The sequence below is a fragment of the Hyphomonas oceanitis genome (assembly GCF_036964545.1).
Lineage (GTDB): Bacteria > Pseudomonadota > Alphaproteobacteria > Caulobacterales > Hyphomonadaceae > Hyphomonas > Hyphomonas oceanitis.
Genome location: NZ_JBALTL010000002.1, coordinates 614,567 through 670,214, shown reverse-complemented (window position 1 = coordinate 670,214; position 55,648 = coordinate 614,567). Strand labels below are relative to the sequence as shown.

Here is a 55,648-nt window from a genome sequence, read left to right as displayed (position 1 = left end):
ACGGGCATGATGTGCTGGCGCGGATCGCTCATGATTTCTCCTGCGATTAGCAAGTGTGATGAAGTTGCCCGTACGCTTGGCGAGACGCTGACCGTAAGTCAACAGTTTGGCCACTCCCGGCCCGCATGTCGGCGTCACACGGTTGCAATGCTGTGACTTTACAACATTGGTTTTGTCACATGCGATGGAGGCCGAGATGATCAGGATATGCCTTTTGGGAGCCTTGCTGCTCGTCGCCTCTCCGGCCGTCTTCGCACAAGGCATAAACGGATCCGGAGAGGTCGTCACGGCCACAACCGACACCACTTCTGTTACCGCTACCAATCAGCCCGTCATCAGCAGACGCATCGTCCGCACAGGTCGTGATGGGCGCAAGACAGAGACGGAATCCCTGACATCTCCCTTGGATGCAGCAAACGAATCCGAGACCCGCCCCGCAGTGTCCACGCTTAGAACGATCGTTCATAATCGCGATGCAGAGCTGGACCTTTTGGAGATTGTCGCACGCGCGCATACGATCACGGAAACCGCTACACCTGATGGCACCACACGGATCATCCGGATTATTCCGGAAGGCGGGCACGGCGCCACGCTGATCACAATTACAAAAGATTAATCGAAAAACGATAATAATGATTGACGTTTATCGATAATACGATATTGCTAATCAGGAAGACGAGGCGGATCGGACGCGATGTCCAAAACGCCCCCTACCTCACCTGAGCCGTCGTTACGGTTCGTCTCGGCCTTCTCTAATCTGCTTGCTCCCCTGGCATGCGGAGGACTTCAATACCTCAACACATCTCCAAAACGGAAAGAGGCGCAAGACCTGAAACCGGGTCTCGCGCCTCTCCACCGTTTGCAGCGTTTCCTCCCAGAAACTTGCCTGCTCATAGGTCACCAGTTTCACACATGTGTCAAGAATGTGTTCAACAAATTTTTTGCGCCCGCACTTGCATCTGGCTGGATCCGTTCCAGCAGCTTCAAGCAGGACGCCTGCGCCTCGTCGCTCCAGTCCGCCGCTGGAGACAAGGCAAGCGAGGCTTGGCTCTTAAGAATGATTCCATCGTCAAGAATCTTCAGGCCATTGGCTTTCAGGGTCGCCCCGGTCGAAGTGATGTCGACAATCACGTCCGCTGCACCCGTGGTCGGCGCGGCTTCAGTTGCCCCGGCACTCTCGACAAGCCTGTACTCGCCGACTGACTTGGCTGCAAAAAACCGCCGCGTCAGACGCATGTACTTGGTCGCCACGCGCAGACGGCGGTGATGCAGCTTGCGGAAGGCGGCGCCTGCCGCCTCAAGGTCGGCCATTGTATCCACGTCGAGCCAGGCCTGCGGCACCGCCACAATCACATCCGCGCCCCCAAAGCCGAGTTGGCGGACAATGCGAAATTCGGATGCGCCATCGGGCGCGAAGTCATGCAACAGGTCTTCGCCTGTCACACCGATATGCAGGCTGCCCTCGATCAGGCCGCGCGCAATCTCGCTCGCTGACAGCAGCCGCATTTCCACGTCGCCCAGCCCGGCAATTTCTGCCTGATAGCCACGCTCGCCGCCAATCTGGCTGACAGGAAACCCGAGCTCGGCCAGCCACTGCTCCGTCTGCTCCTTGAGCCGCCCCTTCGAAGGTATGGCGAAAGACAGCTTGCTCATGCCACACTCTCCCGTGCACGGATGACCCGGTCAGGACGCACCACACCGCCAATACCCGACGCCCGCGCACGACCGCCGGAGAGGCCCGCGATCAGCCCGTCATAGCGCCCGCCGGTCGCGATCGGCTGGCGTTCACCGAGGCCACCGGCATAGGTCTCGAAGACGAAGCCATCATAATAGGTGAACCGCCGGCCAAATCCCGAGCGGAACCTTCCGGCCTCTGCAACACGGGGAACAGCGTCGATGATCGCCTCTACCCGGCGTGTCACGCGTTCGATCACGCTCTCCAGGCCGCGCAAGCCATGAGCCCGCGCAATGCCGGAGAGCGCCTCTGCCGTTTCCGGCGCGCTGCAATTGACGCCGGCAAGAGCGCCAAGCACCTTTCGGGCATCTTCCGGCACACCGCCGGCATCCGCCGCCGCAGCCTTGGCCTTCAGGCCCTCAATGATCTCCGTAACGGAGCGTGTCCCGATCATCGGGATGGACCGCTCACGCAGGGCATCGAGAAAGGCAAGTGCAGCCGCCTCCGGCGCAGATGCCGACAATTGATGCGCGAGATCTACCTCAGGCGCAGACGGTGCCCCGGCCAGCAACTCGGCCACGCCGCCTTCCTGACGAAAGGCGCGTTTCAGCAGGCTGGCAGTAACGCCGTGCAGGCCAAGCGCATCGACGAAAGCCGGAAACACGGAGAGGTCGCCCATCACCATGCGCCAGTCATCAATGCCGCACGCCGCGACAGCCGCCTGCACAAGGGCGAACGCATCCGCATCCTCGTCCGGGCTGGACTCGCGGCCAAACCGTTCAAACCCAACTTGCGTGAATTCCATCGGATCGTCCGGCGAGGCCGGCAGTCGGAAAGCGCGCGCCGCGTAGGTATAGGCCTCTGGTCCGTTGCGTCCGGACGCCAGCCGGTCGGCCTCCATCCCTGCGACAGGCAGGGTCAGGTCCGGCCGCATGACCATCTCGTTCCCGCGATGATCGGTGAAAACGCAGAGCCGCGCCCGCACAGCTTCGCCCGACAATTCCAGCGGAATGTCCGAGGCCAGCACATAGGCCGGGTCAACCGGCCGCGCGCCGGTCCGCGCGAAGACCGCGCTGGCCGCTTCGACAATCTGTTCCGGCGTCATCCCTGCGCCTCGACAATCCGCCGTACAGCTTCCACCATCTCCGCGCGTGGCACTTCAATCTGGCCGGGGCGCGCTTCACGGTATGCTTCGTTGGACTGGATCGCCTTGGCTTTCAGCGCGCCCATTTCGAGATCCTTGATCGTAACGGTTCCCGCTTCGATTTCGTTGCTGCCAACCATGACCACGGCAGGCGCGCCGCGACGGTCAGCATATTTCATCTGACCCTTCATGCCGGAACCGCCCATATAGGCTTCCGCCCTCAGGCCTGCCCGGCGCAGAAGCGTCGCAATCTCGAGCGCCACAGCCGGGCTGTCCTTGTCGAGGTTGAGCACGACAACCGGACCATCCAGCTTCGCCGTCTCGCCCATGATGGCCAGCGCAGAGGCCAGACGCGAGATGCCAACCGAGAAACCCGTCGCAGGCACCGTCTCGCCAGTGAACCGCGCCACAAGATCATCATAACGCCCGCCGCCACCGATCGAGCCGATACGATAGGTCTTGCCATCCTCGCCCGTCACTTCGCGCAACAGCTCCGCCTCGTAAACCGGCCCGGTATAATATTCGAGCCCGCGCACGACGGATGGATCGATCACAACATCGCCTTCTGGCGCGCCGAGCGCTTCCAGCGCCACGGCAATCGCCTCCAGCTCAGCGAGGCCAGCCTTGCCTTCCTCACTATTGCCGGCCGCTTTCGAAAGGTTCGCCAGCGTCTCGGCCCGCGTTTTCGCGCCCGCTTCGGCAAACGCCAGAACAGCCTTCACCTCCGCATCACCAAGCCCGGCGCCTTTGGTAAAGTCGCCGCTGTCATCCAACCGGCCCTTGCCGAGCAGATCGGCCACGCCGGAGGCCCCTAGCCGGTCCAGCTTGTCCAGCGCCCTCAGGATGGCGAGGCGCGTATCCGCCGATGCCGCCCCAACACTCTCGAGAACGCCACTCAGTAGCCGCCGCGTGTTCACGCGGATCACGAACTCGCCCGTCTCCATGCCAACCGCACGCAGGGCTTCGGCGCCCATGGCGATCATCTCGGCATCGGCATGAAAACCGGGCGCGCCAACCGTATCAGCATCACACTGCCAGAATTCACGAAAGCGGCCGGGGCCAGGCTTCTCATTGCGCCACACAGGGCCCGCAGCATACCTGCGGAATGGTCTGCCAACGGTCTGGCCTGCCTCGGCGATGAACCGCGCAAGGGGCGCCGTAAGATCATAACGCAGCGACATCCACTGCTCGTCATCGTCCTGAATGGCGAACACACCTGCATTGGGCCGATCATCATCCGGCAGGAATTTGCCGAGCGCATCGGCATATTCGAACGCGCCCGTCTCCAGCGCCTCAAAGCCCCATTTGCGATAGACGCCAGTGACCGTCTCCACCAGTTTCGCCTGTGCATGGATGAGGCCCTCGCGCTTGTCGGGAAAGCCGCGTGGCTTGCGGGCAAGATCCTTGCCGGTGAGAGGCTGGGTGTCCTTGTCGCTCATATCTATCAGGTCCTGTTTACCGCCGCGCTCCGCATAGACGGAGACGGTCTGGATGGGAAGGCAACACGTTGCAGAAGCGCGACCCTGCCGCAGCTTGCCTCATCTGGTCTGGTTCTGGGAGATGAACACTTGCAGGAGGCGCAGCCGAACCGGTTCGCGCCTCAGTGGCGCGTCACGCGTGGTGGTGGTGATGGTGCAGTGCAGTGTTCATTGGGGAGGCGGATACTGACGGCCCGGCCGAAAGTCAACCTGTCATCCACGCCCGGGCGCGCCGTCCCGACGCGGGATCAGCTTGAAAATACCCGTGCCCCGCATCAGCAGCTTGTCGCCCGTCCAGATGCGGCCCTCGACCGTGATGATGTCGTCGGCAACGCCAACAACCTCGCCCTTACCCTCAATAAAGCTGCCGAGGTTGGCGCCAGAAAGGAAGTCGCACATCAGGCGGATGGTCACCCACCACGTGTCCTCATCCTTCTCGACGGCACCGCCCCAGGCCATGTCGGCAAAGGTCATGAGCATCCCGCCATGGGCATTCATCATGCCATTCGTATGATGTTCCTCGACACGGAAAGCCCGCGTCAGGCCGCCGGCATCCCGCTTCTCGAACAGCGGCCCGACCTGGCGGCCAAAGCCCCGGTGCCAGGGCAGCTCGTTATAGCCGGCCGGAATGTCGAATGTCTGGCTTTTGGTAAAATCGTCGGTCATGGAATGCCATTAGCGCTGCATGCCGGGATATGCCAGTCCCCAGTGATGAGGACTTCACCACATATACAGCGAGACCGCATTGCCGATGGCATGTGCAAGAATTGGAGCGAACAGTCCGCCACCCGCTATTCGCAAAAAGCCAAATGTTATGCCCATGACAAATACGGAAACGATTCCGATCCATCCATATTGAATGTGCAGCAGCGAGAAAATGGCACCGGCAAGAAGTGTGGCCGCCAGCGGTGTCCACCCGCGATCCAGCAACACGCCCATAAGCAGGCCTCTATAAATGAATTCCTCGACGACTGGAGCCACAAGGACGACTGCAAAGATGAGTTCAAGCGTTTTGCTGAAACGCATGATAACCTGCATTTGCTCGCTTACACTCAGCCCTTCCGGACCAAAGATCGAAACAAACACGTTGCTGACGAGGGACGAAATGAACAGGCTGGCCGCGACCGCAATAAGCGTAAAAACGGCTATCGTCACATTTACGTCGCCAAGTTGGGAAACCTCACGCGCAACGCCTCTCTGACCCAGGAACAAATAACACATCGCGCCAACGCCCAAGTACGATAGCCCCATCATTAGTGCATCGGAAATATCCGGCGCAATCACATACAGCGTCCATGCCGGTATTATGAGGAAAATCTGGTAGCCGACCGCAAAGGCGAGCGCCGTCCAGATCATTGAGCTAAGCTTGGTCAAAACGGCACGTCGCTAGTTTGTGAAACCCAAGGCTAGCTTGGCATCGCGCCGCAATCAACGGTTGTTGGTAATCAGATCAGGCCGACCGCCTTCAGCGCCGCCGTCTGCCGCTCCGCCACGGCTTTAACGTCAAAGCCTTCAAGGCTCTCCTCGAACAGGCGGTGGTAGTTCACTTCCGCCTTGAGGCGCAGATAGGCCGCGCCAAGCCCGATGGCTGCGCGGTCCATGAAGACAAACTCCCGCGGGATCTTCACCGGCCCTTTTTCTTTCAGCAGCTTGCGCACCTGAAAGGCTTCCTTGCGGCCATACTCACCCGCCGTGACGCCGTCCGCCACGGTGCGCACCCGGTCGTCGAGCAGCGGTCCATAGATGAAGCGCGCCCAGATATTCAGCACTTCGACCAATTCCCGCGACAGGTTCTGGAAGCCCCATTTCTCATAGGCGGCATAGGCCGCGTCGAAATCGTCGCGCAGCATGGCCCGGTAAAGGTCCACCACGCCCTCCACGAAGGTCGGCGGGAATATGCGAATGCAGCCGAAGTCCAGCAGGTTGATGCCCGTTCCGCCACCGGTCACTTGGTAGTTCCCTAGATGCGGATCGCCATGGATCACGGCATGGCTGTTGAACGGGCCCCACCAGGTCCAGAACAGCATCTCGGCGATATGGTTACGTGTCTCTTGCGGCGCTCCTTCAAAGGCGCCGAGCCTCTCACCATCCAGCCATGTCATCGTAAGCAGGCGATCCGTCGACAGGTCCGGCACAGGCTCCGGCACCTGTACGAAATCCTTGTCCGCCAGCATGCGCGCATAGAGCGACATATGCTTGGCCTCACGGCCATAATCGAGTTCCTCGCGCAGGCGGTCGGTCACTTCGCCCACCATCTCTGTCAGGTCGATCGAGCCATCCATCCGCTTGAACAGGCCCAGCATGGCCTTCAGCTGGCCCACATCGGATTCCACGGCGCTCGACATGTCCGGATATTGCAGCTTGCAGGCAACCCGGCGGCCATCATGCAGCGTCGCCTGATGCACCTGGCCCAGCGAGGCCGCATGCGAGGCCTCTTTCTCGAACGCCGCAAATCGATCGTCCCAGCCGGGCCCAAGTTCGCCGCGCATCCGGCGTTTCACGAAGGGCCAGCCCATGGCGGGCGCCTCGGCCTGCAACTGGCTGAGTTCGGCGGCATATTCGGCCGGCAGGAAATCCGGAATGGTCGACACCATCTGGGCGACCTTCATGAGGGGTCCTTTGGACTTGCCCAGCGCCGCGGCAAGCGCCTTGGCGATCCGCTCATCGCTCTGATCGCCCCCAAACAGGGAATTGGCGGCAAAGCTGATGCCAGCGCCGGAAAGGTTTGCGCCCACGCGCGCGGTGCGGACAAGGCGCCCGCTCAATCGGTTGCGTTCCGGATCGGGCGCGTCAGGCGTATCGGTCATGCGAGTGATATAGGCGGTTTTGCCGGGATTGGCAGAGGTATTGATGCCGCGCCTCAGCCCGTCTTCTGCTGGTGCTCCATATAGGAGCGCAAAATCTGGTTGATCCGCGTCTGGTATCCCTTGCCGGCATCCTTGAAGAAATCGATCACATCACTGTCGAGGCGAATGGATACAGGTTTTTTCACGACCGGTTCGACAAGCTGGACATCGGCTTCAGCCCAGTCAATCTCAGGAAAGTTTGGATCACCCCAACGCTGGGCTTCGATGTCTGCATCAGACATCGCGCGCAGGCGCGCCCAATCTGTCCTGCCCTTCTTACTGGCCGGAAGCTGGTCCAAATAGAGTTTGGTTGTAGATATTTTGGGCATTCTTTTTTGCCAATCTGGCTTCATGCAATGTTAGCTGACCATCAAAACTTGCAATCACTTCCAACACGAAATGATTGACCTTGATAAGAGCAACAAACTTGCCGTCCTCACGAGGATGGATACGAATATGAGCTGTAGAGAACCCGGACGCGATATCGCCGAAGTCGATCCCTGCCCTCGCTATGTTTGCCTGATTGTCCTCCTCATTCCATAATATTTGTGCATGAACCGGTTCCGCAGGAAATGGATCCCTCATGTCTGAAAACCTTTTGGGCTAGAGAAAGCTCGAGTTTGGGATCCATTCACAATCCCGCTTAACCTCTCCGGCTTCAGCATGTATATACTTATGTATATACAATCGTCAGATTTGTCAACTAGGTCTGTCAATCTCATCTCGATCCGTTAGACCATAAGAAACAGGAAGCTGGAGGCCGCCCCATGAACCCATCCGCAGAGTTCGATGTCGTCATCTATGGCGCGACGGGTTTCACCGGTCGCCTTGTCGCCGAATACATGAATGACACCTATGGCGTCGGCAATGACGTCACCTGGGCCATGGCCGGACGCTCACTCGAGAAGCTCAAGACCGTGCGCGACGAAATGGGCATCCCGAAGTCAGTAGAGCTGATCGTCGCGGACGCTTCCGACCCGAAATCCCTCGAGGACATGGTGAAATCCACCAAATGCGTCCTCACCACGGTCGGCCCCTACCAGCTCTATGGCACACCCCTCGTCGAAGCCTGCGCCGCCAATGGCACCGATTATGTCGACCTCTCAGGCGAAGTCGCCTGGATGCACGACATGATCGCCGCCTATCAGGACAAGGCGAAGAAGAGCGGGGCGCGCATCGTCTTCTCCTGCGGCTTTGACTCCATCCCCTTCGACCTCGGCGTCCTGTTCCTGCAGAACGAGTCCATGCGCAAGTTCGGCAAACCGGCCGTTCGCGTGAAGGGCCGCATGCGCAAGATGAAGGGCACCTTCTCGGGCGGCACGGCAGCATCAGGCCGCGAGACCATGGCCCGCGCCATGCGCGAGCCGGAAGTCATGGCCGTTCTGCGTAATCCCTTCTCGCTGACAGGCGGCTTTGTCGGCCCTGACCAGCCCCACGGTATGAAAGTGCTGGAAGACGAAGATTTCGGCGCCTGGGCCGCCCCCTTCATCATGGCGCCTATCAATACGAAAAACATCCACCGCTCAAACGCGCTGATGGGACACCCCTATGGCGAAGACTTCGTTTATGACGAGATGATGCTCACCGGCCCCGGCGAAACCGGCAAAGCGGCCGCTGAAGCGGTCGCCAGCAGCGATTCCATGGGCGGCGAAGACGGCCCCAAGCCCGGCGAAGGCCCTTCGAAGGAAGAACGCGAGGCCGGACTCTATGATTTTGCCCTCCTCGGCATCACAAGCGACGGTGATCGCCTGCGCGCCACAGTGACCGGCGATAAGGATCCGGGCTACGGCTCGACCTCCAAGATTATCTCCGAGGCCGCGCTCTGCCTCGTGAAGGATTGCGCAGACCTTTCGGGCGGTATTTACACCCCCGCCGCCGCCATGGGCCTCAGCCTTGTCGGCCGCCTGCAGTCCCATGCCGGAATGACCTTCGACATCGACAATTGAGGCAAAAGGGTGACAAGCCCCCTTTTTTCAGGCTATAGCGCCCGCGTCCGCCCCTGATCGCGGTCGCAACACGAGAGTCGTTAGTCGCCTCAACCCCAGCCGGACATGATGATCCGGGCATGTTACGTACCCCCAAATAAACCAAACCGGCCGCTGCGAGCAAAACGCCAGCGCCGATGGTCGGATCATCCGGCCGCAAGAAGGACCTGTCGCCCTATGTCGTACAAGACCCTGCTGACCGAGTTTGATGCCGAAACAGGCGTCGCCGTCATTACACTTAACCGTCCCGACCACCTCAACGCCCTGAACGATGAGATGATGACCGAGCTGACCCACGCGATTAACCGCGTCGAAGCCGACAAGGATATTGGCTGCATCGTGCTGACCGGATCGCGCAAAGCCTTTTCCGGTGGTGCCGACGTCCGTGAAATCATGGAACAGGACTATCCGGCCGCCTATTATGAAGACCTGATAACCCGTAACTGGGAACGCACCTCCAGCGCCCGCAAGCCAATCATTGCGGCCGTCAGCGGCTATGCCGTCGGCGGCGGCTGCGAGCTGGCCATGATGTGCGACATCGTGATTGCGGCCGACACAGCCCGCTTTGGGCAGCCCGAGATTCGCCTTGGCGTCATGCCCGGCGCCGGCGGCACGCAGCGACTTGCACGTTTTATAGGCAAGTCCAAAGCCATGGAACTCTGCCTCACCGGCCGGATGATGGAAGCCGCCGAGGCTGAGCGCTGTGGTCTGGTGGCGCGCATTGTCCCGGCTGACGACCTGATGGACACCGTCAAAGAGATGGCCCGCACGATTGCCGCAATGCCGCGTGCTGCAGCAATGATGACGAAAGAGGCCATCAACGCCGCCTACGAAACGCCCATGTCGCAGGGCATCCGTTTCGAACGCCGCCTGTTCCAGTCCCTCTTCGCAACCGAGGACCAGAAGGAAGGCATGGCCGCTTATGTCGAAAAGCGCTCTGCCCACTTCAAGGACCGGTAAAAGGGCTTACTGAGCCCAACTATTCTCTATTCGGACAGGATTGTGTTACCGTGTGGGTGCCCAGGGGACGGGGCGGCTCTACAGCGGGGGACAAACCTATGGCTGATGTGGATGCAGTATCAACGGGACTGATCATCAGTGTACTGGTAGCCCTGCTTGTCGTCGGCAGTGCCGTGGCCGCCTTCCTCTACAGGACGCGTGTACCGAGCCTGGTTCCCGGCGATGACGAAACCTATCTAATCCGAAACACTGACGGGCGCATCCAGGCCCTGACGGCCGACATGAAGATGAAGCCTGAAGATCCGCGCATCGTGCAGTTCCAGAACCGCAAGCAATTGCGCTTCCCGGTTTACGACCCGCGGTTCAACGCGCTCTCACACGACCGGCTGGTCACTGATAGCGGCGCCATTTCCCTGCGCATCCATACAACCACGCCCTTCCCTTTCACCGCCATCACCAATGACGGGCACACTGTGACCGTCACCCCCTCCGTCAGCTTCGGCGTCGACCCCGCCCGCGTAACAGATCTCGCCCGGCTTGGCGACTTCGGCGACCAGTTCGAACGGCGCATCCGGTCCGCCTTTTCCGGCGCCATCGGCCGACGCAAGGATGAGCAGCTGCGCGAAAGCCATCACAAGATTGAAAGCGAGGTCACGGAAGAACTGGCCGGCATCGAAACAGGCACCGACGCTTTGGGCGTTCCGCTGGGCATTACGGTGTTTGAAGCCCGCTTCTCCTACCGTGATGGCGCAGCGCTCCCCAGTGAAGTCGTCATCGCGCCTGATACGGGGGCGACCGCCGCCATGCCCGTCACGTCCGCAGACGGTGCTGACACCGCCCCCGACTCTCCCCAGGTCGTCGCCCTCGCCCCCGCCGCCTCTCGGGGCGAAAGCCCCGCCCACACCAGTGAAACACCCGGCGCCATGCAATTCCTTGGCACTGACCTCGATAAATTGCTCGACCAGTTCCGCGACCGCAGTCCTGAGCAGATCGCAACCCTGCTTAGCCTCATGGAAATGCAGACGCGGCAAAACATTGTCTCGATGCTCAGTAAATCCGGGGGCCTCGTGGTGTTTTCAGCCGGGGAACTGGGCCTGGAAGGCAACCCTGTGCTACAGGATCGCCTCAGCGCCGCCAGCGAGGTGGCCGACGAGCAGCCGGAAACTGAATAGAAGCGGGCCGTCCGCTCAGTTTTCTGTCAGCATCCCAGTTGACGCCTTCGCACCGTTTATGTATGCCCCCGCCTTCAGCTTGAGGGAGGTTTCCCCCCGGCTTCAGGAGTTAGATATGGCAAATACCCGTTCCGCCAAGAAGATGGTCCGCAAGATTGCGGCTCGTACCGAAGTCAACAAGGCGCGCCGCTCGCGTGTGCGCACCTATGTTCGCAAGGTCGAGGAAGCCATCGCTGCAGGCGACAAGACAGCTGCACAGGATGCCCTGCGCGTTGCACAACCCGAGCTGATGCGCGCCGTCACCAAGGGCGTGATGCACAAGAATACATCTTCGCGTAAAGTCTCGCGCCTCTCGGCCCGCGTCAGCGCGATGGCCTAAGGCCTTCCGGACAAATGTCCGGTACAAGAATTTGAAACCCGCCCGGTTCGCGCTTGGCGGGTTTTTTATTGCCTCGAATTCAGAATAATCAGCTCGCCATGAATGATCGGTTATGGTCTGCTTGATGCATGCTTTTCCGGGAGCCACTCCTGCATTTTCAGGCGGCCGACGGCATCAGCTCTGCGTGTTTGAGGCCTTTGCAAATTGTGCAAAAATTTACTTCAGAAAAGCCCCGAATTTCACAGCCAATATCGTGTAGGTGGTGTTGACAGAACATTCGCGAACAATTGCGCCGAACGACTCACTCACAAAAAAATGCACAGGGGTAAGCGGCTGATTTTGATGGCCTTTTGATTACATGCCGAAAGAGTCAACTGGCCATTTCCCGTGATCGCAGAAAAGTAACACTTGTCAGTAAAACCGCTGGAAGTTACCTTGTGGATACCAGCAAAAAACTCTCCCTGCACGGAGTATTTACGGGGCCCAGATTTAATCTGGAGGGAGAGTTGCGTGCCTGCTGGTCAGGACGAAACATAACAAGAAAATGGGGCTCGGCGATGGACCGAAATACACTTTTTGATTCTGAGCATAGCGTAGAGTTTTCGGGCGCGGAAAAAGGCAGCAATATCCCCGGCCAGTCGATCTGGAAGCAGGTACGGGCGAAGCTCGCGACCGTCTTGAACGCAACCGACTACGATCGCTGGATCGAAGACCTGCGGCTGATCGCAGAGGTTGACGGCGAGATGGTGATCGCGGCGCGCGATCCGCTTGCCTATGATCGCGTACTGGCTGAACACAAGCGTCTTATCCAGCGCACCTGGCGCGACTTTGATCCGGCACGCCGTGGCATCCGTCTGGAATGCTGGCGCAATGCCCGCGCAGAAGTGCGCGAACTGGTATCTGACCCCTGGGCCGACGTTGCACCTGAACCTGCGCCACAGCCAACTGCGGCTGCTGCATCCGGCGGCAATGGCAGTGATGGCAGCAAGACGACGGTTGCACCGACGGCCACGGGTGCGCCAGACATGACGTTCGGCACACTTGTCACCGGCGAGTCCAACGAGATCGCCGTACAGCTCGCACAGCGCATCGCGCTGGGCCAGACAGTCGGCACGTCGACGGCGCTCATCTATGGGCGTCAGGGCACCGGCAAGACGCACATCCTCTATGCCCTCAAGAACGAGGTCGAAGCCCATGATCCTGAGCGCGTCGTCGTCTACCTGACGGCCGAGGAATTCATGTCGGCCTATCATGATGGCGTGAAGGTGAAAGACACGAGCGCCCTGAAGAAGCGCCTGCGCTCCGCCACCCTCCTCTTGATCGACGACCTGCACCGCATCGCCGGCAAGCCCGGAACTGAGACTGAACTCTACCAGAACATCCGTGAAGTCACCGGCAATGGCGGCCTCGTGGTTCTGGCAGGCGACGAAGCCCCCGGTGACGTCACCGGCTTTGGTCCGCGCATGCGGGCTGAACTCAAGGGCTCGATCGCTGTCGAGGTCGGCCTGCCTGATGCCGGCATGCGCCGCGAGATCCTCGTGCGCCTCGCAGCACATATCGAAGCCGGTCACCCGAGCTTCGTCCTGACGGACGAGATGATCGCTCGTATCAATGCAGGCATCCGTGGCCCGGGCCGTGAACTCACCGGCGCCATCTGGAGCCTCTACACCGAAGCCGGCTTCGGTGAGCGTGCGCCGACCATGGAAATGCTCGACCGCGTCATCCGCCGCCATCAGGGAGAAGTGAAAGTGCCGACAATCGAATTGGTGAAACGTGCCACGATGAAAGTCTTCGGAATTTCGAAGAGCGACCTGGAAAGCCCCTGCAAGGCCCGCGCGGTTGTCTATCCCCGTCAGGTGGCGATGTATCTTTGCCGCGAGAAAACCGGCAAGTCCCTGCCCCAGATCGGTCACAGCTTCGGCAAGCGGGATCACACGACGATCCTCTACGCCCACCGCAAAGTGTCCAAGAATATCGCATCTGATCCCGAACTCGCGGGCGACATTGCCCGCGTCTCCGAGACCATTTTCGAACTCCAGGCGGCAGGCGTAAACTAGCTCCCCCAGGTTGCCCTCGCGCAATTCTGCATCGGCGCTTGGCTTTTCCGCCCGATTGTTTAAGTGTTCTTAGCCCGCTCTCCACCGGAGGGCGGGCTGATTCTACCACGGGCTACCTGCCCGACCGGAACGAACCAGCCCAATAGAAACAACAAGGCAGACAGGCGCGATCCGGCGCCCGTGATGGACGGACCAACAGATGAAGCTAACGATTGAACGCAGCGATCTCCTCAATGCCCTTTCGCATGTGCAGAACGTTGTCGAACGCCGCAACACCATTCCGATCCTCTCCAACGTGCTACTTCAGGCCGCCAAGGGCGAACTGAAGCTCACCGCGACCGATCTCGATATCGAGGCCGTCGACAGCGCTGATGCCAAGGTCTCCCACGAAGGCGCTGTTACTGCGCCCGCCGGCACACTGTTCGACGTGATCCGCAAGCTGCCCGCTGGCGCCGAGGTCGAGCTCGAAACGCAAGCCGACAACCAGCGCCTCACGATCCGCGCAGGCCGCTCGCACTTCGAGCTGCCAACCCTGCCCGCCTCCGACTTCCAGACCATGAGCGGCGATGACGGCGCGACGGCCTTTTCCGTCGACGCAAAGGATTTTGCCCGCCTGATCGACAAGACGCGTTTTGCGATCTCCACCGAGGAGACCCGCTACTATCTGAACGGCGTCTACCTGCACGGCGCCAAGAATGACGATGGTGACGCTGTGCTGCGTACGGTCGCCACCGATGGCCACCGCCTCGCCCTGGCCGAGATCCCGGCCCCCAAGGGCGCTGAAACGCTCGAAGGCGTTATCGTGCCCCGCAAAGCCGTGGCTGAAGCGCGCCGCCTGATCGACGCCACCGATGGCGATATCGACATCGAAGTGTCCGACACCAAGATCGTCGTGCGCGCAGGCCGCGCCGTGCTGACGTCGAAACTGATCGACGGCTCCTTCCCGGATTATGCCCGCGTCATTCCAAAGGGTAATGACAAGAAGCTCGTCGTCGACAACAAGTCCTTCGAAGCCGCCGTCGACCGTGTCTCGACCGTCTCGGCCGAACGTTCGCGCTCGGTGAAGCTGTCCCTGTCTGAAGGCAAGCTGACCCTCGCGGTCAACCATGCCGAAACCGGCGCCGGTACCGAGGAGATCGAAGCAGAATACAGCAGCGACGCCATGGAGATCGGCTTCAACGCGAAATATCTGCTCGACATTGCCGGCCAGATCGAGGCCGACACGGCCGAGTTCATGTTCAACGACCCGGCATCGCCTGCGCTCGTGCTTGATCCGTCAGACGATTCCGCGCGCTACGTGCTGATGCCACTTCGCGTCTAGAGCCTTGATCATTGCCCTGCATCGCCGCCAGTTCATGCTCGGCGCTGCAGCGGTCGCCAGCCTCGGGGCCTGCGCCTCAACAGAGATACGGAGCAAAACGATGTATGGTCTGATCGGCAAGTTCACCTCTACGGATGGCGACAGGGACCGTTTGTCGGCCATCCTGCTGAAGGGCCTGCGCGATATGCCGGGCTGCCTCAGCTACATCGTTGCGAACGATCCCGCTGACGCCAACGCGCTCTGGATCACCGAAGTCTGGGACAATGCCGACAGCCACAAGAACAGCCTCACGCTGCCCTCAGTCCAGGCTGCCATACAGGAAGGCCGCCCGCTGATTGCGGGCATGGAGCAGATTGCCCAAACGGCACCGATTGGCGGCCATGGCCTGACCACGGCATGAGCCTGCGGCCTGCCGGAAAGCCATGACCGCGCTAACTCGCCTCTCCCTGACTGACTTCCGCAATTACGCGTCTCTGTCACTGCCGCTCGACGGACGCCATGTCTGCCTGTTTGGTGCCAATGGCGCGGGCAAGACGAACCTGCTCGAAGCCGTCAGCCAGCTCGGCCCGGGGCGCGGCCTACGCTCCGCGACGCTTCCGGAAATGATGCGCAAGGATGCCCCGGGCAGCTGGACCGTCGCCGCGACGCTCGACAATGACCAGAAGATCGGCGTGGCGCTCGAAACCGGCTCGGGCGCCAAGCGTAACGTGCGCATCGATGGCGCCTCCGCGACCGCATCAGACCTGGCTGACCTTATCCGCATCGTCTGGCTTACGCCCTCAATGGACGGCGTCTTCCGCGGTGGCGCATCCGACCGTCGCCGTTTCCTCGACCGTCAGGTCATGGCCCATATTCCCACCCATGGCCGCGCCGCCAGCCGCTATGAACAAGCCATGCGCGAGCGCAACGCCCTGCTCGAACGCGGCCATGTCGACCCGGCCTGGGCAGATGCCATTGAGGCCCGCATGGCCGAAGCCGGCGCCGAGATGGCCATCAACCGGGCCCATGTGCTGGAAGCACTACAGGTCGCCATCGAACTGCGCCCGGACGGCCATTTTCCCAAAGCGGACCTCACGCTCGAAGGCGACGCCGAACAGGCGGCTCTTCAGGGAGACGACTTCAAATCCATCTTCGAAACCCTCGCCGAAACCTTCCGTACGACGCGTCGCCGCGACATTGCCGCCGGCCGCACAATCGACGGCCCGCACCGCTCAGACCTCGTGGTCATTCACCGCCCCACAGGCGCGCCCGCCCGCGACGCATCAACCGGCCAGCAGAAGGCGCTGCTCATCGGCCTGATCCTCGCCTCTGCGGGCGCCCTGCGCGCGAATGGCGATAGCCCCGCGCCGCTCCTTCTGCTCGATGAAGCCGCAGCCCACCTCGACCCCGATCGCCGCGCCGCGCTCTACGAGGAACTCGGCGCCCTCGGCGGTCAGGCCTGGCTCACCGGCACAGAACGTTTCCTCTTCGAAGCGTTCGGCGACCGGGCCCAGCGTGTCCGCGTGGAAGATGGCGCCGCCCGCGTCGAGGACTAGTCAGCCACTGCCGGCGAGAACCATTCCACCAGCATCGGATTGACCTCATCGTGGCGCTGATAGTTCAGCCCGTGCGTGCCACCTTCAATGATCCGGACCTGCGCACCCGGGATCAGCGCAACCAGCTCTGCCGCACTCGCTATGGCGACGGTTTGGTCCTCATCCCCGAACACGGCCATCACAGGTGTTTCGGTTTTCTGAGCGACAGAACTGAAGAGGATTTCCCGGTTCGACATAGGAAAGTTGCGCAGCGTCGACAGCAGCGCCTTGGCATAGCCGCGATAATCCATCTGTTGCGTGACATCGCCCTGCAGGCGGTTGTCCGGTCCCAGCGCGCTCTCGTCATATTGCGGATCGCCCAGCAGGATGCCGCGCCCGAACACGTGCCAGATCCAGTCGCCGACGACCGGCAACTTGACCAGTGCCGCCGCCACGCCGCTATCGCCCTCAACATCCAGCCCGGCGGGCACCAACAGGAAGACGCGCGATACGCGCTCCGGGTGGCGCCCGGCAAAGGCCATCACGATCGGCCCGCCCATGGACAGGCCGACCAGGCCAACAGGCTCGACCAGCCCAAGGCCATCGAGCACGTCCATCAGCTCCCGGTCGTAGAAGTCTTCGTCATAAGGCCCGTCGGGCCGGTCAGACCAGCCGCGCCCGAAATGATCGTACTGGACGACGCGGAACCCCGCCTCGACCAATGCAGTGGCATTCTGCTCGAAAATGAAGGCCGGTGTCGAAAAGCCATGCACCATCACGATCACATTGCCATCTTCGGGCCCGCGCGCCTGGTAGTGCAGCTGGCCGTCTGTCACCTGCAGGAACTCGCCCGGCGCCTCGGCGCGCGCAGCCGCATCCATCGCCTTCAGGTCCTTGCCAGCCCACCAATAGGTGCCTGCCAGAACGGCGACAACGAGCCCGACCGCCCACAGCAATATCTTTGTCATACGCCCACCCCAATTTACTCTGGCCACAGGCCCGTCAGCTTTCTTCCATCAGAGATGTTTATCGAGCCAAATTCCCCATTTTTGCAAGTCTCTAATACGGGGGGAGCGATCCCGGCAGGCGGCAATGCCGGATTCACGTCACACGCCATCAGGCAAACGATAAATTTGGGCCCCGAAACGCATTCAACCGCCCGCAAGGTGTGGATCATCGGGCCCAGCCGGTCTACGTAAGGGCAACACAATATCCGGAGACTGCCCCATGAAAACCCGCGCCGCCGTTGCCTTTGAAGCCAAGAAACCGCTCGAAATCGTCGAGCTGGACCTGGAAGGCCCGAAGGCGGGCGAAGTCCTCGTCGAAATCATGGCCACCGGCATCTGCCACACAGACGCCTACACGCTCGACGGTCTCGACAGCGAAGGCCTGTTCCCTAGCGTGCTCGGCCATGAAGGCGCAGGCATCGTGCGCGAGGTTGGCGCAGGCGTCACCAGCGTGAAGCCGGGCGACCATGTCATCCCGCTTTACACGCCGGAATGCCGCCAGTGCAAAAGCTGCCTCTCCGGCAAGACAAACCTCTGCACCGCCATCCGCGCCACGCAAGGCAAGGGCCTGATGCCGGACGGCACCAGCCGCTTCTCCTACAAGGGCCAGACCATCTACCATTACATGGGCTGCTCGACCTTCTCGAACTTCACCGTCCTGCCCGAGATCGCTGTTGCGAAAATCCGCACCGACGCGCCCTTCGACAAGGCGTGCTATGTCGGCTGCGGCGTCACCACCGGCGTTGGCGCCGTCACCAACACAGCCAAGGTCCAGGTCGGCGACAATGTCGTCGTGTTCGGCCTCGGGGGCATCGGCCTCAACGTGCTGCAGGGCGCGAAGATGGCAGGCGCCGACAAGATCATCGGCGTCGATATCAACGACTCCAAAAAGGAATGGGGCGAGAAATTCGGCATGACGCATTTCGTCAATCCAAAGAACACCAAGGACGTGGTCGCCCACATCGTCGAGCTGACCGATGGCGGCGCGGACTATTCCTTTGACTGTACCGGCAATACAGACGTGATGCGCCAGGCCCTCGAATGCTGCCATCGCGGCTGGGGCACGTCGATCATTATCGGCGTGGCAGAGGCCGGCAAGGAAATCTCGACCCGTCCGTTCCAGCTCGTCACCGGACGCAACTGGCGCGGCACAGCCTTCGGCGGCGCCAAGGGCCGCACCGACGTGCCAAAGATCGTCGAATGGTACATGAACGGCAAGATCCAGATCGACCCGATGATCACACATGTCATGGGCCTCGAAAAGATCAACGACGCGTTTGACCTTATGCATTCCGGCGAGAGCATCCGGAGTGTGGTGGTGTATTGATGGAGCCGTTTAACTGGACGTGCAGATATTGTGGCCAGCCCACGACGATCACTGATCCGAACTATTCAAATGGTATAACGCACATCTACATGAAGGAATCTGAGCATGGCTGGGTAGGTTTGGAGCATACAGCCGTCGGGTGCCCCAATGCCGAGTGTAGAAAGCTGACCTTAGTCGTGATGCTGAGGCCTGCAAAACACGTAAATGGCACATGGAAATATCAAGAACCAATCGAAGTGTGGCCATTACTTCCTAAGTCACGAGCCAAGCCCCAGCCCCACTACATTCCGGAGGCATTAAGGCGAGACTACGTGGAAGCCTGCTTAATTTTGAATGACAGTCCAAAAGCATCCGCCACCATGTCCAGACGTTGTCTGCAAGGACTAGTGCGGGATTTTTGGGAAATTCCAGAGGACAAAAGAGGTAACTTGGGAGCAGAACTGAATTTCATCAAAAATAAGATTGATCCCTCAACTTGGGATGTCATCAAGACAATCCGCGAGGTCGGTGATATCGGCGCCCATATGGAAAAGGACGTCAACTATGTGGTTGATGTCGAACCCGAAGAGGCTTCACTTTTACTCGAACTGATCGAAGCTTTATTTGAAGACTGGTATGTTTCTCGCCAAAAACGATTAGACCGCGATGAGCGAGTTAAATTGCTTGCAGAGAAAAAGCTGGAAGAGAAGCGAGACGCTAAGCGGAAATCAAAAGAACAAGACAAAAAGCCGGACGCTGATCCGGAGCCAAGCAACAATTAGGGAATACACCAATGTACAGCCACATGATGGTCGGCACGAACGACATCGAAAAATCCAAGACCTTCTACGACGCCCTGTTCACATCGGTTGGCGGCAAGACCGCCATCACCGATCCGAAGGGTCGCCTCATCTACATGCACAATGGTGGCATCTTCCTCGTGACACCGCCCATCGATGGCCAGCCTGCCACACACGCCAATGGCGGCACGATCGGCTTTGCCATGTCCTCGCCAGAAGAAGCCGACACATGGCACAAGGCCGGCGCCGCTGCTGGCGGCACGCCTATCGAGGATGCGCCAGGCTGGCGTGAAGGTGGCGGCCAGCGCCTCTACCTCGCCTACCTGCGCGACCCCGACGGCAACAAGCTCTGCGCCCTGCATCGGGGCTAGGCTAAGCATGACAGACTGGAAACTTCCCTGGAAGGCCAGCTGCCTGTGCGGCGGCGTCGAGATGAAAATCTCTGCGCCGCCCATGGTCACCATGGCGTGCCATTGCCTCGGCTGCCAGAAACTGACGAGCGGCCCCTATTCGCTCTCGATGTTCCTGCCGGACGCAGGGTTCGAAGTAACCAGCGGCGAGCCCGTGATCGGCGCCCTGAAGGGCGAGCATCGCCACTTCTACTGCCCGGACTGCCTGTCCTGGCTGTTCACGCGTCCGGCCGGTATGGACATGGTCAATCTCCGGTCGACCATGCTCGATAATGCCGCCTGGGCCGCCCCGATCATGGAAACCGGCACGGCCAGCCGTTTGCCTTTCGCGCAAACCGGGGCAGAGTTCTCATATGAGGAATTCCCCGAAATGTCTGACTTCCCGAAGATCATGCAGGCCTTTGCAGATCACGGCGCCAGACCGGACAACAGCTGATGGAAAGAGAGACGAACATGATGAAATGGGCATTGATGGCCGCGGCGCTTGCCGCCCTCACGGGCTGCGTTGCAGTCGAAGCCAATGAATTTGGGGCGAAACCCACTGTCAGCCATTTCGGCAGCCAGGCCATGGGTGGCACGCAGCTACCTTTCTCCAAGTCGGTTACGGCAGGCGACACGATCTACGTTTCCGGCGAACTCGGTACGGACCCTGCCACCGGCAAGCTTGTCACGGGCGGCACAGGCCCGGAAACGACGCAGATCTTCCTGAACATGGAACGCACGCTCGCCAGCCAGGGCGCCGATCTCTCCAATATCGTGAAATGCACCGTCTACCTCAACAATATCGACAATTTCGGCGAGATGAACGAGGCCTACAAGGCCGCCTTGCCTGATCCCAAGCCCGCCCGCGCAACTGTCGCTGTTACGGCGCTCGCCATGGGCGCCAACCTTGAGATCGACTGCATCGCCGTGAAGTCATGAGCGACGAAGCCCCCAAGGACTGGAAACTAAAGCTCCGCTACGGTCAGACAGACACCCGCTATGAGCACTTCGCCATGGTCGCCGATGGCGCTGTCGTCGAAGCCAATGCCGACTTCAAGACAGAGGTCGGCCCATGCGTCCTCTCGATGAAGGCCTGGGCCAAGGACACCGAAGAAGCCGCCGAAATGATGATCGCAATCAGCAATCATCTCGGCTTCAAGATGGCGGGCAAGATCGATATCTATGCCACCGAGCCTGATGCTCCGCCCAAGGAAAAACCCTACGGCTACGACCTGAAGTTCACGCCCTATGTCGCGGACACAATTTTGCAATAGCATGTTCGACCGCGATGACCCGCTATCGCTGGAGCCGATTGAGTCAGCTTCGATCCGTTGGATCGTCGAGGCAGCAATTGCGGAGGGTAACAGGGTCAGCGTACTTGCCCCCTGGACCCTCGCCCTTGTTGCCCATATGCGCGACCCGCTATCAGCCACTTTGCGCCACACCATCGCTAAGCGGTTCCCGGCCTTGGCGCATTTCGCAGAACCCGACACCCCTCACGACAGAGCCCATGAAGGCTATATCGAAGGGGGCTTCTCCGCGTCATTTCCAGTCAAGGATTAATCCAGCCTGAGGCGGAAATCCTTGCGCGCCAGTCGCGCCGGCAGACGAAACTCCATCAGCGGCGCCCCGCCAACACGGTCCATCAGTGCTGCCAGACGCATCTTCGCGCTGTCATCCATCGCATCAATCTCGTCTGTCACCGCCTGCAGCCGCCAGAGCGGGAAGCTCCGCGCCGTGCAGTCGCCATCGAAGCCGCCGGTCATGAACTCCACCATGCCAAACCCGCGCGGCACATCTGCCCCGGCTTTCACACTCTTCGCCCATTCGCCAAACAGCGCCGCCGTCTTCACCAGCATCGGCATCTGCTCACTCATCTGACGACTGAGTATCGGCTCCAGCGTCTTCGGCACGGCGTCATCCGCCAACAGCTCGCCTTGGCCCCGCTCGCCCGCCTGCACGCGGCGCACATAGTTCGCCACCTTCGGCGCCAGCCGCTCCATGATCCGTCCACTCTCCGGGTCACGCAGCAGGTGCGCATACAGCGGCCCGTTAAGCGCAAAGTCGCCCAGAGACGGCCGCTCGCCGAGAAGGAAAGCGTGGTGGCGCAGGTGCTCCGTCATGTCCTTCAGGAAGGCCTCATAGGCCGCTTCGACGCCGGGAATGTTCCCTTCGCTGACGCCCAGCATGGCCACGGCGCCCTTGAACCGCTCGCCATTCTTGCGCCCGATCGCATATTGCTCGGTCGGCGGCGCGTCCGGCGCCGAGATGCGCCCGAACTCGGCATAGGCCCAGTCCTCATTATAGTTCCAGCGATAGTGCATGGCCGGCAACACCAGCCACTCATCGGCATAGAGTTCCATCAGCCGCGACACGACCCGCTGCATCGGTCCTTCCGGCATCGCGCGCGGCCCATCCGGCGTGGCCGCCTCGACCGCGTCGATAATGTCCGCCGTGTCCTGCACCACTTCGCCGTCCGGCATTTCCATCACGGGAATCACCGGCCAGCCGACCTTGGGCAGAATCACATCGCGGTAAACCTCGCGCGTGGCGATGCGCTCTTCGAAATCTGCCCCGCGCCAGCGCAGGTAGGCGCGGGCCTTGCCCGAAAAATAACTGACCTCCGCGCCATAGAGAACATAACCGCTCATGCCTTGATCCTTCTGCCCGGTTCGGGCCATGCTTGGCGCCAACCCGAAGGAGCGCTTTTTCATGACCCTAACCCCCGTATCCTCATGGGCAAGCTTTGGCGGCACACTCTCTGTGCATGACCATGAGAGCGCCGTTACCGGCACCACGATGCGCTTTGCCGTCTACAGCCCCCCGCAGGCGAAAAAGGGCCCCGTCCCGGTCCTCTGGTACCTGTCCGGCCTCACCTGCACCTGGGCCAATGTCATGGAAAAATCCGGCCTCCAGCGCGCCGCCTCCGAGCACGGCATCATGATCATCGCCCCCGACACCAGCCCGCGTGGGCCCGACGTGCCGGATGATGACGCCTATGATCTCGGTCAGGGCGCCGGCTTCTATCTCACCGCCACCGAAGCACCGTGGGACAAGCACTATCGCATGGACCAGTACATCATCCGCGAGCTGCACGCCGTCATCGCCGCCAACTTCCCGGCCGACATGGACCGCCAGGGCATTTTCGGCCATTCCATGGGCGGGCACGGCGCGCTGACGCTCCACTTCAAGTATCCGGACACCTATCGCTCCTGCTCGGCCTTCTCGCCGATCACCACTCCGTCGCGCGTACCTTGGGGCGAGAAGGCTTTCACCGCCTATATCGGCCCGCCGTCGATTGCCTGGGAACAGTATGACGCGACCGAACTCGTCCAGACCCGCCAGACAGACGCCCACATCCTGATCGACACCGGCAAGGCCGACCAGTTCCTCGAAACCCAGCTGAAACCGGATATCTTCATTGAGGCGTGCGAGAATTCAGGACAGGCGCTGACCTACCGAATGCATGAGGGGTACGGCCATGACTACTATTTCATCGCCACCTTCATGAGCGATCATATCGCTCACCATGCGAAAGCCCTTAAAGCCTAGACCGCTTTCGCGTGGCGGCGCGGCGCGGGCTTGAACCGTCCGTCGAAGCTCTGGGCAACAGTGCGCAGCATCACCCGCGCCGCTAGTGGCACGGTCACGACGCCGTCCTTCACCCTGCACAAGCCCGCCGGCACAAGGAAACGCGCCGTCTCCAGCGCATCGTCCAGCGCGTTTGGCGCTGCGCCCATCTCGGCGCACACCTCCGCCACGTCGACGCGCAGATCACACATCAGCCGCTCAATGGCGCGCGCGCGCAGCCGGTCATCATCCGTAAGCACAACGCCGCGCTCGCTCGGCAGACGCCCGGCCTTGATAGAATCCCGCCAGGCGTTGCGATCCTTCAGGTTCTGCACATAGCCCTCCGCGAACTGCGAGATGGACGATGTGCCAAGCCCGACAAGTGTGTCGCACGGGTCATCCGTGTAGCCCTGGAAATTGCGCCGCAGCTGTCCCGCCTTCGCCGCAATGGCGAGGCTGTCATCCTCACGCGCGAAATGGTCCAGCCCGACCGGCACATAGCCGGCGTCCAACAAAATGGCCGTCGCCGCTTCGGCCTGCTCGAACCGCACCTCGATATCCGGCAGCATGTCTTCGCGGATCGCCGCCTGGTGCTTCGCAAACCATGGCACATGCGCATAGCCAAACACCGAGATGCGCGACGTGCCTTGTAACACGGCAAAGGCTGCCGCCTCTTCCACATCGGCCACCGTCTGGCCCGGCAGGCCATACATCAAGTCCATGTTATGCTTGGTGATGCCAGCGGCATTGAGGCGGGCAATCACGCGCTCCACCTGTGCGCGCGGCTGCACCCGGTTGATGGCTTTCTGCACATCAAGGTTCAGCGTCTGCACGCCAAGGCTCACGCGATTGACGCCCGCCCCCGCCATGGCCTCGACCTGCGCCTCGGAGAGCACGCGCGGGTCCAGCTCCATCGCAATCTCCGCATCGGCCCGCATCGCGAAGCGCTCGCCGATATGCCCGATCAGCGAGGTCATGTCCTCTGGCCGCAGCGAATTTGGAGACCCACCGCCAAAGTGCAGGTGCGCCAGACCACCATGCGGCCCCATCGCATCGGCCCAGAGATCGATCTCGGCATGCAGCGTTTCAACATAGGCCGCGATCCGGTCATAGCCGTTCGGCACCGTCGTCGCGCAGCCGCAATACCAGCACAGCTTGTCGCAAAACGGGATATGCGCATAGACGGAGATCGCGGACCCGGGGTCAACACCCGCCGCCCAGGTCCGCGCCTCCCCCGCTCCCACGGCTGGCGCAAAGTCTGCGGCCGTCGGATAGCTTGTGTAACGCGGCACCGGCCGCTGCGCGAAGGTCATCCAGCTCTGTTTCATGCAGGAACAGCTATCAAATCAGGCACTCGGCGGAACTCCGGAAAACCCCCTAGTCCCGTGCTCGACCCGGCCCTGACCGGGTGCTAGCGTTCCGCCAAAGGAGCCCCCTCATGATCAAATCCCTCGCTACTCTCGCTCTCACGCTTTGCCTGGCCACTTCCGCCCACGCCGGAGAGAACGATTTCGTCGCCGGAACGCTGGTGCCTGACTATGGCAAGTATGCGCCCCGCGAGAGCGCCAGGCTGCCCGAAGGCACGGTCATGAAGGTCGCGTTCGACATGTCGAAGGCTGCGCCGGACGGCGAGATCAACAGCGATCTCGTCAAAGTCGCGCGTTTTCTCAATATGCATGCCGGCTCGGGCGTGGCGCTTGAAAACCTCTCCGCCGCCATCGTCGTTCACGGCGCGGCCTCGGCTGACCTTCTCACGGCTGAAAAGCTCGGTCACGAGAACCCGAATGCAGGCATCATCGCCGAACTTGTCGCCGCTGGTGCCACGATCGACCTCTGCGGAACCACCTCAGCCGCGCGCGACATCGCGCAGGAAGATCTCCTGCCCGGAATCACGATTTCCCTGTCCGCGATGACGTCCCATGCCCTGCTGCAGCAACAGGGCTACACCCTCAACCCCTTCTGATGGCAATGTCAGCCGCAGTAGCAATGCGGCCTGAAACGTGCAATGAGCGGCAAAACCTCGCTCCGTTCCACGCAAGAACGGTGCGCTGCGCATGGATTCCCCGCGCACGCCCTTGAAAGACATATGCTAAATGACTGATACCACCCTCGTTCCTCCGGCCCTTGCCGAGGCGCTCGCCGCACGTGGCTATGAGAGCCTCACACAAGTGCAATCCGCTGTGATTGCAACAGAGCTGACTGGACAAGACCTCCTCGTTTCCGCCCAAACAGGCTCCGGCAAGACCGTCGCCTTCGGCCTTGCCATGGCTGGCGACCTGCTCGATGGCGCCGAAAAGTTCGGAAATGCCGACGCCCCCCTCGCCCTGATCGTTGCGCCAACCCGCGAACTCGCCCAGCAGGTCGCCCGCGAACTGCAATGGCTTTACGCCTCCACAGGCGCCCGCATGGCCACCTGCGTCGGCGGCATGGACATGCGCGACGAGAAAAAAGCCCTCGCGCGCGGCGCCCATATCGTTGTCGGCACCCCCGGCCGCCTGTCGGACCACATCAAGCGCGGTTCGCTGGATACGTCCGGCATTCGCGTTGTCGTCCTCGATGAGGCCGATGAGATGCTCGACATGGGCTTCCGCGACGAGCTGGAGCACATCCTTCAGGATACGCCCGCCGAGCGCCGCACGCTGCTCTTCTCTGCGACTGTGCCAAAAGGCATCGCTGCCCTCGCCGGCCGCTACCAGCGCAATGCCGTGCGCGTCACAACCGAAGCCGAGAAATCCCAGCACGTCGATATTGAATACAAGGCCCTGCTCGTTGCCCCCGGCGACGAAGAGAACGCCATCGTCAATATCGTCCGCCATTCCGACAGCGAAAGCGCGCTCGTCTTCTGCACGACCCGCGCAGCCGTCAACAAGCTGATGAGCCGCATGGGCAACCGGGGCTTCCCCGTTGTCGCCCTCTCCGGCGAACTCAGCCAGAAGGAACGCTCCAACGCGCTCCAGTCCCTGCGTGATGGCCGCGCCCGCGTCTGTATCGCAACGGACGTCGCCGCCCGCGGCCTCGACCTGCAGAACCTCGGCCTTGTCATCCATGCCGACCTGCCGCGCGACCCGCAGACCCTGCTCCACCGTTCGGGCCGTACAGGCCGCGCGGGCCGCAAAGGCGTCAGCGCGCTTCTGGTCGCCCCAAAAGGCCGCCGCCGCGTCGAACGCCTGCTGAACGATGCCAAGATCGATGCGACCTGGGGCAAGCCGCCCACGGCCGAAGAAATCAACGCCCTTGATGACGCCCGCCTGCTCGCCGATCCGGCCCTCAGCCGCCCGATCCACGAGAGCGAAGCCGAGATGATCGCAAAGCTGATCGAAACCCACGGCGCCGAACAGGTCGTCGCTGCCTTCCTGCGCAAGAGCCGCGAAGGCCGCTCGGCCCCTGAAGACCTGCGCGATGTCGACGACCGCGCCCCGCCGGCCCGCAAGGAACGCGGCGACCGCGCCGATTGGACCGACCGCGAACCCCGCGAGAAACGCCCCCGCGCCGAGCGCAAGGGCTTTGACAACGCCGCCTGGGTCTCACTCAACATCGGCCGCAAGAAGAACGCTGAAGCCCGCTGGCTGCTCCCCATGCTCTGCAAGGCTGGCGGCCTGTCCCGCGAGGATATCGGCGCCATCCGCATCAACCCGGCCAACACGCATGTCGAGCTGACCCGCGAAGCTGCTGACCGCTTCTTCGCATCCCTCGGTGAAGGGGCCTCGCTTGAGAAGGGCATTCGCGCCTTCCCGCTCGACGGCCCGCCCGCCAAGGAGTTCGATGACGAGCGCCCGGCGCGCCCGGCCCGTCCACCACATGTGAAACCGCCCTTCAAGAAGGCCTCGGCCAAGGGCGAAGGCAACTGGAGCCCTGACGCCAAGCCGGCCTACAAGTCGAAAAAGCCGAAATGGGAAGAGGGCGGCCCTGCCAAGCCCCCCAAGGATCCATCCCTGGCCGACTACATCCAGCACGATGGCCCGAACGACAAGAAGGCCTACAAGGGCAAGCCAAAACCCGGCGGCGCAGCCTCCAGCGGCAAGCCCCCTTTCAAGGGTAAGCCAGCCTTCGCAAAAGGCGGAAAACCGGCAAAAACCTTCAAGAAAAAGCCCCCTCAGGGCTGAGGGTAGCCGAAGCGCCTGAAATACCCAAAATGACACATCACAAGCCCCTGTTTTCATTGCGGAAAACGGGGGCTTTTTTACACTGCTAAATAGCCCCCGATTCATTTCCCTTATCGGTCAAAACCCCCTATATTTACGGGGTTATCTGACGAATCGACGAGGATGCTGGAATGGCCGACGAAATCATGGGCGAAACCCCCGAATATGGCGCAGACAGCATCAAGGTCCTGAAGGGCCTCGAAGCGGTCCGCAAACGCCCGGGCATGTACATCGGCGACACTGACGATGGCTCAGGCCTGCACCACATGATCTACGAAGTCGTCGACAACGCGATCGACGAGGCCCTGGCCGGCCATGCGGACCGCGTCACCGTCACGCTCCTGCCCGATGGTAGCGCCGAGATCACCGACAATGGCCGCGGCATCCCTGTCGGCAAGCATACCGGCGAAGGCGTCTCGGCCGCTGAGGTCATCATGACCCAGCTCCATGCCGGCGGTAAATTCGACCAGAACTCCTACAAGGTCTCCGGCGGCCTGCACGGCGTCGGCGTCTCCGTCGTCAACGCCCTGTCCGACTGGCTGGAACTGACCATCCACCGCGAAGGCAGCGAACACTGGGTCCGATTTGTGGATGGTGGCCGCGTCGAGGCACCGCTCATCACACGCGGCCCTTCGCCGATGACCGACAAGGGCAAGCCCTATACCGGCACGGCCGTGCGCTTCATGGTCTCCGCCTCCACGTTCACGATGACCGACTATGACCGCAAGACGCTGGAACACCGCCTGCGCGAGCTGGCCTTCCTGAATTCCGGCGTCCGCATCATCTTCCGCGACGAGCGCGAAGCCGACCCGTTCGAGATCATCCTCGAATACGAAGGCGGCGTGAAAGCCTTCGTCCAGCACATGGACCGCCAGAAAACGCCGATCGTGCCAGACCCGATCTTCGTCACCGGCGAAAAGGACGGCATCACGGTCGAAGCCGCGCTCGAATGGAATGACAGCTACCACGAGAACGTTCTCTGCTTCACCAACAACATCCCCCAGCGCGACGGCGGCACGCACCTGGCCGGCTTCCGTGGCGCGCTGACGCGCATCATCAACAAATATGCCAACGAGACCGGCATCGCGAAAAAGTCCAAGGTCGAAATCTCGGGCGACGATGCCCGCGAAGGCCTCACCTGCGTGCTCAGCGTCAAGGTGCCAGACCCGAAATTCAGTTCCCAGACGAAAGACAAGCTCGTCTCGTCCGAAGTGCGCCCCGTGGTCGAAAGCCTTATGGGCGAGAAACTGTCGGAATGGTTCGAGGAGCATCCGAAGGAAGCTCACGAGATCATGATGAAGATCGTCGAGGCGGCGGCTGCCCGTGAAGCCGCCCGCAAGGCGCGCGAGCTGACGCGCCGCAAGTCCGCGCTCGACATCACAAGCCTGCCCGGCAAGCTCGCCGACTGCCAGGAAAAAGACCCCGCCAAATCCGAAATCTTCATCGTCGAGGGTGATTCCGCTGGCGGCTCTGCCAAGCAGGGCCGGTCCCGTGACAATCAGGCCATCCTGCCCCTGCGCGGCAAGATCCTGAACGTCGAACGCGCCCGCTTCGACAAGATGCTCTCCTCCGATCAGGTCGGCACGCTGATCATGGCGCTCGGCGCCGGCATTGGCCGCGACGAGTTCAACATCGAGAAGCTGCGCTATCACAAGATCATCATCATGACCGATGCTGACGTTGACGGCGCGCACATCCGCACGCTGCTACTCACCTTCTTCTATCGTCAGATGCCGGAGATTATCGAGCGCGGCTATCTCTACATTGCTCAGCCACCGCTCTACAAGGTGACGCGCGGCCGCTCCGAGCGTTACATCAAGGACAATGCCGAACTTGAAGCCTATCTCATCGGCGAGGGGACAACCGGCGAAACGCTGATCCTCGACGATGGCACGCAGATCGGCAGCGAAGACCTGCGCGACCGCGTGCGTCAGGCCGCTAACTTCCGCTCCGCCCTGCGCCGCCTCGCCCTGCGCGCCCCGGCCGACCTCATCGAGCACGCCGCCCTTGCCGGCGCGATGAGTGCCAATGCCGCGCCTGAAACGGCTGATGCCACGGCGGCCCGCCTCAACCTCCTCGCCGAGGAAGGCGAGGACACATGGGAAGGCAAGTTCGAAGACGGCAACCTCATCCTCCACCGCACGGTGCGCGGCGTGGACGAAGACGCTGTCCTGCCAGCCGCCCTGCTCGCCAGCCAGGACGCCATCCGCCTCGCCGAGCGCGCCGCCGGTCTCGCTGATCTGTACACGAAGCCTGCCATCCTGCGTCAGGAGAAAGGCGGCGACGTCGCCGTCCACGGCCCGGCCTCCCTGCTCGACGCCGTGCTGAACTCCGGCCGCAAGGGCCTCAAGGTCCAGCGCTACAAGGGCCTCGGCGAAATGAACGCCGACCAGCTCTGGGAAACCACCCTCGACTCCAACGCCCGCACCCTCCTGCAGGTCAAAGTCGACCACGCCGACGAAGCCGACGAAATGTTCACCAAACTGATGGGCGACGTCGTCGAACCTCGCCGTGAGTTCATCGAAGAGTTTGCGCTGGAAGCCGAGGTGGATGCCTAGGGTAAGCACCAGATGAATTTTGAGTGGCCTGATATTGTATTTGCTCAGCAGACGGTCTCATCAAATGAAGTCTGGTCAGCCTTAGCTGGCGTACTTATCGGCGGCGCAATTACATTTGGCACGAGCTACTGGTTTAAGAAACGAGAGCAACGGATCGATCTTCAGGAGCGTGATTTTGAGCTCTATATTGAGCTGAACCGAGTAATAAATGACGTTTGGGCGATAGGTTCTCGCTACCTACCCGCATTGGATAAGCATGGCTGGCCGACTGCACCGTGGTCAGTAATGCAGCCAGCCATAGGTGAAACTAACTACAGCGTGCGCATTCCTGCGCGTCTGCTATCAACAATTCGGTCAAAAAGCGGAAAAGGCCTTACACACAAAGCGCTAGAGATGGCCAATTTTCGCAACATAATAATGGTGGCAAATTCCCAGTTTCAGGAACTGCATACCAAAGTGGTAGAAATGGGTGCGCCGTATGCAGATATATCACAAGGCATGCGTATGAGCGCTGATTTAGATGCCCGCCTTCCCGAGCACAAGACAGTTATTGTCGCCACTGAGCGTGCGAACAGCTTAGCGAAGCAGCTGCTCAAATTAATCCTTGATTTCTACGACTACGCAATTGATTTTGCTGGTCATTACAATACCTACCACTCAACGCATAAAAACAAAGTTTTCCACAAATTGTTGATCGATATCTCAGGCATTCAAGCTGACATGAGTAAGTATTCTACAAAAATTTAAGCGGTTTGAGGGCAATTTGAATTTACGCGCCGGAACTCGCAAGTCATCCTCCCCCCTCCGTGATCCCGGACTTGATCCGGGATCTCAGGCGAAGGCTTCCCATCGCCGCCGCATGTGACCCCGGCGTTCGCCGGGGATACGGAGCGTTAGGGTGCGTCGTAGCGTAGGGTGGGTTGAGCGTAGCGATACCCACAAACCAGCCCGCCACCACACCAAACTCCCCATCCCGCGTCACCCCCGACCGCGCAGCGGTCTGGGGGCCCAGCTCTGATCCTCTCCCCCCACCCGTGATCCCGGACTTGATCCGGGATCTCAGGCGAGGGCTTCCGGTCGCCGCTGCATGGGACCCCGGCTTTCGCCGGGGATGCGGAGGGGTTGAAATGACAGGCTTGACCCGCGATCTCTCGCCGTGATTTTGTTTAGCCTTCGCATGAGGCCCCGGCGTGCGCCGGGGACACGGGGATTGGGAAAAACAGCCATGGCTTTCTTCACCTATATCGTGACGAACAAGCCGCGCGGGTCACTCTATTGTGGGCAAACGGACGATATCAACCGGCGCGCCTGGGAACATCGCAACCGCGTTCTCAAGGGCTATTCCCATCAATACAATTGCACCGCGCTCGTCTGGTTCGAAACCTTCGAGTCCCGTGAGAACGCGCTCGCCCGCGAACGCCAGATCAAAAACTGGAAACGCGACTGGAAGATCGAACTGATCGAGGAAGCCAATCCCCACTGGCGCGACCTCGCCGATACGCTGATCTGAACCCACTCTCCACATCCGCCTTCCCGGGCTTGACCCGGGACCTCGTGCGAGGGCTTCCTCGTCGCCGCCGCGAGAGACCCCGGATCAAGTCCGGGGATGCGACGTGAGGGAAGCAAGTTCCTGATCCATTTCCTGCTCGCTTACGTAACCATCCCCATGACCACACCTTACGAAACCGGCACACGCGTCGAATGGGACTGGGGCCGCGGCACGGCGCAGGGCTTCATCACCGAGACCTTCACGCAGCCCGTCGCGCGCACGCTTAAGGGCGCCCACGTCAAACGCAACGCCACGGACGACAACCCCGCCTATCTCATCCGCCATGACAGCGGATCAGACGTGCTGAAAAGCCATTCCGAACTGCGCGAGGCCTGACACGTCAGCCCCCTCCTCAGCCGTGATCCCGGACCTGATCCGGGATCTCATGCGAAGGCTTCCCGTCGCCGCCGCGAGAGCCCCCGGATCAAGTCCGGGGATGCGTAGAGTTTGAAATCCAATCTCAGGCCAGCCGCATCTCCACGCCCGCCACGCGCACGCTGCGCCCGTCAACCTCCAGCCCGGCCTCCTTCGCCCGCGCCAACACGTCGTCCCCGTCCGCCAGCGACAGGTCAAACGCCACCAGCCGTTCCACGTCGCCCTGGCTGAACACGATATCCCCGTCATCCATCTTCAGCGCATGGCCGCTACCGCCCGCGCCAAGCGCGCTCGCCCAGCGCGCCATCAGGCGTATCGGGTCCGGGCTCGTCAGCTCCGCGCCGATCAGCCGCCCCACTGCGCTGCGCTGGCGCCAGTCCGGCCCGGCCCAACGCCATTCGCCCGCAGGCTTCGGCTGGTCGACCGAGACAATCGCCCCGCCAAGGTCTGCCGGGTGCAGATGGCTGGCCGCAATGTCTTCAAGGTCGATGTCCCACACCCGGCGTATGCCCAGCCTGTCGACCCGCGCGCGCGTCGCGGCCAGGTCCGCCACTTCAAAAATCGCCATGTAGCCGCCCGGCCCGCCGCGCGCCATGAACCGCGCCGCCGGCGCCGTCTCCACCGTCGGCACCACAACTTCCAAGAACTGGTCGCCAATCGCAAACACGCCATTCACCAGGCCAAACTCTGCGACGCCCGGATCAGGGAAAGGCGCCTCAAGCCCGAACACATTTTTCAGCGTGTCGATCGTGTCAGTCGTCTCGCTGGCAATCACCAGCTGGCGCAAGCGCGGGAATGTCATGGGCGGCTCCTCCGGGGCTTCATTTTTGACAGCATCAGGCCACGCGCGCGCCCTTCGTGCAAGGCCGGGCACGTTCGGACACTATCCGGGTAGCATCCGGGCACTTTTCGGGGTTTGTACGGGGAATCGTTCGGGCATGCCGGCTGCGGGAAAAACCCCCGCTTTTGCAACGCTATCACACACGAATTGACCCCGGCCCCAAAGAGCGCCACCTGAGAGCCATGAGCAGTCATTCACACGACCACGATCATGATCACGACCACGCCGATCATGAAGGCCATGGCCACAGCCATGACCACGCGCACCATCATGCCGACATGACCTCGGCCGACAGCCGCCGTCGTGTTGCAATAGCTGCAGTTCTCACCGGCGCCTTCATGTTCGCCGAAGTGGCGGGCGGCCTCCTCTCCGGCTCGCTCGCTTTGCTGGCGGATGCGGCCCACATGCTCACCGATTGCGGCTCGCTCGTCCTCGCCTGGGTCGGCTACAAGCTGGCCGAGCGACCGGCCGATCCGCAGCGCTCCTTCGGCTTCGCGCGGATGAAGATCCTCGCCGCCTTCACCAACGGCATCCTGTTGATTCTACTGGCCATATGGATCGTCTGGGAAGCCATCCACCGCCTCATGGACCCGGTAGAAGTCATGGGCGGCATGCTTATGGCAGTCGCCGTGGGCGGGCTCGTGGTCAACATCATTGCCTTCTTCGTATTGCATGGCGGCAGCAAGGAAGACCTCAACATGCAGGGCGCGCTCTGGCATGTTGCGGGCGACATGCTCGGCTCTGTCGCGGCCATCGCGGCCGCTGGCATCATCATGGCCACCGGCTGGATGGCGGCCGACCCGATCCTTTCCGTTCTGGTGGCCTTCCTTGTCCTCTTTGCGGGCATTCGCATCGCGCGCCAGTCCGGCCACATCCTGCTGGAGGGTACGCCGGAAGGCCTCTCTTCTGCTGATATCAGTGCAGATCTCATCGAGAACGTCTCGGGCGTCACCGGCACCTCCCATGTCCACGCATGGGCCCTGACCGAGACCAAGCGCCTGATCACGCTTGAAGTGACAGCCAAGGAAGGCGCCTGTATCGAGACCGTCCGGCGCGATGTGAAGGCCCGCCTGTCACACGCGTTCGATCTCAGCCACGCAACGGTGGAAGTGGTTTCCAAGCCGCTTTAGCCCTCCTACACGGCCAGATGAGACACCCCGCCCCTTTTACTTTGGGCCGCGAGTCGCCATACCAGTCCTGAACAGTTTCCACGCCCCTTCAGGGAGGCCCCGATGGCCGATACAGACACGAATACCCGCCACGCCGAAATCCTAATTATCGGCTCCGGCCCCGCCGGCTGGACCGCCGCCGTCTATGGCGCACGCGCCCTGCGCGACGTCCTCGTCGTCACCGGCATCCAACCGGGCGGCCAGCTCACCATCACGACCGAGGTCGAGAACTGGCCCGGCGAAACCCAGATCATGGGCCCCGCCCTGATGGAAAAAATGCACGAACACGCCCTCGCCATGGGCGCCAAAGTCGCCGACGACCATATCGCCAGCGTCGATTTTGACGTGCGCCCCTTCCGCGCCATCGGCGAGAGCGGCACCGTCTACACCGCTGATTCCATTGTCATCTCCACAGGCGCGCAGGCCAAATGGCTGGACCTTCCCTCCGAGCAGAAATTCAAGGGCTTCGGCGTCTCCGCCTGCGCCACGTGCGACGGCTTCTTCTATCGCGGCCGCGAAGTCCTCGTCGTTGGCGGCGGCAACACCGCCGTTGAAGAGGCCCTGTTCCTCACGAACTTTGCCTCCAAGGTCACCGTCATCCACCGCCGCGACCATTTCCGCGCCGAGAAAATCCTGCAGGACCGCCTGTTCAAGAACCCGAAGGTCGACGTGCGCTGGAACACCACGCTCGAAGACGTTCTGGGCGATACCGACCCACTCGGCGTCACGGCAGCGCGCCTGAAGAATGTCGAAACCGGCGAGACCGAAGACCTGCCCGTCCACGGCATCTTCATCGCCATCGGCCACGCCCCTGCGACGGAACTCTTCACCGGCAAGCTTGCGATGAAGCCGAACGGCTACCTGATCACCGCGCCCGATTCGACCGCGACCGATATTCCGGGCGTCTTCGCCGCGGGCGATGTAACAGATGAGAAATACCGTCAGGCCGTCACCGCCGCCGGCATGGGCTGCATGGCCGCCCTTGAGGCCGAACACTTCCTCTCCGAACAGGAAGCGCATGCCGAGGCCGTCGCCGCCGAATAGGTCCTACAGCATCCCCTCGGCCAGCGCGGCGATATCGCGGCTTTTCTGGCTGGCCATGGCCTCGGCCAGCGTGCGGGCCCGATTCTGCATGACGCGCTCGAGTTCATCATCCACGGGCGCCGCCAGCGCCGCATTCAGTGCCGCCGAAATCTCCTTGCGATACTTGCCGGCATTGAGCGTCGCGAGCGCCCGGGCGAACTGCCAGTTAAGGGCAGCATCCCCCGGTGAGGCAGCCGCCGCAGCCTCATAATGGGCCTCGGCCGCGTCCAGGCTCGCCCCCATGATCATCGCGCCCAGCACGCCGCCCCGGCGCATCACTTCCAGGTTCCAGACGGCGAGGAAACCATGCGCATAGGCATTCTGCGGATCGTCCCGCAGCACGCCCTCGGCCAGCTGGCGCGCCTCTTCGCCATAACCAGAATCGCGCGCTTCCCTCAGGCTCATCGGACGGGCCATCAGCGACAGGGCAATCGCTTTCTGCAGGCGCCCTTCGACATGTCCGGGATCAACCGACAAGGCGGCATTGGCCTCATCCAGTGCGCCCTGCAGCAGGACGGCCGCCGGCTGGCCCTCACCGCTGATCGCCTTGGCCAGCAGGCTGCGCGCGCTGAAAGCACAGGCATCTGCCCCGTGATCTGCAACAACATCAGCGATTGCCGCATCGTAATGGCCAGCCGTATAGGCCTCCATAGCCGACGGGCTCTGGCCCCAGGCGGGCTGGAAAACCATAAAAATCAGGAATGACATCACCGACAGCACGACGCGTATCATATAGCCAATCTAGGTCGGTCGGAGAGGTTCGGGAAGCGCTTTGTAAAATGCCTTGCAAAAGCAGCAGGAGACACGCTTGCGAGGCGGCTCACACCCGTGTATGAGGCGCCCTCGCATCCAGCGAAACGGTTCGGTAGCTCAGCTGGTTAGAGCGCGCGACTCATAATCGCGAGGTCGGGAGTTCAAGTCTCCCCCGAACCACCACTCCTCCATCGCGTAGGGATCAATTCGCCTGCAGGGCGATGTCGGCATACTGGATGTCGTGTCGGTCATCTCCGATGGCTACCGGTACGACAAGTTCGCTGATACGCGGCATGGCGGAACGAAAGGCGACTTCGAAACTGGTCGTTACGCCAGCGGGAATGTCGGCGTCCTGGTCGCCCGTCATTTCGATGACGCGCGAAGCGGCCCTCTTCTCGGTCCCGGCGTCATCCGTTGCGGTTGCCCGATCCAGCCTGAACTGTACCGTCGCGTCCGTTGTATTATGCACGTCGAACGTGCAGGTCGGATTGTCCGGGTTGACGCAACCGAGAAAAACGAATTCCAGTCCGCTGAGCGTCAAAAGACCGCCGGGCTGATAGGCCTGGTCGCGCCGCGCGGTCTTGATAGCAGGTGGTTCCGCATCACCGAGATTGAGGTTCGTGAACGCCTTCGGATAGGCCTCGTATTCGACATTGAGTTCCGGCCAGAAGGCCTGGAAGAATTCAGCCGGCGACCGGAAGGTCACGTCCCAACCCGTAACGATCCCCGGCGGCAGCTCCCCCTCCGACTTGCCGCTCAGGCTGAGGACCGATTGGGCCGCTTTTCGCTGCAGACTCTGGCTGTTGAAGGCCAGTCCGCCATAGGTCGAGATTTTTCGGTCGCTGGTGCCGGTATTCATCAGGTCGAACCGGCAGATCGGCGCGTCAGGGTTGGCGCAGCCGAGGAAATGCACCGCCACGTTATCAACTTCATACGCGTATTCGGGATGATCCGGATCCACCGGACGCATGGCCCGCACATCCACCTGCCGCCCGCCGCGAATGGCAATGTCCCGGAATTCCTTGTTGAATTCGACAGTATTCACATGCAGTTCGAAACGGACCAGCTGGAAGATGTTGGCGGGGCGATTATAGGTCACCTCGATCTGCGAGGCCTCAAGCGAGGGGATGTCCCACGTATAGTGAGAAGAGGCGACGATATTACGTCCCTTGTCGCCCAGCCACCGGCCCTGCTCATTGATGGCCGAGGATGACCCGATCCAGAACTTCACGGTATCGGGCGTCGTATTCATGACTGACAGGACGCATTTTGGCGCATCGGGGTTTTCACACCCCAGGAATTCGAATTGCAGGCCGGACAGCTCAAACTTCGCTCCGGGAATGGCCTTTGCCGCATTCTTCTCGGCCGTTTCGGCCTTCAGTTTCTTCACCCGCGTTTGCAGGACCGGATTGTCCGGGTCGAGTTCCAGCGCCTTCTGATAGGCCGCCAGCGCCTTGGCCGGGTCGGAGGGCACGAGGATATCGCCGGCATTGCGCAGCAGGTCGGCGCGGCCCTGCGCCGGGATCGCTTCGCTCGCGCCGGAGGTTTCAGCCGTGGTAACCAACTTTTCGGCGGCCGCTTCGGCCTGCCCGGAAACCGCCAGGAAACGCGCATCAGTCAGCGTGGGGTCTTCGGAGGCCAGCAGGGATGTGAGCGCGGCCTCGTAATTGTCCTGTTGATCGGCAGATACATTCTCGCCGCGGGCATCCGCGCCCGCCATGGCGGACGTGATGGAGGCCTGAACGATCATCGCGATCCGCTCCTCGCTGAGCTGGAGCTGCTCCTTCACATCGGCGCGGGTCGCGGCGTTCTGGTCGGGAAAGAGCCGGCCGCGGATTTCGTCATTGACGAAGACATAGATCCCGAGAACCGCTGAAAGGACGCCCACGGTCCAGGCAAAACGCGACCAGAAATGTCCCGTGGATTGATTATCGTTGGCCATGCTGCCCTCCCCTGAATCTCAGGAGAAAAAGCTAACCAACGTGTATCTCAAGGCCAGAATTTTCTGGATTTGCGCGGGTCTGCCCGAGGGAGTGTGATGCAATAATGCAACACATATTGGAATGCCCCTTTCCCGTGCAGGCCATGCCTGCAGGGAACAATAGCCTTGGCGTCCCGTTGGCTTTTCTGAGGCAGCTCACACAACAGGGACATTAACATGATTAAATTAGCGCTCGTATTTCTGCTGATCGCAGCAGTGGCCGGTATTCTTGGGTTTAGCGGACTCGCTGGCGCGGCGGCAAATATCGCCATGTTTCTGTTCGCCGTAGCATTGATCATCTTTGTTGTACTGCTGGTTCTAGGGCTTACCGTATACAAGAAAATCACGTGAGCGGCGGCAGAGACCCATCAACTTTATGGGGCTTCACGGCGCGACTGTTATTGACGATTCTTCTGATCGCGCTGGCGCTGTTCCTGTGGGTGGTGAGAGACGCCGTCCTGCTTGGCTTTGCAGCGGTGCTGCTGGCAATTGCCGTGCACGGCGTCGCGGATGCCTTGATGAAGGTCGCGCCACTTCCCCGACCTGCAGCATTGGGCGTGGGCGCGCTCCTGATCATCGCCATCCTTACAGGTATTCTGTGGCTTTTCGGCGCCCAGCTCAGCGCCGAGTTATCCGGCGTATTTGAGCGTCTCCCTTCGGCGTGGGAGCAGGCAAAGGAAACGCTTCAGGGCAACCCTGTTGGCGCTGCTATTGTCTCCGAAATTCAGCATCTTACGTCAGGCGATAGTGGCGGATCTGCGATTGACATGATCTCAAGCGCCGGTGGCTTTGCGTTGCCCGCAGCGTCCGGAATGACAACGGCGCTGCTTGTATTCTTTACTGCGGCATTTCTTACGAGCTCCGCGTCTGTCTATCGCCGCGGCGCGCTTCTCCTCATTCCCAAGGGGCCCGATGAAAAGGTGGGTGCAGCACTCGACTATTCAGCGCTCGCACTGAAAAAGTGGTTATTGGGCATAACGGTCGACATGATGATAATCACCGTTCTTCTGGCCATCGCGCTGTGGGCTTTGGGTATTCCGGCGTTCATCGGGCTTGCATTGCTGGCGGGCTTTTCGCAATTCGTGCCGACGGTCGGTCCGCTGATCGCGGCCATTCCCGGCATATTGCTGGCTTTCACAATTGGTCCAATGACCGCCCTGTACACTGCGGCGGCCTATCTCGTCATTTCACAGCTTGAGGCCAATCTGATCTACCCGATCATTCAGAAAAAGGCGGCCTCCATTCCACCCGCCCTGAATCTCGTGGCCATACTTGCCTTTGGGATGCTCTTCGGACCTCTTGGTGTGCTTCTCGCTACGCCGATCCTGATTGTCGTAACCGTGTGGATAACGAAGCTTTACGTGCAGGACACACTTGGCAAGGATGCTTCGATCCCAGGCGATTAGCGCCAGGACAGCCCGGCTCAGTCAGCCCAGCACGTCAACATCACGCCCGCTTCGCGCCCAGTTCCCAGCCGGTGTCTTCGTCCGCCATCAGCACGTCAGCGAGCGTTGCCACCAGCGCGCGGGGCCGGATGGGCTTTTCGATGAGCGCGGTAAAGCCGACCGCTTCGCAGGCGGCACGGCGCTCGGCGCTGAGGTCAGCGGTAACAGCCAGGATCGGGGTCAGCTGGTTCGGCCCGTCGGAGCAGCGCAGCGCCCGGACAACCATTTCGCCATTGACGCCCGGCATGTGAATGTCGGTCAGGATCGCCTGGTAGCGCGCGGCCATGGCATTGGCGATCGCCGCTTCGCCATTGGCAACAGTGTCGACCTTCCACCCGGCCGCTGTCAGGGCCCGCGACATGACAAGCGTACTGACGTCATGGTCTTCCGCGATCAGGATATGGCCCAGCGTCAGGCTGCGCCTACGCGGCTTGTTCGGCGCCTGCGCAGCGAGGCGCGGCCCGGCGCGCAGCACAGGCAGGGTGACGGTGAACACCGTGCCGCCGCCCGGATTGTCCGCCAGCCCGATCTTCCCGCCGAGGCGTGCCGTCAGCCCCTTGGCGATGGAGAGGCCGAGGCCAGAACCGCCATGCGTCTGGGCCGTCGTCGCGCTCGCCTGCTCGAACGCGTTGAACATACGGGCCTTGTCGCTGTCGGAGATGCCGCAGCCCGTGTCGGACACGGCCATGCGCAGCGACAGCTTGCCTGCCGTCTCGTCCGTCGCGAGCACGACGCTGACATGGCCCTGCTCGGTGAATTTCAGCGCATTACTCATCAGATTGAACAGGATCTGGCGGATGCGCATGGCATCGGCCTCGATCCGCATCACGCTGGTGGACTCCACCTGGATGCGCAGGTCCAGCCGCTTGCCGGCAATGCGCGACTGCCAGAGGTCGCGCGCTTCGGTGGCAAACTCGTGCAGGTCGAACGGCAATGGGTTGATGGGCAGCTTGCCCGCCTCAAGGCGCGACAGGTCCAGCAAGTCGCCCAGAAGGCGGTCGAGATGATTGCCGCTCTCGCTGATTGTGCGCGCAAGGCGGCGCGGTTCAGCGCCGGACACGCTGTCCTGCAATATGTCGGCAACGCCCAGAATCCCGGTCAGCGGCGTGCGGATTTCATGGCTGAGGAAAGCCAGGAAATGCGCCTTGTCACGGGCGACGTCCCGCGCACTGGTCCGGGCCTCGGCAAGGCGCTTTCTGGCCCCTTGCATGGCTTGCGCACGCTGGGCATTTTCCTGCGCCACGGCCGAGAGGATGGCCCGGGGACTGACCAGGCCGCTATAGCGCCCCTCATGGATGACGATCACGCCGTCGGTCAGGGCAGACGTATTCCCGTCAGCGGCCAGCTTGGCGATCAGGGCAACGGATGTGCCTGTCTCCACCATGACCGGATTGGGCGTCATGAAATTGGTGATGCAGCGCGCAGCATAGATTTCGCGGCCGCCGGGCCCGGCCATGATTTCGGTCAGGCGCCCACGCGTGACGTGGCCAAGCGCGGCGCCATTGACCACGATGGGCAAGGCAAAAAGGGCAGAATCGGAGAGGAAGAGACCAAGCGCCGCCGAGGCGGAGGTCTCGGCGTTGATGGGACGGATGGCGACCGCAATATCCTCTATACGCACCGGCATTGGTTAAGACGCATCCCTTCCCCGTTAAGGATGGGACTTTCCGCCAAAATCGTTTACGCGCCGCAAACGTATCCCTAACGGAAAGTAAACCGGACGCCGAATGCAGGAACGCCCGGACCAATGGCCCGGGCGTTCTTCAGGTTTGCAGAAGGGGCGTTGCGGCCCGTTCGCTACCTATTTGATCTCGCCGCGATGGGTGACGATCTTGTTCACGAGGCCATATTCCACGGCTTCCTCGGCGCTCATCCAGAAGTCACGATCTGTGTCCTTCTTGATCTGGTCGAGGCTTTTGCCTGTGGCGTCAGCGAAAATCTGGTTCAGGCGTTCGCGCATCTTGATGATCTCGCGGGCCTGGATTTCCACGTCCGTCGCCTGGCCGCCAACGCCGCCGCGGGGTTCATGAAGCAGGAAGCGGGTGTTCTTCAGGGCGTAGCGGTTCTCTTTCTGCGCGGCCGAATAGATCAGCGCGCCAGCCGAAGCGACCCAGCCCGTGCCGAGGATTTTCACCGGTGCGCCGACAAACTTGATCATGTCATGGATCATGTCGCCGCTCTCGACGTGGCCGCCGGGCGAGGAGATCACCAGCAGGATCGGCGAGTCGCTCTCCGAGGACAGGGCCAGCAGGCGTTCGCAGACGCGCTTGGCCTGTTTGAAGTCGATCCCGCCGGTCAGCAGGATGGTGCGGGCCTTGAAGAGGGCTTCTTCAAGGAACGCATTCGGCTCGCCCATTGGCGGGCTTTCGGCTTCTTCGTCGTCAAGGCGTGAATAAGGGGACATGTCATCTCCGGCAGAGGGATATTCGATTGGCACCATAGGTGAGGCGCCACGGCGCCCGGGTCAAGGCTGGAGAGGTTAAACCCGTGGAAAACGCTGTTTTTGCTCGTGTCCTTCATCTTCCCCCGCTTGCGGGGGAAGTGGGCTTCAGGCCGTCAGGGCTGAAGGTCGATGGGGGATTCGTGTGCGGGAATGCCCCCTCCGACCCCTTTGGGGCCACCTCCCCCGCAAGCGGGGGAGGTGAAGGCCGGGTCACGCCGCTTCGGCGATAATCCTGGCCACGTCTTCGGCGTAGCGTTGGGCCTTTTTCTCGCCGACGCCGCTGATCTGGCGCAGGGCATCCGAAGAGGCCGGGCGTTCGCGGGCGATTTCGGCGAGGGTGCGGTCGTGGAAGATGACGTAAGGCGGCACGCCGCGCGCCTTGGCCGTATCGGTACGCCACGTCCGCAGGGCATCGAACAGGTCCTGGTCGCGGCCTGACAGGTCGGCCACGGCGGCCGCAGAGGCCACTGAGCGACCCTTGGCGGGTTTCTTGCGGGCCGCGGCCACATCCTCGCGCAGCATCAGCGTGCGCTCGCCCCGGAACAGGGCGCGGGCCGCCTCGCCATCGGGCACGATGATGGAGGGCCGCATCAGGTCGCCGCCTTCGGCCAGCAGGCCGTCGAACAGGAGCGCGTCGAACACACGGTCCCAGCCCGCCTTGGGCAGGTCCTTGCCGACGCCGAACGTGGACTGCGTGGAAAGCTGCTCGTCAAAGCCATCTTTCGTGGTGCCCATCAGGTGCAGGACGAGCCGTCCCCGGCCCACTTTCTGACCACAACGGATGACAGCCGAGACCGCCATCTGGGCCCAGCGGGTCGCATCATGCGCCTGCCCCGGCTCGGCCGTGCAGACATCGCAGACGCCGCAGGGCTCAACCTTCTCCTCGCCGAAATAGCGCCGCACCGCGCCGCGCCGGCATTCGTCGCCATTGAAGAAGGCGAACAGCTGGCGCGTCTTGGTCAGCTGGACACGTTTGACCTCTTCCGGCGCATCGCCCTGATGCGTCCATGAGAGGGAACGTGCCATGTCGGACGGGCCGTAAAGCGCAATGCCGTCTGCCGGTTCGCCGTCGCGCCCTGCCCGGCCGACTTCCTGCCAATAGGCTTCCAGCGTCTTGGGGGGATCGGCATGGATCACGAAACGCACATCCGGCTTGTCGACGCCCATGCCAAAGGCGACCGTCGCGCACATGACCAGGCCCTCTTCAAGCAGGAACCGCCGCTGGCGCTCCGAGCGCACCTCCGCGTCGAGGCCCGCATGATAGGCGAGTGCGGGAATGCCTGCCCGTTCCAGCGCCTCGGCCACGTCTTCGGTGCCCTTGCGCGTGGCGGCGTAGACAATGCCGGAGACACCGCCGCGCGCCTTGACCAGCTGGACCACGCGCGCCGTGCGCCCGCCGCCCTTGGGCTCGGCCGATAGCGTCAGGTTCGGGCGGTCGAAACTCGCCACATGAAGGGCCGGATCGGTCAGCTGCAGCTGGGCGAGAATGTCATCGCGCGTGCGCGTGTCGGCGGTGGCGGTCACGGCGAGGCGGGGCACACCGGGGAAGAGGTCGCGCAGGCGGCCAAGGGCGCGATAGTCCGGCCGGAAGTCATGGCCCCACTGGCTGACGCAGTGCGCTTCATCGACGGCGATGAGCGATACGTCCATGCCCGCAAGGCGCTGGGCGAGGCCCGTGCCGAGGCCTTCGGGCGACACATAAAGCAGGTCCATCTCGCCGCGCTGCGCCGCGTTCAGCGCCTCGGTGCGGGCATTGAAATCCATCGAACTGTCCAGCCGCTCGGCCCGCACGCCAACCTGCTTCAGCGCGTCGACCTGGTCCGACATCAGCGCGATCAAAGGCGACACGACAATGGCACAGCCGGGCCGGATCAGCGCCGGGATCTGGTAGCAGAGCGACTTGCCGCCGCCGGTCGGCAGCACGGCGAGCGCATCGCGGCCCTCAAGCACATCGCTGATCACGTCTTCCTGAAGGCCGCGAAAGGCCTTGAAGCCGTAAACGCGCTGCAGGATCGCACGGGCTTCATCGAGTTGGGGGCTGGTCGGCATGGAATGTGTTGTGGCGGCTCGCGTGAGTCGGAGCAAGAGGCGGAGTGCGCGAAGCTACGGGTCCACGAAGTCAATGCGGTCGTCGTAAATCTCGTAGGCCCAGCGGCTGGCCTTCTGGCGCTGCGTCTCCGCAGCAACGAAGGCGATGATCGCTTCGCGCTCGGCGATGGGTCGCCCTGTCACGCTTTCCCAGCGAGGGGGTGTCGGCAGGTCAACGCTGATATGTACCCGGCCGGCGCACATCTCGTGCGGGAAAGGGATACGCGTATCGCCATCGACATATATGATGGTTCCGGCACGGGCATTGCCCTCAAATTCGAGCCGCCTGCCGAATTGCCGGGCGAGCCGTGACTCAAGGCTGGCGCGCATCTCGAGATCCTCGTCCGGAAGGACGTTTCCGAAGCCGTCGCGGTAGACGATGGGTCCGGTCGAGGGCTCGGGCTCCGGCTTAGGTTCAAGGGGCGGCGCGATGCCTGCTTCCAGCTTCTCGAGTGGCAGGATATGGCGCCAGCCATCGGAATGGTGGATCTCGATACGGTAAGTGCCGGGCGGCCAGGGGAACGTGTCGATCAGTATCTGCACGCGGCCATTCAGGCGCGCCGTGATGTCTGCCGCGTCGATGACAGCCCCGCCGGGGCCAAGAATGCGGAAGGTACTGTAACCCGTATAGCCGTCCTGCGGCAGCCAGAGCGTGACCTGTTGACTGCCGGGATAGCGCACGAACCGCGCCGCAAGATCACCGACACCCGCCAGTGTTTCGGACAGCGTCGCATGGCCCAATACGATCGCGCCTTCAAAGCCTTCGCCGCCTGCCATGGATGTCCCGCCTGATCGTTGCGGCGATCTAGGGCCGGATGCCGCAGGTTGCCAAGGGGCTTTCCCTCACCTCCCATCGCTGCGCGATGGGCCCCTCCTCTCCCAGAGGGAGAGGAGTTAAGTGGCTCTTCCGGTCAAACCCCTCTCCCTCTGGGAGAGGAGGGACCCGCGCCCGTTAGGGCGTGGGAGGTGAGGGTCTACGCCAGCGCCGCCACCAAGCCGCAATGCCGCCGGGCGACGGCGCTGGCGTCGGAACTGTAGCCGCCGCCGAGAACAGCGCAGAGGGGGACGGCCTGTGAGGCGCAGGCCTCCGCCACAAAGCGGTCCCGGGCGGCGAGGCCCTCATCGCTGAGGCTGAGCAGGCCGAGCCGGTCGTCGGCATGCGGGTCGACGCCCGCATTGTAGAAGACAAGGTCCGGCTGGCTGGCCAGCGCTTCGCCAACCAGCGTTTCCAGCGCGGCGAGATAGGCCGCATCGCCTGTGCCTTTCGGCAGGCCGATATCAAGATCAGAGGGCGGCTTCTCGCGGGGCCAGTTCTGTTCGCAATGCAGCGAGGCGGTGAAGACGCGCGGCTCGGGCCCCAGGATCAGCGCGGTGCCGTCACCATGGTGCACATCGCAATCGACCACGGCAACGCGGCGCACGGCGCCTTCCTGCAAAAGCAGCAGGGCCGCCACGGCGACATCATTGAACACGCAAAAGCCCGCGCCGCCATCCGGCCCGGCATGGTGGCTGCCCCCGGCGAGGTTCACCGCCGCGCCATGTTCCAGCGCAAGCCGCGCGGCAAGGCAGGTGCCGCCTACGGCTGCGCGCGAGCGCCGGGCAATGGCGGGCGTGATCTCGAAGCCGATCTTGCGGGCGGCTTTGGCGTCCAGCGTCTGGCCGAGAATGGCGCCGACATAGGCCGGGTCATGCGCAAGGTGCAGCCAGGCCTCGGGCGCCAGCAGCGGCTCGAAGAACTCGTAACCCGCCGCGCGGAGCATATCCGCCACCAGCGCGTATTTGCGCATGGGGAAGCGGTGGTCGTCCGGCACGGTGCGGGCGTCATAGGCTGGATGATGAACGAGCGGGAGCATGGGCATGAGGTAGCGGATTTCGCGGCGGCGTCCAGTCATGCGCAAAACGCATAAATGTGATCCAGCCGCCGCCCTACATGGGAACTCAGGCCATGCCATATAGCTTTCAACACCAACACTTATACGGATGGAGCACACCGATGATTGACATTCGACGCTTTGAAAACCTTGGCCGCTTCAAGAATGAGTGGCTGAACGCAAACTATCACTTCTCCTTCTCGGGCTATCACGACCCGCGCCGTATGGGCGAAGGCGCCCTGCGCGTCTGGAACGATGACACGATCGAGCCGCATACCGGCTTCCCGCCGCATGGCCACCAGTCCATGGAGATCATCACCTATGTCCGCAAAGGGGCGATCACCCACAAGGACTCACTGGGCAATCATGGCCGCACCGAAGCTGGTGATGTGCAGGTGATGAGCGCCGGCACGGGCGTGCAGCATGCAGAATGGAATGAGGAAGACGAAGCCACGACCCTGTTCCAGATCTGGATCCAGCCACGCTCTGCTGGCGGCAAGCCCAGTTGGGGCGCCCGCAAGTTTCCGAAAGGCGAACGCTCCGGCAACTGGGCCTTGCTTGCCTCCGGAGACGGCGACAAGGACAGCCTTGTCATCAACCAGGACGCCAAGATTCTGGGCGCCACTCTGAAGACGGGTGAAAAGCTGACCTATGAGTTGACCGCAGGTCGCCACGGCTATCTCGTTCTGGCCGCCGGTTCGGTAACGTTGAACGGCGAAACGCTGAAAGCCCGCGACGGCGTTGCCGTGACAGGGGCCGAGACCCTGACGCTGGAAGGCGTCGAGGATGCCGAGATCGTCTTTGTCGATACGGTTTGACCTTTCCGTCAGGCCCACCTACCAGCCAGCCTGAGCCATGTGAGCCGCGTGGCTCAGGTCTGACAGGGGGACGCCACCTTGAAAATCATCCGCAGCAAGGACTTTACCGCCAGCCAGGCATGGGGCGCGCTGGATGTCGCAAACATGGGCGGCATCACCACGCGCCTTCACTGGACGGATCAGCCCTACAAGTGGCACGTCAATGACGGCGAGGAAGTGTTCGCCGTGCTCGATGGCATTGTCGACATGCACTATCGCGAGGACGGCGAGGAGAAAGTCGTCACGCTGACAACGGGCGATGTCTTCTTCGCCGGGATCGGGTGCGAGCATGTCGCCCATCCGCAAGGCGAAGCCCGCATACTGGTCGTCGAACGCGAAGGCAGTGTCTGACGCGCCGCTCACAGCCCCGTGACTTCAGGAACATGCGGCCGCATGCTACATTGATCATGAGGACAATTCAGGAGAATGATCCCATGAAATACCTACTTGCTGCTGCCTCTTTCGCCCTGCTTGCAACGCCTGCCGCACTGGCGACCGAAATCGATGTTGGTTACTCGACTGACTTTCAGGAAAAGCTCCAGGATGATTATGGCGCCCGCGAAGGCACCTATCTTGCCGACTCGATCAAGGAAGACCTGATGCGCGAATTCAAGGCCGCCGGCCTGAATGTCGACCGCGTCAGCGTCACCATCGAGAAAGCCACACCGAACAAGCCGACATTCAAACAGCTCGGCGACAAGCCCGGCCTTGATTACGGCGCTTCCCGCAGCATTGGCGGCATGAAACTGTCTGCGACCGCGTTCGATGCGAGCGGCACCGAGATGGGCTCCATGACCTATGACTGGTTCGAGACCGATCTCCGGCAGGCTGGCCTGACAACCTGGCAGGACGCCGGACGGGCATCTGACCGGTTCGCGCGCAAGTTTGCAAAACAGCTGGCAGGCGCGACGTCGACTGACATCGAGTCCTAGAGAACCAGTTCGCAACGCTCATTGAGGCTTGGCCGGGCCACCGCGACGCGGGTGAGGCCCGGCAGGCCCGGCGTCAGATCAGCCGCCGCCCAGAGGCAGATGCGCTCAAGCGTTGGCACGTCCAGGCCCTCAATCTCGTTCAGCAGCTTGTGGTCCAGCTTCGCAGCCGTGGCCTCCAGCGCGGCTGTGAGATGAGAGAAATCCTCAACCCATTGCTCTCCGGCTTTCACCGTTCCGGCCACCGTGGCTTCCAGACGGAAGGAATGCCCGTGGACATTGCGATAGGGATGGCCCTCGGGCTTGCCGCCCATGAAGTGTGCCGCCTCGAAGGTCACCGCTTTGGAGATTTCGAAGACACGGCCTTCCACGCTCAGGGAAGCCCGATCAGTTTGTGCGTTTGCAAGCTCAGTCGCCATTGGGGATTCTTCATACAATAGGTCGTTGCAGCCTGAATATTTCGGGCCTGGTCCGGGTCGTCCTTCGGTTGCAGGAAAAAGTGCGAAAAGTCCAGTTTCGAGAACCGTTCCGGCTGCGCTTCGGCTTCGTCCTGCGGATAGACCAGTTTCAGCTCGCTGCCGCTTGTCTGCACCAGTGGCGCATTGGCCTTGGGGCTGACGCAGATCCAGTCGAGGCCTTCGGGCGCTGCGATCGTGCCGTTTGTCTCGACGCCGATCTCGAAGCCTTCGGCCTTGAGAGCGGCAATCAGGGGCGCATCGAGCTGCAGCAGTGGCTCGCCGCCCGTGCAGACAACATAGCGCGGGCCAGCCTCGCCGGCCTCGGCTTCCCAGATCGCCTTCACATGGGTCGCCAGGTCTTCCGCCGCGCGGAACTTGCCGCCATTGACGCCATTCGTGCCGACAAAGTCGGTGTCGCAGAAACGGCAGACGGCCTTGTCGCGGTCGCGCTCCAGCCCCGACCACAAGTTGCATCCGGCAAAGCGCAGGAAAACGGCCGCGCGGCCGGTTTGCGCGCCTTCGCCCTGCAGCGTGTAATAGGCTTCCTTGACGGTCCAGGTCATGCGCCGGCCTTCCAGCGCTGCCAGCCACTGGAGCGCAGTTCGCAGGCCGGGCACGTGCCACAGCCATAGCCCCACTCATGCCGGTGTGTGCGGTCACCGAGGTAGCAGGTATGGGTCTCTTCCGTGATCAGATCGATCAGCGCCTGACCGCCTGTCTCCTCGGCGAGGGCCCATGTTCCTGCCTTGTCGACATACATTAGCGGTGTCTCGATCCGGACAGTGGAATCGAGCCCGAGCTGGAGCGTCTGCTCTTGCGCGGCGAGGGTGGCGGCGCGGCAATCGGGATAGCCCGAATAGTCCGTTTCGCACATGCCGCCGACGAGGACGTCGATACCCCGGCGATAGGCCAAAGCCCCCGCCAGCGTGAAGAAAAGCAGGTTGCGACCTGGCACGAATGTGGACGGCAGGCCCGCCTCAGTCATCTCGATGGCAACGTCGTCGGTCATCGCGCTTTCGCCAAGCGACTTCAGGACACTCGCGTCCAGCATGTGGTCGGCGCCGAGGCGCTCGCCCCATTCGGGAAACTGCGCACGAATCGAATCGATGAATCGCGTCCGGCATTCCAGTTCCACGCGATGGCGCTGGCCGTAATCGAAGCCCAAAGTCTCGACCCTTCCGTAGCGTCTTAACGCAACGGCAAGGCATGTCGCCGAGTCCTGTCCCCCTGAGAAAAGCACGAGTGCGGATGTGTTCTTGTCTGTCATGGATCGCCTGTAACAGCCTGTCGGAATGGGGCCAAGCGGCAGCGTTACATTAATGACACCTACCCCAAACCAAATGCATGGGGGCCATGCAAATATGTTGACATTGGGGTCCCACTCAATTTCTGATGATAGGTGAAGTGGTCCCGCCAATGAGGACGCTCAACAAAATCATATAAATCGCGGCCTGCCATCCCGACGGGCCCGAGGGGAGGAAAATTTAGAATGACTCGGAAAACAGACTCGAAAACCGTCTTGTTTGCCGGCGCTTCGGTGCTCGCAATCGGACTGTTCGCCCAGGGTGCCTGGGCGCAGGAAGACGACGCGCCGGAATCGACCCGCACGCTCGCCACAGTCACGGTGACAACCCAGAAAACAGAACAATCCATCCAGGACGTTCCGATCGCCGTTTCGGCCTTCGATGAAGACGCCATCAACCGCCTGCAGCTGACCGGCGGCGCCGACCTCGTGAAAGCCGTGCCGAACGTCTCGTTCACCAAGGGCAACTTCACGGGCGCCAACTTCAAGATCCGCGGCATCGGCAACGACGCCGTCGCGCAGTCCTCGGACAATGGCGTGGGTATCCACCAGAACGACGTGCCGCTTGGCGCCGGCTTCCTGCTCGAACAGGAATATTTCGACATCGAACGAGTCGAAGTCCTGCGCGGCCCGCAAGGCACGCTCTACGGCCGGAACGCAACGGGCGGTGTGGTGAACATCATCACGGCCAAACCTGTGTTCGAGGAATTCCAGGCCAACCTCGCGCTGACCGCCGGTAACTTCAACACCCAGAAAATCCAGGGCATGGTCAACCTGCCAATCGGCGAGAAGCTGGCCCTGCGCGTTGCCGGTGCCTACACGACCCGCGACGGCTACGTGACCAACACCGTCACAGGCAATGACATCGATGGCCGTGACGTCCGCTCGATCCGCGCGACACTGGGCTTCGAACCAACCGAGAACTTCCGCGGCTGGCTGTCCTACGACCACTTCGAAGAAGACGACAACCGCCTCCGCTCGGGCAAGGAACTCTGTAAGAAAGATCCGACCAAGACGAGCTATGCCGGCATCCCGATCACGGGTCTCGACACGCTCATCACATCGCTCGGTTGCGTCGATGCTCCGCTCGACCAGAGCTACGAGAAAACCAACTCGGCTTCGACCCTTGCTGGTGGTCTCGCTATCGCATCGGGCCTTCTGAACGGCGACGTCTACACGTCTCCGCTCGACAAGGACCTGCGCCGCATCGAATCCTTCAATGACGGTCTCTACAAGGCGAAGCAGGACATCTACACCCTGAAGCTTGAGCTCGACCTGACCGACAACCTCAAAGTCACCTCACTGACCAGCAAGCAGAACTCGTCTCAATACTCGGTGCAGGACTATAACCGCACCGTGCCAGATGTGCCTTTCAACGACCTCACAGGAGCTGGGCCTGCAGCTGCCCTATACAACTCGCTCTTCCCTGGCGGCTTTGTGACGGACCCTGAACTCGGTACATCGAATTTCCTGACCACATTCGATCTCTCGGGTGGCCAGACAGAGACGTTCACGCAGGAAATCCGCATGCAGTCGAACTTCGACGGCAAGCTGAACTTCAACCTCGGTGCCATCTATGTGGACGGTGAGGCCATCGATCCGCAGGATCCTTTTGCTGGTTACTACGTTATCTCGAACGGCCTGACCGGCCTGACGCAACTCAACAATGCCCTCGTGGGCCTCGGAATTGTGCCAGCTGGGTCGACCTGCCCGGTCGTTGGTGGCAACCAGCTGCCCGGCATCTTTTGCGGCGCCGTTCCGATCGCTCCGTCGGATGGCACGGCAACGCTCTTTACGGGCGTTCCGGCAAAAGACAGCGGTAACTATTACAGGTCGCTGTCGCCTTACCGTCTGGAATCGACGGCCTTCTTTGGCGAAGCCTATTACGATGTAACCGATACGCTGAAGTTCACGCTCGGCCTGCGTTACACCGACGACCAAAAAGAGCAGGACGTTGTTCCGACAGCCCTGTTCACGCCGACCTTTGCGTATCCAGCCGTGCAGAACGGTGATCCTCTGGTGCCAACCGGCGTGCTGAAAGCAGACTTCCAGGAAACAACTGGCCGCATCGGCCTCGACTGGTCGCCTGTCCTCAGCTTCACGGACGCCACGCTGATCTATGGTTCGTACGCAAAAGGCTACAAGGGTGGCGGTCTGAACCCACCACAGCCTGCTGGGTCGAACCTCTTCCCGCCAACGTTCGAGCCGGAATTCGTCAACGCGTTCGAAATCGGCACGAAGAACACGTTCGCGAACAATACCCAGTCGCTAAACCTGAGCGCCTTCAACTATGACTACCAAGGCTATCAGATCACGCAGATCGTGAACCGCACCTCGGCCAACTTCAACGTCGATGCCAAACTGTCAGGTCTTGAGGTCGAGTATCTCTGGACACCAGCAGACAACTGGCTGCTGACCGCAAACCTCGGCCTGCTCAAAGCCGAACTGAAAGACACGGCGAGCATCGACGTGCTTGACCGTACGGCGGGCAACCCGAACTTTGTCGCCATCAAGAACGCATCGAGCTATTCGAACTGCGTCGTGTCGGCCCAGGGCTATGCCACCGTTCTCGGTGCCATCCAGGCTGGCGTACTGCAAAATGGTGACTCACGTGGGCTTTGCGCCGGCGCCTTTGCCGGACAGGAAGCGGCCTTCGGTCTCGGCGACGTGACCTATGTGGACGGCAATGGCGACACCCAGACGATCGGGGCCCTGACGCCATTCGACGGCATCTCCAAGGACGCCGACGGCAACAAGCTGCCGGGCTCACCTGAGTACACGCTGAACCTGGCTGCGGAATACACATTCCAGGCGCTCGGCAACTCGGATTGGGATCTGACCATCCGCGGCGACTATTACCTGCAGGGTGAAAGTTACAGCCGTATCTTCAACACGCCGCGCGACCAACTCGACAGCTGGTCGAACGTCAACCTCGCGCTCGTGTTGAACAATGATGTCAGCGGCTGGGCCGTCGAAGCCTTCGCCAAGAACCTGACCGACGAGGAAGTCATCACGGGTGCGTACCTGACCGATGACAGCTCGGGCCTGTTCACCAACGTCTTCCTGACCGAGCCAGCCCTTTACGGCATCACGCTCCGTAAATCCTGGTAAGACGCCACGAACTGCGCGGCGGGCTCAAGACCCGCCGCGTCACAAACTGGGGCAGCTCGCAGGAGCTGCCCCTTTTTTGTTTGGCCCGCGCGCCGCAGCAGACTATCCTGCCTGTAACATTCCAGAACAAGGATACGGGTTCCCATGCGCTTTTCCCCAGCAGGCCTCGCCGCTGCTCTCATGCTCGCCGCCTGTGGCAGCGCCGCCGAAAACACGCCCACCGTCAGCAGCGATGTCAAACTGAAGCTCACGCCGATCGTTACCGAAGCCGAATTCCCGTGGGGCATGGCCTTCCTGCCGAATGGCGACCTGCTATTCACGGAAAAGGAAGGCGGCTTGAAATACGTCGCCGGCGGCGAAGGCACACCGACATCCGTCAGCGGCCTGCCGCCTGCCTATATCGAAGGCCAGGCCGGCTATCTCGGCATTACGCTGGACCCGGACTTTGCCACCAACCGGCAGGTCTACATTTCCTATTCCAAGGGCGATGACGCCGCCAATGGCGCCGCAATCATTCATGGCCGCCTGAGCGATGATGGCAGCGCGCTGGAAGACGTCACCGAAATCTTCTGGGCCGACCGCCGCGACACGGCCTACCACTATGGCTCGCGCCTCCAGTTCGCCAGCGACGGCACGCTCTATGCGACGCTGGGCGAGGGCTTCAAATACATGGAGCAGGCGCAGGACCCGAAGATTACGCATGGCTCGATCATCCGTATCAACAAGGATGGCAGCATCCCGGCTGACAATCCCTTCGCCGATGGCGCGGTCGGCAATCCGGCGGTCTGGTCCTATGGCCACCGCAACGAGCAGGGCCTCTATTATGACGCCGAGACGGACACGCTCTACGAGACAGAGCATGGCCCGAAGGGTGGCGACGAGTTCAACATCATCAGGAAGGGCGCCAATTATGGCTGGCCCAAGATCACCTATGGCGTCGACTATGACGGCACGATCATCACCGACCAGACCGAAGCCGAAGGCATGGAACAGCCGCTGACCTATTGGGTGCCATCCATCGCGCCGTCAGGCCTCACCAAGCTGACCAGCGATGTCTATCCGGGCTGGAAGGGCGACATGTTCACCGGCGGCATGAACGGCCCGGCAGGCCTGAAACTGGTGCGCATCGACATGGAAGACGGCAAGGTTGCCGGACGCGAAGACCTGCTGGTGGATGAATACCCGATCCGCGACGTGATCCAGGGGCCGGACGGCCACCTCTACGTGGCCACCAAGGACATGGACGGCATCTTCCGCGTGGACCTGGCGGAATAGCGCCTAGCGCTTGACGTCCCGGCGCGACCTGAGGGCGGCGGCCAGCGTGCCGTCGTCCAGATGGTCGAGCTCGCCGCCAACGGGTACGCCATGGGCAAGGCGGGTCACTTCCACGCCCGTTCCCTCCAGCATGTCGGCGACATAATGGGCCGTTGTCTGCCCATCCACGGTGGCATTGAGGGCGAGAATGACTTCGCGAATGCCGCCCGCCTCGACGCGGCCAACCAGCGGACCGATGTGGAGGTCATCCGGGCCGATGCCGTCAATCGCCGAGAGGACGCCGCCGAGCACATGGTAGCGCCCCCGGAAAGCCCCGCCGCGCTCCAGCGCCCAGAGGTCCGGCACATCTTCCACAACACAGATCACGCCATCGTCGCGGCCATCGGCCTGGCAAACGGCGCAGGGCTGGACCGTGTCGAAATTCCCGCAGATCTCGCAGCGATCGATCTTCTCGCCCGCCTCGCGCAGGGCATCAGCGAGGGGCAGCAGCATCTGGTCCTTGCGCTTCAGGAGGAAAAGCACGGCGCGCCGGGCCGAGCGCGGGCCAAAGCCGGGCAACCGGGCCATCAGCTCGATCAGGCGAAGAAGTTCAGGACCAGCGGAGCGTTGGGACATGCGATCAGTCTCTGCCCGAGTCTGCTGTGGCAAAGCAAGGCCGAATGCGGGTTCCGCTTCTGTTGAGGGTCAGCCCTCGCTGGCCGTGTCTGCAAGAACCTGATGGAGGGTGTGGCGCGAGCGCTCTGAGATATCGGCGTTGCTATCCCGATAATAGGCCAGCGCAACAAGCGCGACGGAGAGGGCCCATCCACGCCCTCGTTCCCATGTTGCGGCATCAACGTCCAAAGAGGACCGGAAGACGGCACGGGAGGATTGTGGCAGCAGGCTCCAGCCGACCATCAGGTCGCAGGCAGGATCGCCAACGCCCGTCAGGCCAAAGTCGATGAGGCCGCAGAGGCGACCATTGCTGGCGAGCAAGTTGCCGGAATGGATATCGCCATGAATCCAGACGGGCGCATCGCTCCAGACCGGCGCTGCGAGCGCTTCGTCCCAGATGGCGGTGAGCGCAGACAGGTCAAACTCATCCTTCAGCGTTTCCATCGACGTGCGCGTTACGCCGTCACGCAAGGCAAGTGGCACGCCGCGATATTCATTGTGGGCGCCACTTGGCGGGCCGTCTGCGGCATCCACTGTTTGAAACGCGTTGAGCAATGCAGCTAGCGTTGCGGCGGCCTCGTCCATATCGGCAATCTGGTCGGGCGTGGCGGGCGCGCCTTTAATCCAGCTGTAGACCGACCAGTTCCAGGGATATCGGTCATCGGCCAATCCGTGACCAAGTGGCTCCGGAATGGCGAGCGGCAGGGCGCCGAGCCGAGGCAGCCAGAGCTGTTCCTTATCAACATGCCCCGCCGCTCGGGCAACGCGCGGCAGACGCACGCACATGTCTGCGCCCAGCCGGAACATGACGTTATCAGTTCCATCGGAGGCAACAGGCGTAAGCGGCAGGTGCGCCCAGTGCGGGAACTGGCTGTCCAGCAGACTGCGCACCAGCGAGACATCAATTTCCGGTCCGGATGTGCTTTTCTCGCTTATGTCCAATCCCCGCAATCGTCCTCGCCGAGTATTCTATCAGAGAATGCAGATTTTGGGAGAAACAAGCCTCAAAAAGGCAGCTTGAAGCCGGGGAGCATGCCGCCGCCGAGGCCCTGGCTGGCTGCTTTCATGGCCTCTTCCATGGCTTCGTCGAGGCGCTTGCGGGCATCGGAATGGGCGGCTTTGAGCAGGTCTTCGAGGATTTCCGGATCGTCGCTCAT

58 protein-coding genes and 1 tRNA gene (2 of these 59 cut by a window edge) are annotated in these 55,648 nt (G+C 61.8%); 33 read left to right on the top strand and 26 right to left on the bottom strand.

Features of this window, described 5'->3' with window-relative positions:
- Positions 1–32, bottom strand: partial view of an aspartate aminotransferase family protein gene (locus V7651_RS08255; protein ID WP_335612874.1) — the beginning only. 1,159 nt of this gene lie to the left of the window's left edge; 32 of the gene's 1,191 nt are visible here — the first part of the coding sequence; it begins with the start codon at positions 30–32; its stop codon lies off the left edge, out of view.
- A 164-nt stretch (positions 33–196) separates the two neighbouring features.
- Between V7651_RS08255 and V7651_RS08250 the strand changes: the two genes are divergently transcribed.
- Entirely contained in the window at positions 197–616 is a 420-nt protein-coding gene (locus tag V7651_RS08250; protein WP_335612873.1) for a hypothetical protein, read from the top strand.
- Between the two features lie 290 nt (positions 617–906).
- On the opposite strand, the gene hisG is transcribed toward V7651_RS08250, so the two are convergent.
- The 8 genes from hisG to V7651_RS08210 form a co-directional block, all read right to left on the bottom strand.
- Positions 907–1,653: an ATP phosphoribosyltransferase gene (gene hisG / locus V7651_RS08245; protein WP_051624505.1), complete on the bottom strand. Its 747-nt coding sequence runs from the start codon at positions 1,651–1,653 to the stop codon at positions 907–909.
- Positions 1,650–2,780 carry an ATP phosphoribosyltransferase regulatory subunit gene (locus V7651_RS08240; RefSeq protein WP_335612872.1) on the bottom strand — a complete coding sequence of 377 codons (1,131 nt, stop codon included), beginning with the start codon at positions 2,778–2,780 and terminating at the stop codon, positions 1,650–1,652. Before V7651_RS08240 ends, hisG begins: the two co-directional genes overlap by 4 nt.
- The gene (hisS, locus tag V7651_RS08235; protein ID WP_335612871.1) at positions 2,777–4,258 is read right to left on the bottom strand and encodes a histidine--tRNA ligase; all 1,482 of its coding nucleotides are present in this window, start codon (positions 4,256–4,258) and stop codon (positions 2,777–2,779) included. The genes V7651_RS08240 and hisS overlap by 4 nt, the downstream gene beginning before the upstream one ends.
- A 252-nt stretch (positions 4,259–4,510) precedes the next feature.
- Complete coding sequence (locus V7651_RS08230; protein WP_335612870.1) at positions 4,511–4,963, bottom strand: PaaI family thioesterase; 453 nt, start codon at positions 4,961–4,963, stop codon at positions 4,511–4,513.
- A 54-nt stretch (positions 4,964–5,017) separates the two neighbouring features.
- Positions 5,018–5,653, bottom strand: coding sequence for a CPBP family intramembrane glutamic endopeptidase (locus V7651_RS08225; RefSeq protein ID WP_335612869.1), 636 nt, complete (start codon positions 5,651–5,653; stop codon positions 5,018–5,020).
- 89 nt (positions 5,654–5,742) lie between these two features.
- The gene (locus V7651_RS08220; RefSeq protein WP_335612868.1) at positions 5,743–7,104 is read right to left on the bottom strand and encodes an ABC1 kinase family protein; all 1,362 of its coding nucleotides are present in this window, start codon (positions 7,102–7,104) and stop codon (positions 5,743–5,745) included.
- Positions 7,105–7,157: 53 nt separating this feature from the next.
- Positions 7,158–7,385: a BrnA antitoxin family protein gene (locus tag V7651_RS08215; RefSeq protein WP_335590453.1), complete on the bottom strand. Its 228-nt coding sequence runs from the start codon at positions 7,383–7,385 to the stop codon at positions 7,158–7,160.
- A 34-nt stretch (positions 7,386–7,419) separates the two neighbouring features.
- A complete protein-coding gene (locus tag V7651_RS08210; RefSeq protein ID WP_335612867.1) occupies positions 7,420–7,728 on the bottom strand; it encodes a hypothetical protein in 309 nt (102 codons plus the stop codon).
- A 182-nt stretch (positions 7,729–7,910) separates the two neighbouring features.
- On the opposite strand from V7651_RS08210, the gene V7651_RS08205 reads away from it, so the two are divergent.
- The 8 genes from V7651_RS08205 to recF all read left to right on the top strand — a co-directional run bounded on the left by V7651_RS08205 (position 7,911) and on the right by recF (position 16,552).
- On the top strand, positions 7,911–9,089 hold the full coding sequence (locus V7651_RS08205; RefSeq protein WP_035536036.1) for a saccharopine dehydrogenase family protein: 1,179 nt from the start codon (positions 7,911–7,913) through the stop codon (positions 9,087–9,089).
- Positions 9,090–9,305: 216 nt separating this feature from the next.
- Positions 9,306–10,088 carry an enoyl-CoA hydratase gene (locus tag V7651_RS08200; RefSeq protein WP_035536037.1) on the top strand — a complete coding sequence of 261 codons (783 nt, stop codon included), beginning with the start codon at positions 9,306–9,308 and terminating at the stop codon, positions 10,086–10,088.
- Positions 10,089–10,186: 98 nt separating this feature from the next.
- Positions 10,187–11,260, top strand: coding sequence for an SPFH domain-containing protein (locus V7651_RS08195; RefSeq protein WP_335612866.1), 1,074 nt, complete (start codon positions 10,187–10,189; stop codon positions 11,258–11,260).
- Between the two features lie 115 nt (positions 11,261–11,375).
- On the top strand, positions 11,376–11,639 hold the full coding sequence (gene rpsT, locus V7651_RS08190) for a 30S ribosomal protein S20 (RefSeq protein ID WP_035536039.1): 264 nt from the start codon (positions 11,376–11,378) through the stop codon (positions 11,637–11,639).
- Between the two features lie 557 nt (positions 11,640–12,196).
- The gene (locus tag V7651_RS08185; protein WP_035536040.1) at positions 12,197–13,696 is read left to right on the top strand and encodes a DnaA ATPase domain-containing protein; all 1,500 of its coding nucleotides are present in this window, start codon (positions 12,197–12,199) and stop codon (positions 13,694–13,696) included.
- A 199-nt stretch (positions 13,697–13,895) separates the two neighbouring features.
- On the top strand, positions 13,896–15,017 hold the full coding sequence (gene dnaN, locus V7651_RS08180; protein ID WP_035536041.1) for a DNA polymerase III subunit beta: 1,122 nt from the start codon (positions 13,896–13,898) through the stop codon (positions 15,015–15,017).
- 4 nt (positions 15,018–15,021) lie between these two features.
- Positions 15,022–15,417, top strand: coding sequence for a putative quinol monooxygenase (locus V7651_RS08175; RefSeq protein WP_241766891.1), 396 nt, complete (start codon positions 15,022–15,024; stop codon positions 15,415–15,417).
- Between the two features lie 22 nt (positions 15,418–15,439).
- Positions 15,440–16,552 (top strand): DNA replication/repair protein RecF, encoded by a 1,113-nt coding sequence (gene recF / locus V7651_RS08170; RefSeq protein ID WP_335612865.1) that lies wholly within the window; start codon positions 15,440–15,442, stop codon positions 16,550–16,552.
- Here the strand turns inward: recF and V7651_RS08165 are convergent.
- A complete protein-coding gene (locus V7651_RS08165) occupies positions 16,549–17,499 on the bottom strand; it encodes an alpha/beta fold hydrolase (protein ID WP_335612864.1) in 951 nt (316 codons plus the stop codon). The genes recF and V7651_RS08165 overlap by 4 nt on opposite strands.
- Before the next feature lie 259 nt (positions 17,500–17,758).
- On the opposite strand from V7651_RS08165, the gene V7651_RS08160 reads away from it, so the two are divergent.
- From V7651_RS08160 to V7651_RS08130, 7 genes are all read left to right on the top strand, one after another.
- Positions 17,759–18,865 carry an S-(hydroxymethyl)glutathione dehydrogenase/class III alcohol dehydrogenase gene (locus V7651_RS08160; protein WP_335612863.1) on the top strand — a complete coding sequence of 369 codons (1,107 nt, stop codon included), beginning with the start codon at positions 17,759–17,761 and terminating at the stop codon, positions 18,863–18,865.
- An 89-nt stretch (positions 18,866–18,954) separates the two neighbouring features.
- Complete coding sequence (locus V7651_RS08155) at positions 18,955–19,626, top strand: DUF4145 domain-containing protein (RefSeq protein WP_335612862.1); 672 nt, start codon at positions 18,955–18,957, stop codon at positions 19,624–19,626.
- Positions 19,627–19,637: 11 nt separating this feature from the next.
- On the top strand, positions 19,638–20,015 hold the full coding sequence (locus V7651_RS08150; protein WP_335612861.1) for a VOC family protein: 378 nt from the start codon (positions 19,638–19,640) through the stop codon (positions 20,013–20,015).
- A gap of 7 nt (positions 20,016–20,022) precedes the next feature.
- Positions 20,023–20,490, top strand: a complete 468-nt coding sequence (locus V7651_RS08145) for a GFA family protein (RefSeq protein ID WP_335612860.1) — start codon at positions 20,023–20,025, stop codon at positions 20,488–20,490.
- A 17-nt stretch (positions 20,491–20,507) separates the two neighbouring features.
- The gene (locus V7651_RS08140; RefSeq protein ID WP_335612859.1) at positions 20,508–20,975 is read left to right on the top strand and encodes a RidA family protein; all 468 of its coding nucleotides are present in this window, start codon (positions 20,508–20,510) and stop codon (positions 20,973–20,975) included.
- The gene (locus V7651_RS08135; protein WP_335590443.1) at positions 20,972–21,310 is read left to right on the top strand and encodes a hypothetical protein; all 339 of its coding nucleotides are present in this window, start codon (positions 20,972–20,974) and stop codon (positions 21,308–21,310) included. The genes V7651_RS08140 and V7651_RS08135 overlap by 4 nt, the downstream gene beginning before the upstream one ends.
- A 1-nt stretch (position 21,311) precedes the next feature.
- Positions 21,312–21,599: a hypothetical protein gene (locus tag V7651_RS08130; protein WP_335612858.1), complete on the top strand. Its 288-nt coding sequence runs from the start codon at positions 21,312–21,314 to the stop codon at positions 21,597–21,599.
- Here V7651_RS08130 and V7651_RS08125 read toward each other — a convergent pair.
- On the bottom strand, positions 21,596–22,687 hold the full coding sequence (locus tag V7651_RS08125) for a glutathione S-transferase family protein (protein WP_335612857.1): 1,092 nt from the start codon (positions 22,685–22,687) through the stop codon (positions 21,596–21,598). The two genes, V7651_RS08130 and V7651_RS08125, sit on opposite strands and share 4 nt — an antisense overlap.
- Positions 22,688–22,748: 61 nt before the next feature.
- On the opposite strand from V7651_RS08125, the gene fghA reads away from it, so the two are divergent.
- Positions 22,749–23,588: an S-formylglutathione hydrolase gene (fghA, locus tag V7651_RS08120; protein WP_335612856.1), complete on the top strand. Its 840-nt coding sequence runs from the start codon at positions 22,749–22,751 to the stop codon at positions 23,586–23,588.
- Here fghA and hemN read toward each other — a convergent pair.
- Positions 23,585–24,934 (bottom strand): oxygen-independent coproporphyrinogen III oxidase, encoded by a 1,350-nt coding sequence (gene hemN / locus V7651_RS08115; protein WP_335612855.1) that lies wholly within the window; start codon positions 24,932–24,934, stop codon positions 23,585–23,587. The two genes, fghA and hemN, sit on opposite strands and share 4 nt — an antisense overlap.
- 110 nt (positions 24,935–25,044) lie before the next feature.
- On the opposite strand from hemN, the gene V7651_RS08110 reads away from it, so the two are divergent.
- The 6 genes from V7651_RS08110 to V7651_RS08085 all read left to right on the top strand — a co-directional run bounded on the left by V7651_RS08110 (position 25,045) and on the right by V7651_RS08085 (position 32,191).
- A complete protein-coding gene (locus tag V7651_RS08110; RefSeq protein WP_335612854.1) occupies positions 25,045–25,569 on the top strand; it encodes a DsrE family protein in 525 nt (174 codons plus the stop codon).
- Positions 25,570–25,699: 130 nt separating this feature from the next.
- Positions 25,700–27,709: a DEAD/DEAH box helicase gene (locus V7651_RS08105; protein WP_335612853.1), complete on the top strand. Its 2,010-nt coding sequence runs from the start codon at positions 25,700–25,702 to the stop codon at positions 27,707–27,709.
- A gap of 170 nt (positions 27,710–27,879) precedes the next feature.
- Positions 27,880–30,306, top strand: a complete 2,427-nt coding sequence (gene gyrB / locus V7651_RS08100) for a DNA topoisomerase (ATP-hydrolyzing) subunit B (RefSeq protein ID WP_335612852.1) — start codon at positions 27,880–27,882, stop codon at positions 30,304–30,306.
- A 12-nt stretch (positions 30,307–30,318) separates the two neighbouring features.
- Complete coding sequence (locus V7651_RS08095; protein ID WP_335612851.1) at positions 30,319–31,053, top strand: hypothetical protein; 735 nt, start codon at positions 30,319–30,321, stop codon at positions 31,051–31,053.
- A 478-nt stretch (positions 31,054–31,531) separates the two neighbouring features.
- The gene (locus tag V7651_RS08090; RefSeq protein WP_335612850.1) at positions 31,532–31,816 is read left to right on the top strand and encodes a GIY-YIG nuclease family protein; all 285 of its coding nucleotides are present in this window, start codon (positions 31,532–31,534) and stop codon (positions 31,814–31,816) included.
- Positions 31,817–31,912: 96 nt separating this feature from the next.
- Entirely contained in the window at positions 31,913–32,191 is a 279-nt protein-coding gene (locus V7651_RS08085; protein WP_241766892.1) for a hypervirulence associated TUDOR domain-containing protein, read from the top strand.
- A gap of 124 nt (positions 32,192–32,315) precedes the next feature.
- On the opposite strand, the gene V7651_RS08080 is transcribed toward V7651_RS08085, so the two are convergent.
- Positions 32,316–33,032 (bottom strand): VOC family protein, encoded by a 717-nt coding sequence (locus tag V7651_RS08080; protein WP_335612849.1) that lies wholly within the window; start codon positions 33,030–33,032, stop codon positions 32,316–32,318.
- A gap of 221 nt (positions 33,033–33,253) precedes the next feature.
- On the opposite strand from V7651_RS08080, the gene V7651_RS08075 reads away from it, so the two are divergent.
- Together V7651_RS08075 and trxB are read left to right on the top strand one after the other, a co-directional pair.
- A complete protein-coding gene (locus V7651_RS08075) occupies positions 33,254–34,201 on the top strand; it encodes a cation diffusion facilitator family transporter (protein ID WP_335612848.1) in 948 nt (315 codons plus the stop codon).
- A gap of 102 nt (positions 34,202–34,303) precedes the next feature.
- The gene (trxB, locus tag V7651_RS08070) at positions 34,304–35,284 is read left to right on the top strand and encodes a thioredoxin-disulfide reductase (RefSeq protein WP_335612847.1); all 981 of its coding nucleotides are present in this window, start codon (positions 34,304–34,306) and stop codon (positions 35,282–35,284) included.
- Between the two features lie 3 nt (positions 35,285–35,287).
- Here the strand turns inward: trxB and V7651_RS08065 are convergent, their stop codons facing one another.
- A complete protein-coding gene (locus V7651_RS08065; RefSeq protein WP_335612846.1) occupies positions 35,288–36,055 on the bottom strand; it encodes a hypothetical protein in 768 nt (255 codons plus the stop codon).
- 127 nt (positions 36,056–36,182) lie between these two features.
- On the opposite strand from V7651_RS08065, the gene V7651_RS08060 reads away from it, so the two are divergent.
- Positions 36,183–36,259, top strand: a tRNA-Met gene (locus V7651_RS08060).
- Between the two features lie 19 nt (positions 36,260–36,278).
- On the opposite strand, the gene V7651_RS08055 is transcribed toward V7651_RS08060, so the two are convergent.
- The gene (locus V7651_RS08055) at positions 36,279–38,018 is read right to left on the bottom strand and encodes a tetratricopeptide repeat protein (RefSeq protein WP_335612845.1); all 1,740 of its coding nucleotides are present in this window, start codon (positions 38,016–38,018) and stop codon (positions 36,279–36,281) included.
- 216 nt (positions 38,019–38,234) lie between these two features.
- On the opposite strand from V7651_RS08055, the gene V7651_RS08050 reads away from it, so the two are divergent.
- Together V7651_RS08050 and V7651_RS08045 are read left to right on the top strand one after the other, a co-directional pair.
- Complete coding sequence (locus tag V7651_RS08050) at positions 38,235–38,408, top strand: DUF1328 family protein (protein WP_156950372.1); 174 nt, start codon at positions 38,235–38,237, stop codon at positions 38,406–38,408.
- A gap of 50 nt (positions 38,409–38,458) precedes the next feature.
- Positions 38,459–39,463: an AI-2E family transporter gene (locus V7651_RS08045; protein WP_335612844.1), complete on the top strand. Its 1,005-nt coding sequence runs from the start codon at positions 38,459–38,461 to the stop codon at positions 39,461–39,463.
- Positions 39,464–39,503: 40 nt separating this feature from the next.
- On the opposite strand, the gene V7651_RS08040 is transcribed toward V7651_RS08045, so the two are convergent.
- From V7651_RS08040 to V7651_RS08020, 5 genes are all read right to left on the bottom strand, one after another.
- Positions 39,504–41,129, bottom strand: coding sequence for an ATP-binding protein (locus V7651_RS08040; protein ID WP_335612843.1), 1,626 nt, complete (start codon positions 41,127–41,129; stop codon positions 39,504–39,506).
- A 174-nt stretch (positions 41,130–41,303) separates the two neighbouring features.
- Positions 41,304–41,906 carry an ATP-dependent Clp protease proteolytic subunit gene (locus V7651_RS08035; RefSeq protein WP_335612842.1) on the bottom strand — a complete coding sequence of 201 codons (603 nt, stop codon included), beginning with the start codon at positions 41,904–41,906 and terminating at the stop codon, positions 41,304–41,306.
- Between the two features lie 249 nt (positions 41,907–42,155).
- Entirely contained in the window at positions 42,156–43,994 is a 1,839-nt protein-coding gene (gene recQ / locus V7651_RS08030; RefSeq protein ID WP_335612841.1) for a DNA helicase RecQ, read from the bottom strand.
- A gap of 54 nt (positions 43,995–44,048) precedes the next feature.
- On the bottom strand, positions 44,049–44,810 hold the full coding sequence (locus tag V7651_RS08025) for a hypothetical protein (protein ID WP_335612840.1): 762 nt from the start codon (positions 44,808–44,810) through the stop codon (positions 44,049–44,051).
- 197 nt (positions 44,811–45,007) lie between these two features.
- Positions 45,008–45,886, bottom strand: a complete 879-nt coding sequence (locus V7651_RS08020) for a histone deacetylase family protein (protein WP_418887229.1) — start codon at positions 45,884–45,886, stop codon at positions 45,008–45,010.
- Positions 45,887–46,026: 140 nt separating this feature from the next.
- Between V7651_RS08020 and V7651_RS08015 the strand changes: the two genes are divergently transcribed.
- From V7651_RS08015 to V7651_RS08005, 3 genes are all read left to right on the top strand, one after another.
- Entirely contained in the window at positions 46,027–46,722 is a 696-nt protein-coding gene (locus V7651_RS08015) for a pirin family protein (RefSeq protein ID WP_335612838.1), read from the top strand.
- 78 nt (positions 46,723–46,800) lie between these two features.
- On the top strand, positions 46,801–47,112 hold the full coding sequence (locus V7651_RS08010; RefSeq protein ID WP_335612837.1) for a cupin domain-containing protein: 312 nt from the start codon (positions 46,801–46,803) through the stop codon (positions 47,110–47,112).
- 83 nt (positions 47,113–47,195) lie between these two features.
- Positions 47,196–47,693, top strand: coding sequence for a hypothetical protein (locus tag V7651_RS08005; protein WP_335612836.1), 498 nt, complete (start codon positions 47,196–47,198; stop codon positions 47,691–47,693).
- On the opposite strand, the gene V7651_RS08000 is transcribed toward V7651_RS08005, so the two are convergent.
- Genes V7651_RS08000 through queC form a run of 3 tightly spaced genes read right to left on the bottom strand, consistent with a single transcriptional unit; the run spans position 47,690 to position 49,415 of the window.
- Positions 47,690–48,109 carry a 6-carboxytetrahydropterin synthase gene (locus V7651_RS08000; protein WP_335612835.1) on the bottom strand — a complete coding sequence of 140 codons (420 nt, stop codon included), beginning with the start codon at positions 48,107–48,109 and terminating at the stop codon, positions 47,690–47,692. The two genes, V7651_RS08005 and V7651_RS08000, sit on opposite strands and share 4 nt — an antisense overlap.
- Positions 48,064–48,711: a 7-carboxy-7-deazaguanine synthase gene (gene queE, locus V7651_RS07995; RefSeq protein WP_335612834.1), complete on the bottom strand. Its 648-nt coding sequence runs from the start codon at positions 48,709–48,711 to the stop codon at positions 48,064–48,066. The genes V7651_RS08000 and queE overlap by 46 nt, the downstream gene beginning before the upstream one ends.
- The gene (gene queC, locus V7651_RS07990; RefSeq protein WP_335612833.1) at positions 48,708–49,415 is read right to left on the bottom strand and encodes a 7-cyano-7-deazaguanine synthase QueC; all 708 of its coding nucleotides are present in this window, start codon (positions 49,413–49,415) and stop codon (positions 48,708–48,710) included. Before queC ends, queE begins: the two co-directional genes overlap by 4 nt.
- Positions 49,416–49,637: 222 nt before the next feature.
- Between queC and V7651_RS07985 the strand changes: the two genes are divergently transcribed.
- Together V7651_RS07985 and V7651_RS07980 are read left to right on the top strand one after the other, a co-directional pair.
- Positions 49,638–52,562: a TonB-dependent receptor gene (locus V7651_RS07985; RefSeq protein WP_335612832.1), complete on the top strand. Its 2,925-nt coding sequence runs from the start codon at positions 49,638–49,640 to the stop codon at positions 52,560–52,562.
- 144 nt (positions 52,563–52,706) lie between these two features.
- Entirely contained in the window at positions 52,707–53,837 is a 1,131-nt protein-coding gene (locus tag V7651_RS07980) for a PQQ-dependent sugar dehydrogenase (RefSeq protein WP_335612831.1), read from the top strand.
- 3 nt (positions 53,838–53,840) lie between these two features.
- Here V7651_RS07980 and recR read toward each other — a convergent pair whose 3' ends face one another.
- From recR to V7651_RS07965, 3 genes are all read right to left on the bottom strand, one after another.
- Positions 53,841–54,452: a recombination mediator RecR gene (gene recR / locus V7651_RS07975; RefSeq protein WP_335612830.1), complete on the bottom strand. Its 612-nt coding sequence runs from the start codon at positions 54,450–54,452 to the stop codon at positions 53,841–53,843.
- A gap of 69 nt (positions 54,453–54,521) precedes the next feature.
- Positions 54,522–55,433 (bottom strand): aminoglycoside phosphotransferase family protein, encoded by a 912-nt coding sequence (locus tag V7651_RS07970; RefSeq protein ID WP_335612829.1) that lies wholly within the window; start codon positions 55,431–55,433, stop codon positions 54,522–54,524.
- Between the two features lie 62 nt (positions 55,434–55,495).
- Positions 55,496–55,648, bottom strand: partial view of a YbaB/EbfC family nucleoid-associated protein gene (locus V7651_RS07965; protein WP_335612828.1) — the end only. The gene runs 174 nt beyond the window's last position; the window shows 153 of its 327 coding nt (coding positions 175–327); its start codon lies off the right edge, out of view; it ends in the stop codon at positions 55,496–55,498.

What these genes read in the sequence shown, in the direction of transcription:
- V7651_RS08240 (WP_335612872.1), bottom strand. Translation starts at nt 2,780, where the DNA reads ATGACGCCGGAACAGATTGTCGAAGCGGCCAGCGCGGTCTTCGCGCGG.
- V7651_RS08000 (WP_335612835.1), bottom strand. Translation starts at nt 48,109, where the DNA reads ATGGCGACTGAGCTTGCAAACGCACAAACTGATCGGGCTTCCCTGAGC.
- V7651_RS08085 (WP_241766892.1), top strand. Translation starts at nt 31,913, where the DNA reads ATGCGACGTGAGGGAAGCAAGTTCCTGATCCATTTCCTGCTCGCTTAC.
- V7651_RS08080 (WP_335612849.1), bottom strand. Translation starts at nt 33,032, where the DNA reads ATGACATTCCCGCGCTTGCGCCAGCTGGTGATTGCCAGCGAGACGACT.
- V7651_RS08220 (WP_335612868.1), bottom strand. Translation starts at nt 7,104, where the DNA reads ATGACCGATACGCCTGACGCGCCCGATCCGGAACGCAACCGATTGAGC.
- V7651_RS08025 (WP_335612840.1), bottom strand. Translation starts at nt 44,810, where the DNA reads ATGGCAGGCGGCGAAGGCTTTGAAGGCGCGATCGTATTGGGCCATGCG.
- hisG (WP_051624505.1), bottom strand. Translation starts at nt 1,653, where the DNA reads ATGAGCAAGCTGTCTTTCGCCATACCTTCGAAGGGGCGGCTCAAGGAG.
- trxB (WP_335612847.1), top strand. Translation starts at nt 34,304, where the DNA reads ATGGCCGATACAGACACGAATACCCGCCACGCCGAAATCCTAATTATC.
- V7651_RS08230 (WP_335612870.1), bottom strand. Translation starts at nt 4,963, where the DNA reads ATGACCGACGATTTTACCAAAAGCCAGACATTCGACATTCCGGCCGGC.
- V7651_RS08165 (WP_335612864.1), bottom strand. Translation starts at nt 17,499, where the DNA reads ATGACAAAGATATTGCTGTGGGCGGTCGGGCTCGTTGTCGCCGTTCTG.
- V7651_RS08145 (WP_335612860.1), top strand. Translation starts at nt 20,023, where the DNA reads ATGACAGACTGGAAACTTCCCTGGAAGGCCAGCTGCCTGTGCGGCGGC.
- V7651_RS08135 (WP_335590443.1), top strand. Translation starts at nt 20,972, where the DNA reads ATGAGCGACGAAGCCCCCAAGGACTGGAAACTAAAGCTCCGCTACGGT.
- recF (WP_335612865.1), top strand. Translation starts at nt 15,440, where the DNA reads ATGACCGCGCTAACTCGCCTCTCCCTGACTGACTTCCGCAATTACGCG.
- rpsT (WP_035536039.1), top strand. Translation starts at nt 11,376, where the DNA reads ATGGCAAATACCCGTTCCGCCAAGAAGATGGTCCGCAAGATTGCGGCT.
- V7651_RS08110 (WP_335612854.1), top strand. Translation starts at nt 25,045, where the DNA reads ATGATCAAATCCCTCGCTACTCTCGCTCTCACGCTTTGCCTGGCCACT.
- V7651_RS08205 (WP_035536036.1), top strand. Translation starts at nt 7,911, where the DNA reads ATGAACCCATCCGCAGAGTTCGATGTCGTCATCTATGGCGCGACGGGT.
- hisS (WP_335612871.1), bottom strand. Translation starts at nt 4,258, where the DNA reads ATGAGCGACAAGGACACCCAGCCTCTCACCGGCAAGGATCTTGCCCGC.
- V7651_RS08065 (WP_335612846.1), bottom strand. Translation starts at nt 36,055, where the DNA reads ATGATACGCGTCGTGCTGTCGGTGATGTCATTCCTGATTTTTATGGTT.
- fghA (WP_335612856.1), top strand. Translation starts at nt 22,749, where the DNA reads ATGACCCTAACCCCCGTATCCTCATGGGCAAGCTTTGGCGGCACACTC.
- V7651_RS08155 (WP_335612862.1), top strand. Translation starts at nt 18,955, where the DNA reads ATGAAGGAATCTGAGCATGGCTGGGTAGGTTTGGAGCATACAGCCGTC.
- V7651_RS07985 (WP_335612832.1), top strand. Translation starts at nt 49,638, where the DNA reads ATGACTCGGAAAACAGACTCGAAAACCGTCTTGTTTGCCGGCGCTTCG.
- V7651_RS08160 (WP_335612863.1), top strand. Translation starts at nt 17,759, where the DNA reads ATGAAAACCCGCGCCGCCGTTGCCTTTGAAGCCAAGAAACCGCTCGAA.
- V7651_RS08130 (WP_335612858.1), top strand. Translation starts at nt 21,312, where the DNA reads ATGTTCGACCGCGATGACCCGCTATCGCTGGAGCCGATTGAGTCAGCT.
- V7651_RS08185 (WP_035536040.1), top strand. Translation starts at nt 12,197, where the DNA reads ATGGACCGAAATACACTTTTTGATTCTGAGCATAGCGTAGAGTTTTCG.
- V7651_RS08035 (WP_335612842.1), bottom strand. Translation starts at nt 41,906, where the DNA reads ATGTCCCCTTATTCACGCCTTGACGACGAAGAAGCCGAAAGCCCGCCA.
- queC (WP_335612833.1), bottom strand. Translation starts at nt 49,415, where the DNA reads ATGACAGACAAGAACACATCCGCACTCGTGCTTTTCTCAGGGGGACAG.
- V7651_RS08005 (WP_335612836.1), top strand. Translation starts at nt 47,196, where the DNA reads ATGAAATACCTACTTGCTGCTGCCTCTTTCGCCCTGCTTGCAACGCCT.
- V7651_RS08210 (WP_335612867.1), bottom strand. Translation starts at nt 7,728, where the DNA reads ATGAGGGATCCATTTCCTGCGGAACCGGTTCATGCACAAATATTATGG.
- V7651_RS08020 (WP_418887229.1), bottom strand. Translation starts at nt 45,886, where the DNA reads ATGCTCCCGCTCGTTCATCATCCAGCCTATGACGCCCGCACCGTGCCG.
- V7651_RS08225 (WP_335612869.1), bottom strand. Translation starts at nt 5,653, where the DNA reads ATGATCTGGACGGCGCTCGCCTTTGCGGTCGGCTACCAGATTTTCCTC.
- recQ (WP_335612841.1), bottom strand. Translation starts at nt 43,994, where the DNA reads ATGCCGACCAGCCCCCAACTCGATGAAGCCCGTGCGATCCTGCAGCGC.
- V7651_RS08250 (WP_335612873.1), top strand. Translation starts at nt 197, where the DNA reads ATGATCAGGATATGCCTTTTGGGAGCCTTGCTGCTCGTCGCCTCTCCG.
- dnaN (WP_035536041.1), top strand. Translation starts at nt 13,896, where the DNA reads ATGAAGCTAACGATTGAACGCAGCGATCTCCTCAATGCCCTTTCGCAT.
- V7651_RS08090 (WP_335612850.1), top strand. Translation starts at nt 31,532, where the DNA reads ATGGCTTTCTTCACCTATATCGTGACGAACAAGCCGCGCGGGTCACTC.
- V7651_RS07980 (WP_335612831.1), top strand. Translation starts at nt 52,707, where the DNA reads ATGCGCTTTTCCCCAGCAGGCCTCGCCGCTGCTCTCATGCTCGCCGCC.
- hemN (WP_335612855.1), bottom strand. Translation starts at nt 24,934, where the DNA reads ATGAAACAGAGCTGGATGACCTTCGCGCAGCGGCCGGTGCCGCGTTAC.
- V7651_RS08095 (WP_335612851.1), top strand. Translation starts at nt 30,319, where the DNA reads ATGAATTTTGAGTGGCCTGATATTGTATTTGCTCAGCAGACGGTCTCA.
- V7651_RS08040 (WP_335612843.1), bottom strand. Translation starts at nt 41,129, where the DNA reads ATGCCGGTGCGTATAGAGGATATTGCGGTCGCCATCCGTCCCATCAAC.
- V7651_RS08195 (WP_335612866.1), top strand. Translation starts at nt 10,187, where the DNA reads ATGGCTGATGTGGATGCAGTATCAACGGGACTGATCATCAGTGTACTG.
- V7651_RS08015 (WP_335612838.1), top strand. Translation starts at nt 46,027, where the DNA reads ATGATTGACATTCGACGCTTTGAAAACCTTGGCCGCTTCAAGAATGAG.
- V7651_RS08215 (WP_335590453.1), bottom strand. Translation starts at nt 7,385, where the DNA reads ATGTCTGATGCAGACATCGAAGCCCAGCGTTGGGGTGATCCAAACTTT.
- V7651_RS08140 (WP_335612859.1), top strand. Translation starts at nt 20,508, where the DNA reads ATGATGAAATGGGCATTGATGGCCGCGGCGCTTGCCGCCCTCACGGGC.
- V7651_RS08055 (WP_335612845.1), bottom strand. Translation starts at nt 38,018, where the DNA reads ATGGCCAACGATAATCAATCCACGGGACATTTCTGGTCGCGTTTTGCC.
- recR (WP_335612830.1), bottom strand. Translation starts at nt 54,452, where the DNA reads ATGTCCCAACGCTCCGCTGGTCCTGAACTTCTTCGCCTGATCGAGCTG.
- V7651_RS08125 (WP_335612857.1), bottom strand. Translation starts at nt 22,687, where the DNA reads ATGAGCGGTTATGTTCTCTATGGCGCGGAGGTCAGTTATTTTTCGGGC.
- queE (WP_335612834.1), bottom strand. Translation starts at nt 48,711, where the DNA reads ATGACCTGGACCGTCAAGGAAGCCTATTACACGCTGCAGGGCGAAGGC.
- V7651_RS08050 (WP_156950372.1), top strand. Translation starts at nt 38,235, where the DNA reads ATGATTAAATTAGCGCTCGTATTTCTGCTGATCGCAGCAGTGGCCGGT.
- gyrB (WP_335612852.1), top strand. Translation starts at nt 27,880, where the DNA reads ATGGCCGACGAAATCATGGGCGAAACCCCCGAATATGGCGCAGACAGC.
- V7651_RS08105 (WP_335612853.1), top strand. Translation starts at nt 25,700, where the DNA reads ATGACTGATACCACCCTCGTTCCTCCGGCCCTTGCCGAGGCGCTCGCC.
- V7651_RS08200 (WP_035536037.1), top strand. Translation starts at nt 9,306, where the DNA reads ATGTCGTACAAGACCCTGCTGACCGAGTTTGATGCCGAAACAGGCGTC.
- V7651_RS08075 (WP_335612848.1), top strand. Translation starts at nt 33,254, where the DNA reads ATGAGCAGTCATTCACACGACCACGATCATGATCACGACCACGCCGAT.
- V7651_RS08150 (WP_335612861.1), top strand. Translation starts at nt 19,638, where the DNA reads ATGTACAGCCACATGATGGTCGGCACGAACGACATCGAAAAATCCAAG.